The organism is Nitrospiraceae bacterium (assembly GCA_019637075.1).
Lineage (GTDB): Bacteria > Nitrospirota > Nitrospiria > Nitrospirales > Nitrospiraceae > JAHBWI01.
The window spans coordinates 1-57,377 of record JAHBWI010000005.1; the positions used below are offsets into that span (position 1 = coordinate 1).

The 57,377-nt window shown below is 60.2% G+C and carries 57 protein-coding genes, 1 tRNA gene and 2 pseudogenes (1 of these 60 running past the window's edge); 8 read left to right on the forward strand and 52 right to left on the reverse strand.

Annotation, left to right across the window (positions count from 1 at the left end; genetic code table 11):
- The 3 genes from KF814_13715 to KF814_13725 form a co-directional block, all read right to left on the reverse strand.
- Positions 1–911 (reverse strand): Gfo/Idh/MocA family oxidoreductase (locus KF814_13715; GenBank protein ID MBX3237203.1); only part of this gene is annotated, 911 nt, incomplete at its 3' end.
- 1 nt (position 912) lies between these two features.
- Positions 913–1,389, reverse strand: a complete 477-nt coding sequence (locus tag KF814_13720; GenBank protein ID MBX3237204.1) for an N-acetyltransferase — start codon at positions 1,387–1,389, stop codon at positions 913–915.
- Between the two features lie 217 nt (positions 1,390–1,606).
- Positions 1,607–2,329, reverse strand: a complete 723-nt coding sequence (locus KF814_13725) for a flagellar brake protein (protein ID MBX3237205.1) — start codon at positions 2,327–2,329, stop codon at positions 1,607–1,609.
- Between the two features lie 195 nt (positions 2,330–2,524).
- On the opposite strand from KF814_13725, the gene KF814_13730 reads away from it, so the two are divergent.
- Together KF814_13730 and KF814_13735 are read left to right on the forward strand one after the other, a co-directional pair.
- The gene (locus KF814_13730) at positions 2,525–3,763 is read left to right on the forward strand and encodes a DUF3391 domain-containing protein (GenBank protein ID MBX3237206.1); all 1,239 of its coding nucleotides are present in this window, start codon (positions 2,525–2,527) and stop codon (positions 3,761–3,763) included.
- A 78-nt stretch (positions 3,764–3,841) separates the two neighbouring features.
- Positions 3,842–6,598 (forward strand): response regulator, encoded by a 2,757-nt coding sequence (locus tag KF814_13735; protein ID MBX3237207.1) that lies wholly within the window; start codon positions 3,842–3,844, stop codon positions 6,596–6,598.
- Positions 6,599–6,662: 64 nt separating this feature from the next.
- Here the strand turns inward: KF814_13735 and KF814_13740 are convergent, their stop codons facing one another.
- From KF814_13740 to KF814_13940, 41 genes and pseudogenes are all read right to left on the reverse strand, one after another.
- Positions 6,663–7,139: a flagellar assembly protein FliW gene (locus KF814_13740; protein ID MBX3237208.1), complete on the reverse strand. Its 477-nt coding sequence runs from the start codon at positions 7,137–7,139 to the stop codon at positions 6,663–6,665.
- A 9-nt stretch (positions 7,140–7,148) separates the two neighbouring features.
- Positions 7,149–7,394, reverse strand: a complete 246-nt coding sequence (csrA, locus tag KF814_13745; protein ID MBX3237209.1) for a carbon storage regulator CsrA — start codon at positions 7,392–7,394, stop codon at positions 7,149–7,151.
- A gap of 73 nt (positions 7,395–7,467) precedes the next feature.
- Positions 7,468–8,358 (reverse strand): flagellar hook-associated protein FlgL, encoded by an 891-nt coding sequence (gene flgL, locus KF814_13750; GenBank protein MBX3237210.1) that lies wholly within the window; start codon positions 8,356–8,358, stop codon positions 7,468–7,470.
- 26 nt (positions 8,359–8,384) lie between these two features.
- On the reverse strand, positions 8,385–9,779 hold the full coding sequence (flgK, locus tag KF814_13755) for a flagellar hook-associated protein FlgK (GenBank protein MBX3237211.1): 1,395 nt from the start codon (positions 9,777–9,779) through the stop codon (positions 8,385–8,387).
- Between the two features lie 4 nt (positions 9,780–9,783).
- Positions 9,784–10,230, reverse strand: coding sequence for a flagellar protein FlgN (locus KF814_13760; GenBank protein ID MBX3237212.1), 447 nt, complete (start codon positions 10,228–10,230; stop codon positions 9,784–9,786).
- A gap of 75 nt (positions 10,231–10,305) precedes the next feature.
- On the reverse strand, positions 10,306–10,614 hold the full coding sequence (gene flgM, locus KF814_13765; GenBank protein ID MBX3237213.1) for a flagellar biosynthesis anti-sigma factor FlgM: 309 nt from the start codon (positions 10,612–10,614) through the stop codon (positions 10,306–10,308).
- Positions 10,615–10,720: 106 nt separating this feature from the next.
- Positions 10,721–11,008 (reverse strand): rod-binding protein, encoded by a 288-nt coding sequence (locus KF814_13770; protein MBX3237214.1) that lies wholly within the window; start codon positions 11,006–11,008, stop codon positions 10,721–10,723.
- A 73-nt stretch (positions 11,009–11,081) separates the two neighbouring features.
- Positions 11,082–12,386, reverse strand: a complete 1,305-nt coding sequence (locus KF814_13775; protein MBX3237215.1) for a flagellar basal body P-ring protein FlgI — start codon at positions 12,384–12,386, stop codon at positions 11,082–11,084.
- A gap of 52 nt (positions 12,387–12,438) precedes the next feature.
- Complete coding sequence (locus KF814_13780) at positions 12,439–13,155, reverse strand: flagellar basal body L-ring protein FlgH (GenBank protein MBX3237216.1); 717 nt, start codon at positions 13,153–13,155, stop codon at positions 12,439–12,441.
- Complete coding sequence (flgA, locus tag KF814_13785) at positions 13,142–13,942, reverse strand: flagellar basal body P-ring formation protein FlgA (protein ID MBX3237217.1); 801 nt, start codon at positions 13,940–13,942, stop codon at positions 13,142–13,144. Before flgA ends, KF814_13780 begins: the two co-directional genes overlap by 14 nt.
- Positions 13,943–13,971: 29 nt before the next feature.
- Positions 13,972–14,763, reverse strand: a complete 792-nt coding sequence (gene flgG / locus KF814_13790; GenBank protein MBX3237218.1) for a flagellar basal-body rod protein FlgG — start codon at positions 14,761–14,763, stop codon at positions 13,972–13,974.
- A gap of 9 nt (positions 14,764–14,772) precedes the next feature.
- Positions 14,773–15,543 (reverse strand): flagellar basal-body rod protein FlgF, encoded by a 771-nt coding sequence (gene flgF / locus KF814_13795; protein MBX3237219.1) that lies wholly within the window; start codon positions 15,541–15,543, stop codon positions 14,773–14,775.
- Between the two features lie 326 nt (positions 15,544–15,869).
- Positions 15,870–16,790, reverse strand: a complete 921-nt coding sequence (locus tag KF814_13800) for a GGDEF domain-containing protein (protein ID MBX3237220.1) — start codon at positions 16,788–16,790, stop codon at positions 15,870–15,872.
- 199 nt (positions 16,791–16,989) lie between these two features.
- Positions 16,990–17,748 carry a FliA/WhiG family RNA polymerase sigma factor gene (locus tag KF814_13805; protein MBX3237221.1) on the reverse strand — a complete coding sequence of 253 codons (759 nt, stop codon included), beginning with the start codon at positions 17,746–17,748 and terminating at the stop codon, positions 16,990–16,992.
- Positions 17,749–17,764: 16 nt separating this feature from the next.
- On the reverse strand, positions 17,765–18,628 hold the full coding sequence (locus KF814_13810; protein ID MBX3237222.1) for a MinD/ParA family protein: 864 nt from the start codon (positions 18,626–18,628) through the stop codon (positions 17,765–17,767).
- A gap of 37 nt (positions 18,629–18,665) precedes the next feature.
- A complete protein-coding gene (flhF, locus tag KF814_13815; protein ID MBX3237223.1) occupies positions 18,666–19,943 on the reverse strand; it encodes a flagellar biosynthesis protein FlhF in 1,278 nt (425 codons plus the stop codon).
- On the reverse strand, positions 19,940–22,048 hold the full coding sequence (gene flhA, locus KF814_13820) for a flagellar biosynthesis protein FlhA (GenBank protein MBX3237224.1): 2,109 nt from the start codon (positions 22,046–22,048) through the stop codon (positions 19,940–19,942). Before flhA ends, flhF begins: the two co-directional genes overlap by 4 nt.
- Positions 22,049–22,069: 21 nt before the next feature.
- Positions 22,070–23,152, reverse strand: a complete 1,083-nt coding sequence (flhB, locus tag KF814_13825; protein MBX3237225.1) for a flagellar biosynthesis protein FlhB — start codon at positions 23,150–23,152, stop codon at positions 22,070–22,072.
- Positions 23,145–23,933, reverse strand: coding sequence for a flagellar biosynthetic protein FliR (gene fliR / locus KF814_13830; protein ID MBX3237226.1), 789 nt, complete (start codon positions 23,931–23,933; stop codon positions 23,145–23,147). The genes flhB and fliR overlap by 8 nt, the downstream gene beginning before the upstream one ends.
- A 17-nt stretch (positions 23,934–23,950) precedes the next feature.
- A complete protein-coding gene (gene fliQ / locus KF814_13835; protein ID MBX3237227.1) occupies positions 23,951–24,220 on the reverse strand; it encodes a flagellar biosynthesis protein FliQ in 270 nt (89 codons plus the stop codon).
- A 12-nt stretch (positions 24,221–24,232) separates the two neighbouring features.
- A pseudogene (gene fliP / locus KF814_13840) lies at positions 24,233–24,901 on the reverse strand (flagellar type III secretion system pore protein FliP).
- Between the two features lie 118 nt (positions 24,902–25,019).
- A complete protein-coding gene (locus KF814_13845) occupies positions 25,020–25,382 on the reverse strand; it encodes a flagellar biosynthetic protein FliO (protein ID MBX3237228.1) in 363 nt (120 codons plus the stop codon).
- A 50-nt stretch (positions 25,383–25,432) separates the two neighbouring features.
- Positions 25,433–25,735, reverse strand: a pseudogene (gene fliN / locus KF814_13850) (flagellar motor switch protein FliN).
- 99 nt (positions 25,736–25,834) lie between these two features.
- Positions 25,835–26,806 (reverse strand): flagellar motor switch protein FliM, encoded by a 972-nt coding sequence (gene fliM, locus KF814_13855; GenBank protein ID MBX3237229.1) that lies wholly within the window; start codon positions 26,804–26,806, stop codon positions 25,835–25,837.
- Between the two features lie 22 nt (positions 26,807–26,828).
- Entirely contained in the window at positions 26,829–27,368 is a 540-nt protein-coding gene (locus tag KF814_13860) for a flagellar basal body-associated FliL family protein (GenBank protein ID MBX3237230.1), read from the reverse strand.
- Positions 27,369–27,704: 336 nt separating this feature from the next.
- Positions 27,705–28,931 carry a flagellar hook protein FlgE gene (locus KF814_13865; protein MBX3237231.1) on the reverse strand — a complete coding sequence of 409 codons (1,227 nt, stop codon included), beginning with the start codon at positions 28,929–28,931 and terminating at the stop codon, positions 27,705–27,707.
- A 56-nt stretch (positions 28,932–28,987) separates the two neighbouring features.
- On the reverse strand, positions 28,988–29,293 hold the full coding sequence (locus tag KF814_13870; GenBank protein ID MBX3237232.1) for a hypothetical protein: 306 nt from the start codon (positions 29,291–29,293) through the stop codon (positions 28,988–28,990).
- 11 nt (positions 29,294–29,304) lie between these two features.
- The gene (locus KF814_13875; GenBank protein MBX3237233.1) at positions 29,305–30,786 is read right to left on the reverse strand and encodes a flagellar hook-length control protein FliK; all 1,482 of its coding nucleotides are present in this window, start codon (positions 30,784–30,786) and stop codon (positions 29,305–29,307) included.
- A 197-nt stretch (positions 30,787–30,983) separates the two neighbouring features.
- Positions 30,984–31,637, reverse strand: a complete 654-nt coding sequence (locus tag KF814_13880) for a hypothetical protein (protein ID MBX3237234.1) — start codon at positions 31,635–31,637, stop codon at positions 30,984–30,986.
- Between the two features lie 64 nt (positions 31,638–31,701).
- Complete coding sequence (locus KF814_13885; GenBank protein MBX3237235.1) at positions 31,702–32,127, reverse strand: flagellar FliJ family protein; 426 nt, start codon at positions 32,125–32,127, stop codon at positions 31,702–31,704.
- Complete coding sequence (locus KF814_13890; GenBank protein ID MBX3237236.1) at positions 32,124–33,431, reverse strand: FliI/YscN family ATPase; 1,308 nt, start codon at positions 33,429–33,431, stop codon at positions 32,124–32,126. Before KF814_13890 ends, KF814_13885 begins: the two co-directional genes overlap by 4 nt.
- Complete coding sequence (locus tag KF814_13895; protein ID MBX3237237.1) at positions 33,418–34,470, reverse strand: response regulator; 1,053 nt, start codon at positions 34,468–34,470, stop codon at positions 33,418–33,420. Before KF814_13895 ends, KF814_13890 begins: the two co-directional genes overlap by 14 nt.
- On the reverse strand, positions 34,471–35,466 hold the full coding sequence (gene fliG / locus KF814_13900; GenBank protein ID MBX3237238.1) for a flagellar motor switch protein FliG: 996 nt from the start codon (positions 35,464–35,466) through the stop codon (positions 34,471–34,473). It abuts the gene before it with no gap.
- Between the two features lie 13 nt (positions 35,467–35,479).
- The gene (fliF, locus tag KF814_13905; protein MBX3237239.1) at positions 35,480–37,036 is read right to left on the reverse strand and encodes a flagellar M-ring protein FliF; all 1,557 of its coding nucleotides are present in this window, start codon (positions 37,034–37,036) and stop codon (positions 35,480–35,482) included.
- A gap of 49 nt (positions 37,037–37,085) precedes the next feature.
- Positions 37,086–37,400: a flagellar hook-basal body complex protein FliE gene (gene fliE / locus KF814_13910; protein MBX3237240.1), complete on the reverse strand. Its 315-nt coding sequence runs from the start codon at positions 37,398–37,400 to the stop codon at positions 37,086–37,088.
- Between the two features lie 2 nt (positions 37,401–37,402).
- Entirely contained in the window at positions 37,403–37,852 is a 450-nt protein-coding gene (gene flgC / locus KF814_13915; GenBank protein ID MBX3237241.1) for a flagellar basal body rod protein FlgC, read from the reverse strand.
- A 35-nt stretch (positions 37,853–37,887) separates the two neighbouring features.
- Positions 37,888–38,295 (reverse strand): flagellar basal body rod protein FlgB, encoded by a 408-nt coding sequence (gene flgB, locus KF814_13920; GenBank protein ID MBX3237242.1) that lies wholly within the window; start codon positions 38,293–38,295, stop codon positions 37,888–37,890.
- Positions 38,296–38,445: 150 nt separating this feature from the next.
- Entirely contained in the window at positions 38,446–39,864 is a 1,419-nt protein-coding gene (locus tag KF814_13925; protein ID MBX3237243.1) for a sigma-54-dependent Fis family transcriptional regulator, read from the reverse strand.
- The gene (locus KF814_13930) at positions 39,861–41,156 is read right to left on the reverse strand and encodes a PAS domain-containing protein (protein MBX3237244.1); all 1,296 of its coding nucleotides are present in this window, start codon (positions 41,154–41,156) and stop codon (positions 39,861–39,863) included. The genes KF814_13925 and KF814_13930 overlap by 4 nt, the downstream gene beginning before the upstream one ends.
- A complete protein-coding gene (locus KF814_13935; protein ID MBX3237245.1) occupies positions 41,153–43,315 on the reverse strand; it encodes a tetratricopeptide repeat protein in 2,163 nt (720 codons plus the stop codon). Before KF814_13935 ends, KF814_13930 begins: the two co-directional genes overlap by 4 nt.
- 170 nt (positions 43,316–43,485) lie before the next feature.
- Positions 43,486–44,901 carry a sigma-54-dependent Fis family transcriptional regulator gene (locus KF814_13940; protein ID MBX3237246.1) on the reverse strand — a complete coding sequence of 472 codons (1,416 nt, stop codon included), beginning with the start codon at positions 44,899–44,901 and terminating at the stop codon, positions 43,486–43,488.
- Between the two features lie 263 nt (positions 44,902–45,164).
- Between KF814_13940 and KF814_13945 the strand changes: the two genes are divergently transcribed.
- The 3 genes from KF814_13945 (at position 45,165) to KF814_13955 (ending at position 46,161) form a co-directional block, all read left to right on the forward strand.
- A tRNA-Thr gene (locus KF814_13945) sits at positions 45,165–45,239 on the forward strand.
- A gap of 177 nt (positions 45,240–45,416) precedes the next feature.
- Complete coding sequence (locus KF814_13950; protein MBX3237247.1) at positions 45,417–45,782, forward strand: PilZ domain-containing protein; 366 nt, start codon at positions 45,417–45,419, stop codon at positions 45,780–45,782.
- Positions 45,783–45,819: 37 nt separating this feature from the next.
- A complete protein-coding gene (locus KF814_13955) occupies positions 45,820–46,161 on the forward strand; it encodes a PilZ domain-containing protein (protein MBX3237248.1) in 342 nt (113 codons plus the stop codon).
- Here KF814_13955 and KF814_13960 read toward each other — a convergent pair.
- The 4 genes from KF814_13960 to KF814_13975 form a co-directional block, all read right to left on the reverse strand.
- Positions 46,158–47,570 carry a sigma-54-dependent Fis family transcriptional regulator gene (locus KF814_13960; protein MBX3237249.1) on the reverse strand — a complete coding sequence of 471 codons (1,413 nt, stop codon included), beginning with the start codon at positions 47,568–47,570 and terminating at the stop codon, positions 46,158–46,160. The genes KF814_13955 and KF814_13960 overlap by 4 nt on opposite strands.
- 8 nt (positions 47,571–47,578) lie before the next feature.
- Positions 47,579–48,226: a hypothetical protein gene (locus tag KF814_13965; protein MBX3237250.1), complete on the reverse strand. Its 648-nt coding sequence runs from the start codon at positions 48,224–48,226 to the stop codon at positions 47,579–47,581.
- A 119-nt stretch (positions 48,227–48,345) separates the two neighbouring features.
- Positions 48,346–49,821 (reverse strand): HAMP domain-containing histidine kinase, encoded by a 1,476-nt coding sequence (locus tag KF814_13970; GenBank protein MBX3237251.1) that lies wholly within the window; start codon positions 49,819–49,821, stop codon positions 48,346–48,348.
- Positions 49,822–49,950: 129 nt separating this feature from the next.
- Positions 49,951–50,766, reverse strand: coding sequence for a hypothetical protein (locus tag KF814_13975; GenBank protein MBX3237252.1), 816 nt, complete (start codon positions 50,764–50,766; stop codon positions 49,951–49,953).
- 221 nt (positions 50,767–50,987) lie between these two features.
- Here KF814_13975 and clpB point away from each other — a divergent pair, with 221 nt between their 5' ends.
- Positions 50,988–53,591 carry an ATP-dependent chaperone ClpB gene (gene clpB / locus KF814_13980; protein ID MBX3237253.1) on the forward strand — a complete coding sequence of 868 codons (2,604 nt, stop codon included), beginning with the start codon at positions 50,988–50,990 and terminating at the stop codon, positions 53,589–53,591.
- Positions 53,592–53,640: 49 nt separating this feature from the next.
- On the opposite strand, the gene KF814_13985 is transcribed toward clpB, so the two are convergent.
- The 3 genes from KF814_13985 to KF814_13995 are packed head-to-tail and all read right to left on the reverse strand — an operon-like array spanning position 53,641 to position 55,863.
- Positions 53,641–54,066, reverse strand: coding sequence for a hypothetical protein (locus tag KF814_13985; GenBank protein MBX3237254.1), 426 nt, complete (start codon positions 54,064–54,066; stop codon positions 53,641–53,643).
- Positions 54,067–54,109: 43 nt separating this feature from the next.
- Complete coding sequence (locus KF814_13990) at positions 54,110–54,340, reverse strand: hypothetical protein (GenBank protein MBX3237255.1); 231 nt, start codon at positions 54,338–54,340, stop codon at positions 54,110–54,112.
- The gene (locus KF814_13995; GenBank protein MBX3237256.1) at positions 54,337–55,863 is read right to left on the reverse strand and encodes a YifB family Mg chelatase-like AAA ATPase; all 1,527 of its coding nucleotides are present in this window, start codon (positions 55,861–55,863) and stop codon (positions 54,337–54,339) included. The genes KF814_13990 and KF814_13995 overlap by 4 nt, the downstream gene beginning before the upstream one ends.
- Positions 55,864–56,093: 230 nt before the next feature.
- Here KF814_13995 and KF814_14000 point away from each other — a divergent pair, with 230 nt between their 5' ends.
- Complete coding sequence (locus tag KF814_14000) at positions 56,094–56,678, forward strand: hypothetical protein (GenBank protein ID MBX3237257.1); 585 nt, start codon at positions 56,094–56,096, stop codon at positions 56,676–56,678.
- A gap of 54 nt (positions 56,679–56,732) precedes the next feature.
- Positions 56,733–56,969 (forward strand): Lrp/AsnC ligand binding domain-containing protein, encoded by a 237-nt coding sequence (locus KF814_14005; protein MBX3237258.1) that lies wholly within the window; start codon positions 56,733–56,735, stop codon positions 56,967–56,969.
- Positions 56,970–56,984: 15 nt separating this feature from the next.
- Here KF814_14005 and KF814_14010 read toward each other — a convergent pair whose 3' ends face one another.
- Positions 56,985–57,377, reverse strand: partial view of a Gfo/Idh/MocA family oxidoreductase gene (locus KF814_14010; GenBank protein MBX3237259.1) — the 3' end only. It continues 576 nt past the right edge of the window; the window shows 393 of its 969 coding nt (coding positions 577–969); its start codon lies off the right edge, out of view — the gene reads right to left on this strand; the stop codon is at positions 56,985–56,987.

The following is a 57,377-nucleotide window of genomic DNA, read 5'->3' on the forward strand; positions in this document are numbered from 1 at the left end:
CGGACGATGCAATCAAGGAAATGACGCGCTTCGGTCTTCAGCGCCTCAGTGTTATCGAGTTGCGGCGCCCACATGTCGCCGGCGCGGTAGCCCACCAGCATCTTGTACACGGCCTCGCTGCCGCCCTTTTGGAGCTCCGTCGTCACGCCCTTGTCGTAGACCTTGACCTTTTCGCTGGGCTCCACATCGTCATAGATGACCATCTTCCGGCTCCCACCGATCAACGTGCGGCGCACCTTGACCGGCGCAAGCCAGTTCACGTGGATGTGGGCGATCAACGATGAGTCGTAGAACAGCGTCAGGTATGCGATGTTTTCCGGCTCTTTCGGAAAATGCCGCATGCCGGTCGCGGAGACAGCCCGGGGGCGCCCCGGCAGAAGGTGTTCCATGATCGAAAGATCGTGTACGGCCAGATCCCAGAGAACATTCACGTCATGCTGAAAGAGGCCGAGATTCACGCGGACTGAGTCATAGTAATAGAGGTCTCCGACGTCACCCTTGTCGATCAAGTCTTTGATCGCCCGAACGCTGCCGGTATAGACGAAAGTGTGATCGACCATGAGTGTCAGACCCCGTCGGTCGGCTTCTTCGGTCAGCCTGACGGCCTGTTCCGTCGTCATGGTCAAGGGCTTCTCCACCAACACATGTTTTCCGGCCTGCAGCGCCTGGAGCGCCAGATCGAAGTGGGTGGACACCGGTGTGGCGATCACCACGGCATCCACCGCCGGCGACTTCAGCAGATCTTGAACCCGGGTCGTGACGGTCACGCCGGGATAGCGGGAGGCGGCCAGACTCAGCCGTTCCATCCGAAGGTCACTGACCGCCAACACCCTGGCATCGGGCATCTCATGAAAATTCCTGACCATGTTGGGGCCCCAGTAACCAAATCCGATCACGCCGATTCCGATCATGTCAGGCACTCCTCTGCTTCAAGGCCTCGAATCGCGCCGGCACCCCCAGTACGGTGGTACGAGGCGGGACGTCATGGGTGACGACCGCGCCGGCTCCGACCAACGCGCCCTCCCCGATCGTAACCCCACACATAATGACTGCTCCGCTGCCGATCGACGCACCCCGCTTGACCAGAATCGGAATGACCGTCCAGTCGGCTTCCGATTGCAGATGTCCGTCGATACTGGCCTTTGGGTAGCGGTCGTTGATAAACACGACTCCATGTCCCACAAACACATCGTCTTGAATCGTGACGCCCTCGCAGATAAAGGTGTGCGAGGAGATCTTGCACCGCTCTCCCACAGACGCATTCTTCTGAATTTCGACGAACGCGCCGATCTTGGTATCTTTTCCGATCCGGCACCCATACAGGTTCACCAGTTCCGGATGGTGGATCACGACGCTGCTGTCGACCATCACGTTCGGGCTGATAGGCATCCTACGACTCCCGCTTCGTTGCCGCTTGCATGACTGGCAAGATACATGCCGGGCGCCATACCGCTCAGGGCGTTGAATTGCCCGGCTCCGGCTGCCTTTCCGCCAATGGCCGGACACGGAGTCGGCAAGTTCTGCCTGGTACCTAGGAAGATTTGGATCGACGGGGCAAGCGAGACAACGAACACGAGGCGAGGGAGCGTGAAGCAGGATCAGGAGATCAACGTACGGAGGACGATGCATCGACCGCTCGGCTAGCCCATTGCTCAAGGGTCTTCTGCACCGACGCCCCCCACCCGCGATATTCAATGGATTCTTTCCCGTCGAATCGGAACTCCACACCAAGCTCGGTCACGTCGCCGACGGGTGCGATATTTCGTACGATGCCCGCCAAGTTACTGATGTGGCCGATGCCCAGAACCTCAAACTCCATGCGAAGACACATCCCAGGAAAGAAATCATGGGCGGCACGCTGGAGCGAGATACAACAGCCCGCCGCGCTGAGGTCTCGTAACAACCCGCCGATCCGGTCCGGCGTCTCGGAGCGGGGTGTCGGAAGTCCGTCACTCACCCGCGTCAAAACCAACGGCTCGTTCGTGGCAATTCGGCAATGTTTGCGAAGGGCTACTTCTTCCCGGTTGGTCGGATAGGTCAGGAGAAGAAAGGGAAACGGGACGTGGTGGGTTGAGAGGACCTCGCTCCGGAACCCCACCATGCGGCCCTGGTACATATATCTAATGACGCACTGAGATCCGGCTGCGCAAGGCACCGGCTGCCCCAATTGAAAGGGCCACTCGCACATCAACCATGCCCCTTCCCTCCATCCGAGCAACGATGACCCGTACTGACTGCGGTTATCGGCCCCTGAAAGGTGCATTTGGAGGGGTAGGCCTACCGCCAAAAACGATCCAGCAGACTGACAGGGAAGACTTGGTTCGCCCATAACGTCCTCTGTTGGCCAAGAATGTGCAGCAACAGGCTCTTATGAGTCGTATCGGCATCTATCTGGAAAACCTTAAGCTCCCCTGTAGGCAACAGACCGGATTTAAGCGGATTCCACCAACAACCGATATCGTTGAGCGACGCGTATCACCTGCTGTCGACGACTGCTACTCACCCTGACGCCTGTATAGGAGCCATGGCCAGCACAAAGCGAATCACCATCGACCAGCTCAAGCCCGGCATGTTCGTCGTGGCGATGGATCAGCCGTGGTACCGAACCCCGTTTCTTTTTCACAAACGCCTGATCGCCGGCCCCGACGACATCGACCAAATGCGTCGGCACGGCATCCATGAAATCACCATCGACATCGAAAAGGGACTCGACCTCGACGCCACGCCTGTGGCGGTAGTCACCCCTTCCTCACCGGCGCCCGTCGCCCCGGCCGAGCAACCACCGCAGACGCATCAAGCTTCACCGACAGCCATGGAAGCCGCCCAAGTTTCGTATCGTGAGGCCACGGCGGCCATGGAACGCATTTTCGCTGAGCTCGAGGCAGGGCATGCGCCGAATATTGAGGCCGTCAAATCCGTCGTGGCGAAGGTCATGGATCAGATCCTCCTCCACCAGGAATCCATGCTGGCTCAGTTTTGCGTGCAGAAGATGCGCCGCTTCGATCGCACGTTGGCCAGTCACGGCTTGGACGTGTGCGTGCTGTCCTTGATCGTCGCGCACGAATATGGGCTCAAAGAGACGGAGCAAGACCAACTCGGCATGGGCGCCATGCTGCATGACGTCGGATACGTGCGCCTGCCGCGCAATCTCTACCGGAAAGCCGGGTTGCTCAGCCCACAAGAGAACTCCTTGATGAAGCAACATCCGCAACTGTCCATCGCCGTCATGGCCGAAGCCGGCGATGTACCGGACCTCACGCGCCAAATCATTTCCCAACACCACGAACATGAGAACGGCAGCGGCTATCCGAACAAGCTCAACGGCGCAGCCGTTTCGCCGCTGGCTCAAATCGTGGGATTGGTCGATACGTACGACGGAATGGTGAGCTTTCGAAACGGCCGCCCGCCGCTCCTGCCCCACGATGCGATTCGACAGCTGTTCGTCCTCGGCGAGAAAGGCCGATTCGACAAAGCCCTGATCGAAGTGGCCATTAAGGCCTTAGGCGTCTATCCGATCGGCAGCCTGATCAAATTAAACACGGGCGAGTCCGCCGTCGTGGTGGGCCTCAACCATGAACACCGGCTCAAGCCGCGCATCCGGATCATCACGGACCAGAAGGGGCAGGCATGCATCGAGCCTATCGACGTGGACCTCTCGACGCAGAACGGCCAGCAACCGCAACGGACCATCCTGCGCGCGCTCGACCCCAAACAAGAGCACGTGAACGTCCCGGCCTACCTTGAAGCGGCAGCGGGACACTGAACCACCGTGAAACATTCAGCATCGCCTCGACGTCGCAAGAACCCGAATCAAGGGCACAGCCCGTTTGATTCGGACTCCATGTCCGGATTGTTGTGGAATGCACTCCCTCTGGGCATCTGCCTGCTGGGAGCAGACCAACGGATCCTCTTTGCCAACCGGGAAGCCGCCAGACTGTTGGCAACGCCGGCCAAAGCCTGCCTCGGTAAAACCCTCGCCGACCTTCTCGGCCTCGAGCTCGTGCCCACGTCGTCGCTTCGATCAGCGGGAATCTGGCGAATCCCCGACCCGCCCCACGCCGATGCCCAACACCCGGCCGCGGCCTCACCGGCCTCCGCCATAGAATGGATGCACCTGCGCTTGTCCGGAGTGCCTGAGGTGTCCGGACTCCTCACCCTGCGGGATGTCTCGCGAGAAGTGGCGCTCGAACAGGACCGCAATCGGCTGACTTCCGTCGCCGAGGAAAGTCCCTATCCCATCGTCGAACTCGACACCGACTGCACCATGCTCTACGTAAACCCTGCGATGGTCGAGGTGCTCTGTCGCTTCGGGTACGACGAACACGGCACACCGGACATCCTCCCGGACAACCTTTCTGAATTGGTGCCGGCATGCCTCCGCGAGGGCCGCCCCATTTCCTCCCAAGTCGTCGTACGCGGGAGCGCCTGCTATGCCTGGACCCTTTGCCCCGTGCCGACGCATCAGCTGGTCAGGGCCTATGCCATCGACCTCAGCGAAGTTCACGCCACCCACAAGGCCTTGAACGACACGGCCGATCACCTGCGAGAGAGCAACCGTCAACTCGACCAAGCGCTGCAACAGGCTCAGGCAGCGACCCGGGTAAAGTCCACCTTCCTGGCCACGGTCAGTCACGAACTGCGCACACCGATGAACGGTGTGATCGGCATGACCAGTCTGCTGCTGGATACACCTCTGTCGGAAGAACAGCGTTCGTTCGTTCAAACGATCCAACAGTGCGGGGAGACGCAGCTGACTCTGATCAACGATGTGTTGGAATGCAGCAAGATCGAGGCAGGCAAACTCGAGTTGGAGCATCTCGACTTTCAACTTCGAACCACGGTGGAAGACGTCCTCTCCCAATTTGCCGAACGGGCCCAGGCCAAGGGGCTCGAAATCACCGGTCTGGTGCATGCCGCGGTGCCGAATGCGCTCCGGGGCGATCCCGCCCGGCTTCGACAGGTGCTGACCAACTTCATGGGCAACGCCATCAAATTCACGGAGCGAGGCGAGGTCACGCTCCAGGCCTTCTTGGAATCTGAGACCCCCGACGGCGTGGTCATCCGATTTGAAGTGACCGACACCGGAATCGGCATCAACGAGGAGAATCAGACCAGGCTCTTCCAGCCCTTCACGCAGGCCGATAGTTCGACGACGCGCAAATACGGCGGCACCGGTCTCGGACTTGCGATCTCAAAGCAGCTGATCGAGCTGATGGGCGGTCAGGTCGGCCTGAAGAGCCGGGTCGGACATGGCACCACGTTTTGGTGCACGGCCAAATTCACCAAGCAACCGGTCTGCCAGCCGGCGATCATCCCCAACGCCGAACTGAGCGCTCGCCGAGTGCTGATCGTCGACGACAACGAATCCAACCGAACGATTCTCCATCATCTGGTGTCCGGTTGGGGTATGAAAGACGACCAGGCCCAGAACGCCGAACAGGCCGTGACGATGGTGCGCGCCGCGGCTGCAGCAGGTACGCCCTACGACGTCGCCGTGTTGGATATGTTGATGCCGGGGAAAGACGGCCTGCAACTGGCACGGGAGCTGAAAGCCCAGCCTGAATCCGCCGGGCTCCGGCTGGTCGTCCTGACGTCGCTCATTCAGCCGGGCCATGCCGAACAGGCCCGGCGTGCCGGCTTCGATGCCTACCTGACGAAACCGGTTCGGCACGACACGCTGCAGAATTGCCTTCGAGCCGTGTTCGGGCTGCAGGCCCCGGCTCCGCCCCCGTCAAAGACCACAGGCCCTCTCCCATCGACGGTGCCGCCCCTCATCACGCGGCATACTCTGGCGGAACAAGTGTCTCGGCCTCGCATCCTCGTCGCCGAAGACAATCTGGTCAATCAAAAATTGGCCGTCCGCATGTTGGAGCGGTTGGGATACCAGGCTGATATCGTCGGAAACGGTGAGGAAGCCTTGGGAGCATTGGAACGAGCGCAGTACAGCGCCATCGTGATGGATTGCCAGATGCCGGTCATGGACGGGTACGAGGCCGCGCGCCGCATTCGTGAGCAGGAGCTGCGATCGGACCAGCAGGCTCAACGCCCGCACATCCCAATCATCGCCTTAACGGCCAACGCCATGCAGGGTGATCGCGAGCGCTGCAAAGCCGCCGGGATGGATGACTACCTGTCGAAACCCGTCAAAACCGATGACCTTGGGCATATCCTCGCGCGTTGGGTGGTATTGAGCCCCGGCACCCCGGCTAAGCCAGGAGCTGCCGCCAGAGCGGTGAAGAGCAGTTACTCGGCGGTCTTCGATGCCACGACCATGTTGGCCAACCTCGGCGGTGACACCGACCTGTTCGAGCAACTCCTTCGTCTTTTCCTCGATCGCCAGTCGATGATGATGGCCGAGATCCGGACCGCAGTGGAACGCGCGGATGCTTCCCTATTGGAACGCGCCGCCCACACCATGAAGGGCACTGCAGCCAACCTCTGCGCGCCCGATGTCGTGCTGGTCGCCAGTCAATTGGAGGCGATCGGCCGACTAGGCTCGCTCACCGATGCCGCCGGACTGTACAGTCAACTCGACCGGCGCGTGCGACAGCTCGTCGACGTGATTCACCGCCACATGGCCATGCCGAAGACGGCCTAGTCCCGCGCAGGATTCTCGCGGACCAAGCAGCGGTCGCCTTCGTCAATTCAGGATTGCAATCAACTCAGCAGGCGGAGGTCTGGAGCGGAACGGTCGGCGCAGCCGGCCGTGCGGATGGGGACTCGAAGAGCGGATAGCGTGTGGGAATGTCGTCGGGGAGAACCAACTGTTTGCACCGGCGGGTTCGATGATTCATGACCAACGGGCCGCGGAGATTGGCAGTCACTCTGGTGGGATCTTCTGACGGGATGGTCAAAATGGTGACGACCGAGACAGCATCGTCTTCTCGTCCGTCCAATTCCCGTATCGCATCCTGCGTCAACTCCACCTGGTAATCCGGCTTGAACAACACCGGATCCAGGACGACGAACGCCAGTTCAGGATTCTCGACACACTGCAACCACTTGATCGGTGCATCGGTATCATGATCGAGCAGGACATATCGGGTCCATTCGGGAAAGCCGAGAATCCCGGCCGGAAAAGTCAGCAACGTCTCGTCCTTGACCTCGAGCGCCCCGAAGCGTGTCGTACTAAACTTCACAAGCGCCTCCTATCTTCCCCGCCGGCCGTTTCGCGTGCCGAGCTGGCGGAACGCATCGAGCGGAATGGCGCCGGTCTCAGCAGCCACCTTATTCTCTTCCTGGATACGAGCGTGGACTTCATCTCGATGCACTTCCACGTTGGAGGGCGCCTCGATGCCGAGACGGACCTGACCTCCCTTGATGCCAAGGACCACGATCCGAACGTTGGGGCCTATCGTGACGCCTTCTCCTCGACGTCTGGTCAACACAAGCATGGTAGCCTTCCTTGGCGAGTGGACAGATCCTTGAATGAGTATCGGTCGCCAAGGAACACGACTTGAGACGAATCTACTTGAGGTAATTCAGCAAGGACTGGTCAAAAATTCTCGAAAACGCCTCGCTGGAGGCCTGGACGGCGACCTCCTGCAACCGCAACTGGGTAATCGCGGTGGCGAGGTCCGCGTCCTGATTATTGGAAATCGACTGCGTAATCGTCAGCGTCGCCGTGTCCAGCGCGTCCTTCGTGACCTGCAGCCGGTTTCCCACCCCTCCGATCGTCCCCTGGGCATCGTTCAACTGCGAGGTCGCCAAATCCAGATTGCCCAACTGCGTCTGGACGCCGGTTCGGTCGTTGCTCTCGAGCGCGGTCAGCAGATCGCGGACCGTATTGAACACATTCGTCGTCGCTCCGCTGAACACCGTGTTCCCGGGAATCAGAATCTGGACCGTTTGATTTTCACTCACGGCAATAGATTGCGTTTCGCTGTTTCCCGCATAGGCCACGGTATCGCCGGTCGTAATCGAATAGGGCCGCACATCGGTCTTGGTCCCCGCAAAAATCGACTGCCCGCCGACCTCGGTGTTGGCAACTTGCATCAGCTGCCGATCGAGCTGGCGTACTTCCTGCGCAATCGACACTCTCCCCTGCGCCGAGGTGGTATCGCTCGCGCCTTGAATCGTCAACTCGCGTATGCGCGCCACCAAATCCTGCGCCTGGGAAACCGCTTTGTCGGCGGCATCGATTCGGGCTTGCCCGAACTCGATGTTCCGAATCCACTGTTGCGTTTGCGATAAGGCCGACTTGTCGAGCACGATCTCGCCGAATGCCATGGGATCATCCGAGGGGCGCTCGACCCGCTTTTGGCTTGAGATCTGCTCTTGACTATCCATGATCTGCGATCTGGTGCGCTGCAGGTTCCCCAGCAACGTGCCGTAGAGTTGTAGATCGGCCACTCTCATGACGACAAGTCTCCTGTCATTTCAGCCTACTGCTTGATCGATAAAATGGTTTGCAGCATTTCATCGCTGGTCGTGATCAGCTTAGAGGCCGCCTGAAATGCCCGCTGGTACTTGAGGAGATTCACGAGTTCCTCATCCAGCGACACCCCCGACACCTCCGCACGATGGGCTTCCAGCTGAGACTGTAGAATCTCCTGGGCGGACAGATTCTGCTGGGCATCTTGCAGGGTCGAGCCGAAACTTCCGGCTGCCGCGCTGTAGTAGTCTTGAAAGGTCGAGTTGCTCAATCCCGCGATGGCCGTGGTCTGGAGCGCCGCAACTGCCAGGGCGTTCACATTGTTTCCGGGAGTCCCGGCGGCGGTTGAAGAGGCCGCAATCTTGAGACGGTCCGTCACCGCCACGCTGATCGTCGCCGCACTCGTACCCGTGGTCGTAAAGAAGGCCTGCGTCGTGGACCCATCAAGCCCGTACCCGGCTTGGTGCTGGGTATTCACCTGGCTCACCAACTGCGCCGCGAGCGTATTCAACGTCGATTGCAGTGATGGAATCGTCGTATCACGGGCATCCAGCAACCCTTTCAACTTCCCGCTCGTGATGACCGATTGCAGCGGAGTGTTCGCGCCGCTGCCCGCGTCGTACATCACATCGACAAGCCCGGCGTTGCCGCTGTTGGCCACGCCCGAAAGATCGTACGTCTTCTGCCCCGCCACCAAGGCCTGCCCGTTGCCGATGAACACGCTGACTTGGCCGGTCGAATCTTCCAGCGAAGAGATGTCGATCGTCTCCGCCAGCTGATTGAGCACTCGGCCGCGCTGGTCCCTCAAGTCGTTGGCCTGCTGTCCCGCGCTCTCCGCCAGCTTAATCTGCGCGTTCAGGTCGGCGATCTGGTCCGCGTAACCGTTGATATCCGTAATGCTTTGCCGGATCTGCCCGTCCAAGGATTCCCGTTGATCCGCCAGCTGATTGGCCGACTGGTTGAATCGGCTCGTCAGCACGCCGGCCTTCGACAGCAGAACCGTTCGGGCCGTCAGATCCGCGGGATTTGTGGAGACGTCCTGCCAGGCCTTGAAAAAATCGTTGAGCGCGGTGCCGACGCCCAAATCATTCGAATCGGAGAACAACGGCTCGACCTGGGTCAGTGCACTTCGGCTTGCGGTGAACTGGCCCAGTCGCTCATGGGAAGTCTGAAGCTGTTGCTCGACAAAGGTATCCACTGAACGCCGGATCTCCTGAGCCTCGACGCCTGTCCCAACTTGGCCCGGATTGGAGTTCTGAGGCTGCGTCTCACTCAGGATTGCTTGTTGTCGTGAGTATCCTGGCGTATTGACGTTGGAAATGTTTTGACCGGTCACGGACAGCGCCTGCTGAAACGTGGCCAGCGCGCTGGTACCGATGCCGAACAGTCCGTTCAATCCCGACATGGCATTATCCTTGAGTTCGAAGCCGTGCGCCGCCGCCCGGAACCATCACGCCGGACGAGGAATACAATGCGGCTGATTCAGGCAGCCGTTGCCACAACCGAAGAGTGCCCTCTAAAAACTCCAGCGATTGGCCGATCAGCGTCGCATTGAACCGGTTCATCCGATCGGTTTCCGCAATTGCAGCCGCCAGCGCCGACTCTTCCTGGCGGACGGCAGCAGAGGGTTCTCCCTGAGGCATCATGGAGGCTCGTCGTTGCCCCTCAAGACCGCGGATCTCGTCAAGAAGCCGCTCTTTCCGCATGGTGACGCTGGAGAATTGTCCGAAGGAGAGGGAACGGATGGCTTGCTGCTCTTCCGTCAGCAACCCTTGGAATTCGGTCATCTTCGCCCGCATGCGGCGAAGCAACGATTCAGGCTGGTTGTGTGACTGGTCTTGTACGGTCGACACCATGTCTCCTCACCCAATGGACGATCCTGTGATGACCTGCATGGGGCGAGGAGAGGGGCGAACCCTTGAACGGCAGAGTTACGAGATGATCGAATCGGTCAAGACATTGCGAATGATTGAATCCGCAACCTTCTTGCCGTCGACCGTATAGGTCCCCGCGTTCACTGCCCCCTGTACCTGCTCCACCCGTGCCTGGCGCTCCGTGTCCGGCTGCTCCGCCATAGCGCGAAGGCGCTGGAGTTCCTTTGCTTGCTCTGAAATCTGCACCCGGTCCTGCGCGCCCCCGTCCTGGGACTCGGTCTTCTTCTTCGACGCGCGCTGGGTGTCCTGCACCCCCAACAGAATCTTCGCCAGATCTGCCGCCCGGCCGTTGTTGGAGATCTCCATATCTGCTATCCCTCCCCGATTCCGAAAAGGAGCCCCGAAGAGCCTTTCCTCAGGTCGACTCCTTTATCGGTGAAACCTTTCGGGAACTTTAGCAGATTCGTCGCTCTTACCGTACCCTTTCCGTATAGGCATCGATGACCTGGGTAATTCCGATTCCCCCGGCCTGGGTGGCCAAGCGGGCGATTTCCTGATCGTAGAACGAGTACCAGACCTCTTCGCCCTTCCGGTCCAGCATCCCCTTAGGAACGGTTTCCCTCATAGTTTTCATAAGATAGGAGATAAAATACGACTCAAACTCTTGCCCGGCCTTATGCAACTCTTCCGGGGACCGTCCCTTGATCTGGTCTACCTGAGAGAGCTCCGCCGGTAGCCGAGAGGCTGGGGAGACGTTCATCTTCGCGAGGTCAACCTGCCCAGAAACAAGACTATTGATATCCATAACTTAGAGTATTTCCCTAATGTATACGCTAGACTATTTCAAGGTTGGCCTGGAGGGCACCGGCGGCCCGTAAGGCCGATAGGATCGCGACTAAGTCTCGCGGGGTCACCCCGACTGCATTGAGGGCTCGCACCACTTCGCCCAGGGTCACGGTCTGATCGACTACGATCAGTCGAGATTCCTGCTCCTTCACCTCAGTCTGCACATCGGGAGTTACGGTCGTCTGCCCTTGGGTCGAACCGACGACGGGAGCCGGAGGCTGCGAGACATTGAGGGTGTTTTTCACCGAGATGGTGAGATTGCCGTGGGAGATCGCGCAGGTCGACAGGCGGACGTGTTCCCCGAGGACCACCGTGCCGGTTCGCTCATTGACCACCACCTTGGCAGCCACATCCACCGACACATCCAACCCTTCCATCGTGGCAATGTATTCCACGACACGACCGCGGAACGTGGCAGGCAAGGTCGCCTTCACCATCCCGGCGTTCACCGGAACCGCCGATCCCTTCCCAAAAGTCCCGTCGATCGCTTCAGCCGTTCGAATCGCCGTCGTGAAGTCCGGATGCCGCAAGAGGACGGACACGGACTCCCACGTGTCGATGTCCACGACCACTTCCCGTTCGACGATGGCGCCGGCCGGCACCACGCCTGCGGCCTGATGGTTCTTCGTCACGGTCGCGCCGCCTGCTCCACCGGTTCCCCCGAGGAAACCGCCGATGGAGACCGGCCCCTGAGCCACGGCGAATACCTGCTGATTCGGCGCCTTCAGGGGTGTCATCAACAATGTCCCGCCCTGCAAGCTTTTCGCGTTCGCCATCGACGACACGATCGCATCGAGCGTCATGCCTGGCTTCACGAACGGCGGCAGCTTGGCCGTCACCATCACGGAGGCGATATTGCGGGTCAGTAACTGGATCGGGTCGATCACGAGGTTGATGCCCATCTTGTTCAACATGGACATCATGGCTTGAATCGTAAACTGACCACCGATGACCTGGTCACCGGTGCGGTCCAATCCGACCACCAATCCATAACCGATCAGTTGGTTCTCGCGCACCCCTTCAATGGTGGCGACATCCTTGACGCGCACGGCCTCGGCCATCGAACTCCCCGCCAGCCAGAACACCAATCCAGCCAACATCCCGACCAGCGCGCGCCGAAGGGCAAACCTACCGGCCGCCTGCGTCTTGACCGGCTCCGGTTTGGCGGCCGCCGCCGGATTCCAGGATCGCGGCAGCAGGGCCGGATCAACGTCCGCTGTTCGCACAACGCCGCTCGACATCATCAGCCGTAGAGATTGCATGATCAGCAGGCGTTCCTTGGTTCGTCGCATCGTCAAGACCGCTCCTCAGTTCGAATCGTTGCAGGCGTTCCTATCACAGCGCTTAGAACGGATAGATCCAATCCAGAATTCGCACGAACCATCCGGGCCGTTGCACGTCGTCCACCACGCCCAGGCCGGAGTACTCGATCTTGGCATCGGCAATGGCCGTCGACTGCACCGTGTTCTTCGTGTTCACGTCCACCCTCCGGACGATGCCGGCGATGGTCATGATCTGACGTTCGGAGTTGACGGTCACTTCCCGTCGTCCTTCGACCCGGAGATCTCCGTTCGGGAGGACCTCGGTCACAATGGCCGAGATCGTACCGGTCAAGGTATCTTCGCGGTTGGTCGCACCTTTGCCGCCGAATTTATTCTTGGCACTGGCATCGACACCCAGCCCTCTCGTCGCTTCGGCGCCCAGTCGTATGCCCGGAATGCCGAGATATCCCAGTCCGCTCCCTGACAAGCTGTTCGTAATCGTGGAATCCTTTTCCGCGCTGGTATCGGCACTCTTGGACCCCTTGTGCTTTTCCACGATGACGATCGTGATGATGTCCCCCACCCGCATGGCCCGCAAATCTTCATAGAGATAGGCGCGCCCGTTTTCTTCCTGCCAGAGCGACCCCGTCGTTTTGGGCGGCGGCAGTTTGGCCGTCTCGACCCGCTGCTGTTTGCTGCTGGGTGAGGCCGAGCAGCCCCCGAGCGTCTCCAGCGAGGAGAGTGCCACCACACCGATCAAGACGACATGCGCGGAACGGGACAGTCTAGAAGTCAACACGAACAACCCCCGGGGCTACGATCTTGGCGCGCAATTCTTTGCCTGAATCCGCGTTGGACACGGTAATCGTCTGGCCGAGTTCGCCGTGGGACTTCGTCACGCCGACCGTCTGTATCGCCAGCCCCCCCTGGCGGGCTTCGATCGTGACTCGATCGCCCTTATGCACGGCAAAGGGCTTTCGCACAGCCGTCAATCGGATGGGGCTCTGGGGGGCCAGCGGCCGCATCGCCGCTTTTCCCACCACATCGGACGGATCGGTCGCGACCGGCTGTTTGAGGTCGAATACGATCATGCGATCCGTCGTCACGTCTTCGGCTTCGATCTGCTCATCCGCCTTGATAAGCCGAACGGGCACCACCACCTCGAGTATCGCAGCCACGTCCGCCGTCGCCTCGAGGGTCCGCACCAACCGTCCGTTCACCGCAAGATGTACCAGGAACATCCGTCGCCCCAAGGTCTCCTCTGCCCCACCCCCGCTCACCTTAATATCGAGCGTGCCCAACGGCATGACGACCGGCTCCTGCGGATCGCCCAAGACGACTTGAGAATCCACGGCCCGACCGATCAGCTCCTTTCGCATATACGTCTGGATCGCGCTCCGAATCTGCTCCGGATAGACGAGGCGTCCTCCTCGCGTGCGTACGGCGCTTCCACCAACCCGTGGCATTGCATCGTGGACCGGCATGATGGACGATCGTTGTGCACGCTTGTCCGCGTCGCCGGCGAGCAACGTCCCGGCCTGCGCCAGCAGCATGACGGCGACAAGTATGATGGTGACTGGTTTCACAGCGCCTCCCTTCAGGCCGTTCAAGCTGATTACCGACGAAGATTGTTGGCGACCTGCATCATTTCGTCTGATGCCTGAATCGTCTTCGAATTGATCTCGTAACTCCGCTGGGCGATGATCATGTTGACCATCTCCTCCGCCAGATTGACGTTAGAGCTTTCCAAGAACCCCTGCTGCAACGTGCCGAATCCGGTGGAGAAACCGCCCGTGCCCTGCAACGCCGGTCCCGATGCAAAACTGTCGAGGAACAGATTGTTTCCCATCGACACGAGGCCCGAGGGGTTGTCGAACCGCACCAATTGGATCTGGCCGACCTGGGAGGCCTGCGTCACACCAGGCAGCAAGACCGAAACCGTGCCATCCTGGCCGATGTCGATTTTCAGCGCGCCGGAAGGAATCGTGATGACCGGCGTCAGCTGATCACCGTCGCCCGTGACCAGGTTGCCGACGTTGTCGCGCTTGAACGATCCGTTCCGCGTGTACATGATCGTGCCGTCCGGGCGCGCGACCTGAAAGAAACCGGGACCGTCGATGGCGAGATCCAGCTCGTTACTGGTCTGCCGGACGTTCCCCTGGAGCCATTCCTTGGCGACGGTGATCGGCCGGACACCGGAACCGACCTGGACACCCGTGGGAAACACGCCGACGTTTGAAGCGTTCGTACCGGGAAGGCGTTGGATTTGGTAGAGGAGATCCGCAAACTCGGCGCGGCTCCGCTTGAAGGCGTTCGTATTGACGTTCGCGAGGTTGTGCGCGATTGTATCGACGTTGATCTGCTGAGCCGTCATGCCTGTGGCGGCCGTCCACATTGCGCGAATCATACGCTCCTCCTACTGAACTCGACCGACATCCTGAATCGCGGTTTCCGTCATCCGATCCAATGTTTGGATCAGCTTCTGCGCCGATTCATAGGTCCGCATGCCCTGAATCATCTTGACCATCTCACCCAAGGCATTTACGTTCGATTCTTCGACATGTCCGGATTGCAACTGCGGATTGGCGGCCGGTTTCGGCTTCCCGCCCATGAACAACCCTTCCGTGTACTTCTGCGGCATCCCGTTCTCCGGAAAATCCACCACCTTCACCGTGCCGACCGGATTGCCGTCCACCTGTATCCCACCCTGCGCATTGACCTGGATGGTTCCCGCCGGGATCCGGATTTCTCCTTTGGTTCCCATGACCGGATGGCCGAGGTTGGTGACGAGCCGGCGTTGGTTATCGAGCGAGAACATGCCGTTCCTCGTATACCGCACACCTTGCGGCGTCTTGACCTCGAAAAATCCGTTCCCCTGCAACGCCATGTCCAACTGGTTGCCTGTGATGCGGATGCGCCCCGGCTCAAAGGCGGTGCGCAACGCATGGGGTTCCGCAAAGACCCGTTCGGTCGGTCCTGCGGGACGCGAGGTAATCGAGGCCGCCAGGGACATCGACGGCATGGCCGTCTGAACGGTGGCGCTCGCGCGGGCGAGCAAGCCTCGAAACGCCTGTTGGTCCTGCTTGAAGCCGGTGGTGTTGACGTTCGCCAAGTTATTGGCAAACACCTGCATCTGCTTTTCTTGCGCCACCGCGCCGGACAGGATGGGATAGATCGCTCGATTCATCGTAGGGACTTCTTCCGGTTTAGATTACTCTCACCGAGAGAATAGCAATCGATATGCCATCGCCCGAAGATCGACCAACTGCAGGGCAAGAAGCCGAGCCGTGATGAAAAACGCCTTCAACTGGCGTTATTACCTGCGGTGCGGCCTGCGGCGCGGATCAGAGATGGGAAAATCATGCTGGGCGGATCGTGACCGGGAGAGAGAACCAGGCAGACTTTACCGGGCTGACGGAAAGGCCTGCCTAGCGGCGTCGGGACCGACGAACGGAGAATAGCAGCCCATCCGAGGACAAGCTGACAAGGGGCCTTGATGACGGTGAGATTCGATCAGACTGACGCGCGGGAGGAAGAACCAGCGACGGACGCGGAGGCCTGTGGTGCAGCCACGCTTCCCTGCAGGCCATAGACAGAGTGGCCTTCGGCCCTGGCTTTTCCGACCGCTTCGCTCGCGGCACGGAGCAAGCCGGCTGCGTCCATGCCGTCTTGGCTGGACAGGCTGATGCCGATGCGACTGGTGAGAAACACTTCGTGGCCTTCCACTGTAAATGGCAGCGACACGGTACCCTGCATTTTACTCGCAATGGAGATGACCTGATCCGTGGAGCCGATTTGGTCCAGCAACACCGCGAAGGTGCGGTCGGCGAGCCTCGCCACCGTATCAGTGCTGCGGAGGGCGCTTTTCACCCGGGCGGCCTGCACGCGATAGATCAAGTTGATATTCATCTGGCCCTGCAACTCGGTCGAGAGAGAAAAGTGATCCATCTCGACGAGCAGCAGCGCCACCTGATGGTTCTGCTTATGGGCTCGGGGCACCGCTTGATTCAACAGCGACAGGAACAACCGCTGGGTCGGCAGACCCGTGACTGCGTCGTAGGTCGTCTGGATCGCGGCATTCGTTTCACCGCCGGCATAGCGGGCTGTCCCCTGAGGCTTGCCTGAACGGGTTCCCCGGTACACCACCACGGCCACCGCCGCGACCAGGACCATGCCCACCCCCCACATCATGGGCGAAAACGCTTGCAACGCCGAGGCGGTCAGCAGGCCTGTCGCACTAATCCAATACAAGCCTCCGGCCACCAACATAACCGACGCCACCATACCCAGGCGTGTGGAATCGAGCGGAGTAGAGTACGGTCCTCCGACCCCCTGTCCAAAGGTGATGATATGCCCCCGACCACCGGAAGAGCGACCGCCCCCCTGATCGGCGGGATCGGATGGCTGGAAGCTGCGTGTGACCTTACTATCCATGCAAGCGGTATCTCTGATCATGATGCGGACCGGGATAGAACGCCCGTAAACCCTTCAGCCCTTGGCAGATGAAATATCGGAATGCGGAGAGGGAAACTGAAGACTGGGACGTGAGGGGTACGATCGAGAAGATCCGCTCGGTACTAACGGAGCACAACGGGCGCGATCACCTAGAAACCGCCCATCGGCATTGTTGCCGCTAGGCGTCGACCGGGTGAAGCCTGGCCTTGAGGTGGAGGATCGCTTTCGAGTGAATTTGGCAGACCCGGGATTCAGTCACCTTAAGAGCCTGCCCGATTTCCTTCATGGTCAACTCTTCGAAGTAATACAGGGACAAGACCGTCCGTTCCTTCTCCGGAAGCTCCTGGATGGCACTTTCCAGCACCTTACGCTCTCGATCGTTCACCAAGACGGACAAGGGGTCCGGCTGATTGGGATCCGTCAAAACGCTCAGCACGGTATGCCCGTCAGGATCCTGGACACCGAGGTCGTCCAAACTGATCACGACGGCACCGCGCGATCGGGTCAGGAAGTCATCCAATTCTTCCTGGGACATCCGCAGTTCCGACGCCACTTCCTGGTCCGTCGGGGGATGGCCCAAGCGATTCAACAGTTCCGTATAGGTTTTTTGGAGCAAGGTGATGCGTTCGTGCACGGAACGGGGAATCCAATCCATGGACCGGATTTCATCGAGCATGGCCCCGCGAATCCGAAACTCCGCATAGGTTTTGAATTTCGCCTCGCGTTTGGGATCATACTTGTCCATCGCATCCATGAGGCCGATAATGCCGACGGAGACCAGATCCTCCGCATCCAGGTAAGCCGGTAAGCGGAACGCCAGCCGATGCGCCATGGCTTTCACCACGTGGGCAAATTCCTGAATCACCCGCTCCCGATCGGACTCCAGAATGGGCTTTTTTACCGCACTGCCGGTCGAGCTGCCTTTGCGTCCGTCCATGGGGTCAGTCGTCCTTTCATCCGTGCGCCGACAGCAACTGCTGCCACAGGAACTGCACCGTGCCCTTCGGCAATGCAGGAGGAGTCAGCCGACCGACGGCCCCGGCCAGGTCGCGGAAGGACCGGCTGACTCTCGTATGGGGAAACTCATCGATCACGGCGCGTTGATGCGTCACGGCCAACGGCACATAGTCATCCAGCGGGATGCAGCCGAGATAATCCAATGAAACGTGCAGGAAGCGGCTCACCGCAGTCTCGAGTTTCGCGAACACTTGGGCCGCCTCTTTGGGCGATTTCGCCATGTTCACGAGGACGTGAAACCGACGCTCCCGATATTGCCGCAACATGACCTTCATCAAGGCATAGGCATCCGTCAACGAGGTCGGCTCCGGAGATACCACTACGATGATCGACTGAGCAGCCGCGGCAAAATAGGTGACCGTCGACGAAATCCCCGCTCCCGTATCGATCAAGAGGACATCCATTGCCGAGGCCAGCCGCTCCAGCTCTTCCTGAAGCAAGAGCTGTTCCGTTTCCGTCAGGCTCGTGAGTCGGGGGATTCCCGAGCTGGCAGGGAGCACCATGATGCCGGAAGGCCCCTTCAGCGCGATGTCCTCGAGCCGGCAGACCTTGTTCAGCACATGCTCGAGCGTGTATTTCGGCGTGAGTCCCAACAAGATGTCGATATTGCCCAACCCCAGATCCGCGTCGAGTACCAAAACCCGTTTCCCGCTCTGAGCCAAAGCAATGGCGGTATTCGCGACGACGTTGGTCTTGCCGACCCCACCCTTGCCGCTGGTCACTGTAATGACTTGCGTGCGAGAGGCGGCCGCTCCACTATCCTGTTCCCGTACTTGCTGGTCCAGCATGCCTTGTTGCATGGTGTGGTGTTGCCTCCCTGTCCTATCGCACTCCGAGTTATCGCCCCTTGCTCCCGAATACCAGGCCGGCATCCGGTTGTCCTTCGCCCTGCCCCAACCCAATCATGCCGGGTGCCCGCAGGGAACCGCCGAGCAGAAGATCGCCTAAACGATCGACGTGCGCCTGAACCAGATCGTCCGGTACCCGCTGCCCGATTCCCCAATAGGACAGCGGCAGACCCGTCCGATGGGTCGTTTCGAAAATTCCGCCGTATCCCCTGGTCTCATCCAGCTTCGTAAACAGCAATCGCAAAGCCGGAAGATCGATGCAGTTCGACGCCATGGCGACGAGATCGGGCACCCTGGTCCCGGCCGACATCACCAGATGGATTTCGAGCGGATATCCGAGACCGATCACTCCACGCCACCGTTGGTCCGCCAAGGACTGGTAAGGCACGAACCCGGGGGTATCGATGAGAATGAGTTCCGCCTCTCGATGTTCTTCAATCGCCGCCCGCACCTGCTCCGCCGTCCCCGCCACAGACAATTCAATCCCGAGCACCTCCGCATAGAGGCGCAACTGTTCGACGGCCGCCGGCCGGAAGGTATCCATCGTGATCAGGCCCACGCTGCGCTGTTCCACCAGCCCATAGTGAGTGGCCAATTTTGCGATCGTCGAGGTCTTGCCGACGCCGCTTGGTCCGACGAACAGGGCTACTTTCTGCTCTCCGCCGGCCGAAAGCAGCGGACCCACCGTCGAAATCCGAGACAGCAACACCGTGCGCAGCAGTTGGAGCGACGACGTCCTCCCGGTTTGCCCCGGTTCCACCAACGTGGACTGGAGTTCCCGGAGGCATTGGTCCGCCGTTCCAGCCTCGACGCCATGCGACAAAAGATCCTCATAGACCCGCTCGAACGTGTCGACGCCGCGGCCCAACGGCTTCAGCACGGCACTCCTGGCGGGAACCTCCTGGGTCTTGCGAACCTGACCGCTCGCCGGAGGCGTGGGACGAGGCTGGCGCGGCGCCACACTTTCCGTCATGGCTCCATGCAAGGTCTGCTCGAAATTCGTCTTCTGGGCGGCGGACCCGGCATCGCTTCGAAGTCCGCTGCCGACTTCAGTTGCCTCAGCCTCCGCCATGGACAGGTCGGCCGCCAAAGCCTCCTCATCGCTGGCCGCCACAACCTCCAGCATGGTGCCGCCCAGGAGACCGAAGCCGTTGCCCCATGACCGAACCCGCTTCGTCGACAGAATGACCGCGTCCGGTCCGAGCGTGTCCTTGATCTCGCGGATCGCATCGTGCATCGACCTGACGTGGAAGGTCCTGACGTTCATGCCAAGCTCCTGCTCTCAACCACTTCAAGGTCGAGCCGAACGGTCTCCAGCGCCTGGAGACGAATGACGCTGTCGACCTCGTTCAGACCGAGCACCGGCACCGAATGGAGGATGCGGTCCGTCAGTTTCCGAAGATGCCGCCTGAGCGAGGGTGAACAGAGGATGACCGGTTGATGCCCACGGCCGACCATGCGTTCGGCCGCCTGCTTGAGCGCCGCCACCAGTTTTTGCGATATCTGCGGGTCCGGTGCCCACTGCGTACCCTGCGGGGCCGAATTGGCTTGGTCCGCCAAAGTCCGATCCAGCCGGGGATCGAGCCCGATGATCGGTAGCGTGCCGTCGGGCGCAAGATATTGCCGGGTAATCGTCCGTCCCAGGCTCTGACGTGCCACCTCGGTCAAAATTTCCGGGTCCTTCGTGGTCGTCGCGTGGTCTGCAATCGTTTCCATAATCGAACGCAAATCGCGAATGGGCACACCTTCTCGCAAGAGCTGCGCCAGAATTCGAACCAGTGATCCCAGAGGAATCATTCCCGGAATCACTTCCTCGACCAGCTTCGGATGGATCTTCGCCAGTTGATCCAACAGCGACTGCGCCTCCTGACGACCGAGCAATTCATGCGCATGCCGCTTGATCAGTTCCGAGAGGTGCGTGGCGATAGCGGCGCCAGGATCCACCACCGTGTAACCCGCCATCTGCGCCTGTTCCCGCGCTTGCTCCGGTACCCAGAGCGCCGGCAACCCGAAGGCAGGCTCCTTGGTCGGCAGCCCGTGTACGGCTCCGCGTTGCGCCGTTCCCGGGTCGATCGCCAAGACGTGGGCCGGCATCACTTCCGATTTGGCGATCTCCACACCCTTCAGGAGAACCGCGTACTCGTTCGGCCTGAGTTGAAGGTTGTCCCGAATGTGGATCGGCGGCAAAATAAATCCCATCTGTTCGGCAAATTGTCGTCGCAAGCCCTTAATGCGCTCCAACAATCCGCCTCCGCTTGCAGCCTCCACCAAGCCGATCAATCCATAGCCCACCTGCACTTCCATCAGATCCAGCGGAACGACCTGCGGCGTGGCTTCCTCGGTCTTGGCGGTCGGAGCCGGCTGCGCCGCAGGGGCCTCCTCCGCTTTCTGTCGCTCGTTGAGCAGATACGCGACGTAGGCTGCGGTGCCGCCGAGCATCAAGAACGCGACATGTGGAAGACCCGGTACCAGTCCCAAGGCCAAGAGAATCCCGGCCGCCGTCCCGACGGCTTTGGGCGAAATCAAGACCTGCCTGGTGATTTCGAATCCGAGATCGACTTCGGAGGCCGCGCGAGTGATCACGATACCGGTTGCCGTAGACACGATCAGAGCCGGCACCTGCGCCACCAACCCCTCACCGACCGTCAACAGCGTGTAGGTTTGCGCCGCCGCAGCCAACGTCATTCCTTGCTGGAGCACACCGATGGTCAAGCCACCAAGGATGTTGACGGCGGTAATCACGATGGCCGCCACCGCATCACCGCGCACAAACTTGCTCGCACCGTCCATGGCGCCGTAGAAATCCGCTTCCTCCGCAATCTGCTTCCGCCGGTGCCGCGCCTCCGACTCGTTGATCAAACCGGCATTGAGATCGGCATCGATGCTCATCTGCTTGCCGGGCATGGCGTCCAAGGTGAACCGGGCGGACACTTCGGCCACGCGCCCGGCACCTTTGGTGATCACGACGAAGTTGATGATGACCAGAATCAGAAAGACGATCAGACCGACGGTATAATTCCCGCCGACCACGAAATTTCCGAAAGCTCGAATGACTTCGCCGGCCGCGGCGACACCCTCCGAGCCGTGCAGGAGAATCAGCCGCGTCGATGCGATGTTGAGCGACAACCGCAGCAGGGTTACCATCAGCAGAATGGACGGGAAGACCGAAAACTCGAGCGGCCTCCGCACCTGCATACCCACGAGCAGAATGATGATCGAGAGTGTGATGTTGAAGCTGAGCAGAAGGTCGAGAAAGAACCGCGGCAGGGGCAACAGCATGACCATCAGCATGGCCACGACACCGACTGACATTAGAATGTCCGGGTGCTTGATGATCGACGTACTCGGTATGGACTTGTTCTCTGCAGCCATAGGATTGCCGTTCTACTCCCGTTACGCTTGCGGCAGTTTTCCGCGCACGCGATACACGAACGCCAGGATCTCGGCGACCGCGCGGTAGAGATCTTCCGGCACCTGATGCCCGACCTCCACCAGCTTATAGAGGGTCCTGGCGACCAGCTTGTTTTCCACGATCATCACGCCATGGTGGCGGCCGATCTCCCGGATCTTTTCAGCCACGAACCCGGCGCCCTTCGCCACCACGACCGGCGCTCCCATCGTCTTGGGATCGTATCGAAGCGCCACCGCCAGGTGAGTCGGGTTGGTGACGATCACGTCGGCTTTGGGCACCGCCGCCATCATGCGTTTCCGAGCCAGTTCTTTTTGCATCGAACGCACTTTGGACCGGAGTTGCGGATCACCCTCCGCCGACCGGTGTTCTTCCTTGATCTCTTCTTTTGACATCCGCAGGCTGCGCTCCCATTCGTAGCGCTGGTAGGCGTAGTCCATCGCACCGATGGCCGCTGCAGCCCCACCCATCATCAGGGACGCTTTCATGAGTTCGCTGCCGACGGTGAGCAGGAGCGGCTGCACGCCGTACTGGCTCAAAGCCGGAAGCTGGTCGAGGTCACCCCGGATCGCCAAGTAGCCCATGCCGCCGATGGCGAAAATCTTGATCCATGATTTCATCAGTTCGGTGACGGCGCGGAACGAGAAGAGGCGGGAGAAACCCGAGAGCGGATTGATGCGGGAGAAATCCAGGGACATGGCGTCCTGACGCCACAACAGCCCTGTCTGCATGACGTTGGCGCTGATGCCGATCACCGCGATCCCGCCGATGAGCGGCGCCAGAATCATGAAGACATCCAGGCCGATCTGGCGCAGGATGAGATGCACATGGTCCAAAGTCAATGCGCGCTGAGAGGACTCCTGCATCGCCTTCAGCAACCACCCTTGCAAGGCGCCCTTGAGGTTCTCCACCAGCGCGGGCGCAAACCAGGACAGGGCCCCGAGGCTGCCCAGGAGGCCGACCGCCATCATCGCATCGCGGCTGAACGCGATCTGTCCCTTGCGGCGCGCATCCGCTTTCCGTTTGGGTGTTGCCTGTTCTGTACGATCCGCTGCGTTTTCAGCCATGACCCAAGAGGTTCATCAATCCGAGCATGTGCTCGATCATCGTCGTGAATTCGTGCTCGAACAGGGACACCGTGTAAGGCAACGCCAACCCCATCGCAAACAGGCCTGCCGAGATCGTGATCGGAAAACTCAAGGCAAAGACATTCATCTGCGGCACCGCCCGCCCCAGTATCGACAGGATCGTGTTGACGATCAGCAAGGTGACGAAGACCGGCGCCGCCATTTTGAGGGCGACGCCGAGCATGTTTTGCGCCAACTGGATGATGTCCTGGGCCAGGCTATCGGACAGGTGCGCCGCGAACGGCGGCACCAGTTCGTAGCTCAGTCCGATGGCATGCACGACAAGTACATGGGCGTTGATCGAAAGAAACACCAGGGACCCCAACGTCATTTGAAATTGTGAAATCAAGGGGGTGTTCTGTTGAGTGGTGGGATCGAGCAACTGAATGACACTGAACCCCATTTCACTCCCCACCAATTCACCGGCGACTTGAAACCCGGCAAACAGCAGGCGGACTGCCAACCCGATCGTCAGTCCCACCAGGAATTCACTCATGACCCCAGCGATCACGAACATGGGATCCTCCGGAAACTTCGGCAGCTGAATGATCGGGGTAAGCACCAGGCCCAGCATCGTCACCAAACCCGCCTTCACGGGAGCCGGGATCGTCTTCGTGTTCAAAATCGGAAACACGCTGATGATCCCCGCAATCCTCACCACGAGGATGCTGAACGATTGAAACTGCGGAAGGGCCAGATGGATCGCCTGCGTCACATTCATCGTCCGCAAATCCCGAGTCAGTGGATCAGTTCCGGAATGCGCGTGATCAATTGCGTCATGAAGCTGATCAGCTCGCCCATCATCCAGGGCAGGAACAGGATCGTCGCGGCGAACACCGCCAAGACCTTCGGCACGAACGAGAGCGTGGCTTCGTTGATCTGCGTCATTGCCTGGAACGTGCTGACGGCGAGCCCCACGATGAGACTCAGCCCGAGCACGGGCGCGGACACCACGATGGCCGTTTCAATGGCCTGTCGACCGATCTGGGTAACCATCTCCGGAGTCATAACGCCGCTCCTTTATTGAAAGCTCTTCACCATGGATCCGACGACCAGATACCATCCGTCAGCCAGCACGAACAGAATCAGCTTGAACGGTAACGAAATCACCACCGGCGGCAGCAGCATCATGCCCATCGACATCAAGACGCTGGCGACCACCATGTCGACGATCAAGAACGGGATGTAAATGAGAAAACCGATTTGGAACGCGATCCGGAGTTCGCTCAACACGAAGGCCGGAATCACGACGTGGGTCGGGACCTGATCGACGCTGGCGGGCTTGGGCGTGTGCGCCAATTCCATGAACAGCTCAAGATCCTTGTCCCGCATCTGCTTGAGCATGAAACCACGGATGGGTTGAATACCCCGATTCCAGGCCTCCTCGTAGCCGATCTGCTCGGCGATCAGCGGTTGGATGGCGTCCTTGTAAACCGCCTGCCCGACCGGTGCCATGACGAACATGGTCAGGAACAGGGCCAGGCTCACCAGTACCTGGTTCGGGGGAACCTGTTGCGTCCCCATGGCCTGCCGCAGAAATGACAACACGATGACCATCCTGGTGAAGGAGGTCACCATGATGAAGACCGCCGGCGCGAGCGACAGCACGGTCAGCAGCGCCAGGATCTGAAGCACCACCGCTGTTTGTTTGGTGCCGCCCTCCCCTAAGTCGATCGTGAGGGACGGCCCCTGCGCCGCCTCGGCCGCATGAACCGAATGGATGAGCAGGATGGCGAGTAGGCCCATGAGGATACCGGCCAGCCCGCGAACGCGGGTCGCCGCCCCTCGCTCCGCACCGGTTCTTGCTTTACCCGACATGTTTGTCCTCGTGGCCCGCCACCGCCATGCCGAACAGCCCGAGCGGCACAGGCCGCTCAGCGGCCTTCTCCAACAACGTCGAGACCTGTGCGGGATCGGTGATGCGGCCCAGGGAGACCATCTCGGTGGGGGTCGTCCCGACGATCAAGACTTCCCCGCCGACGGCGACCAGTACCACATGTTTGCGGGGAGCGATGGCTCCGCTGCCCACCACTCGGATCAGCGATGATCCGTCCTGAATCAGGAAGCGGCGGCCGAATCGCGAGCGCAGGAGCGCCAACAGCCCCAGGACAAGGGCCAGCACCACTCCGAGCGCCGAGGCCATCCGTATTGCACTTTCCCAAACATCCATGGAATTTCAGCCGGCTCCACAGGCCCGGGTCGGAACCCTGGGCGCATCGATTATCCCAATTGCTGAATGCGCTGATTGGTGCTGACGACGTCGGTCAGGCGGATGCCGAACTTTTCATTCACAACCACCACTTCGCCCCGCGCGACCAGCTTGTTGTTGACAAGAACTTCCATCGGCTCGCCTGCCAATTTATTCAGCTCGATGACCGACCCCTGCCCCAACTGAAGCAATTCGCGGATCAGCATGCGGGTCGACCCGATCTGCACGGTCACCTGGAGGGGAATGTCGAGCACGAAATCGATGTTTTTGTTTCCAGGAATGGCGGGGGTGGTATCCATCGTCGGGAACGACGTCGCCTGCGGAGTTCCTCCGGCGTCAGCGCCTCCGACTGCACCAGATCCTGCGGTTGCATCTCCATTGGCCATGGACGACTCTCCTCTTCCTGCGTCGGATTAGCTCAACACCTTGGTTACGCGACAGGCATGATTACCTTTGAAGACGCCCGGCTGCCCATGGAACTTCGCGTCGCCTTCCACGAGACAGAGCAACGGATCTCCCGGGTGCTGATCCAGCATCAACACGTCGCCGGGAGTAAAATTGAGCAGGTCCTGCACGTTGATCCTCGCGGTGCCCAACTGCACGGTCATCGTAACGGGACAATCCTGCAACGATTCCTTGAATCGGCTGCCCCAACTGCTGTCCTGTTCCACGTTGTCCGCGAAGAGACCGGAGTACAGTTTTTCTTTGATGGGCTCGAGCATCGAATAGGGATAGGCGATGAACATATCGCGTGAGGCTTCGCCGACGACCACCTGCAGCGTCACCACCACCACGATCTCCGTCGCGGTGACGACCATCGCAAACTGAGGATTGCTCTCGGTCCGCGTATAGCCGATCTTGACCTGCATCACGGCCTGCCAGGCCTTTTCCAGGTCGGCCAGCGCTTGCTTGACCACCTTCTTGATCAACCGCACTTGGATCGTGGTGAACTCGCGTCCCTCCGGTTTGACATGTGTCTGCGCCCGCCCGCCGAAAAAGAAATCGACGATCAAATAGACCAGCGAAGCATCCATGACATAGAGGCCGTTCCCTCTGAGCGGCTCCATCATGAACACGTTGAAGGACGAAGGAAGCGGCACCTTCTTGATGAAGTCGCCGAATTTCATGATCTGTGTGCCGACCACGCTGAACTCGACTTTTTCGTGCAACAGAGACGACCAGGACACGGATTGCTGCCTGGTGAACCGGTCGTTGATCATCTCCATCGTGGGCATACGCCCACGAATGATGCGTTCTTGATTCGTCAGGCTATAGGACTTGACCCCCGACGGATCCTCCTCCTCCTTGGGCGTGGTGTCGACTTCGCCCGACACCACCCCGCTCATCAGGGCATCGATTTCTTCCTGCGAGAGTATCTTGTCCATGGCGCCAGCCGACTGCTCCGGGTTACTGAATGACGAAGTCCGTGAAGTACGCCGACTTGACCGATCGACGGGGCAACACGCCGTTGACACGCTGTGTGACCTCGTCGCGCAGCTGCGCCTTCCCCTGAGGAGCCCGGATCGTCGTCGAGTCCTTGCTCGTCAGCAGCACCAAAATGCTGTCGCGGATCTGAGGCGTGCGATTCTTGATCTCTTCCACCGTCTCCGGACTGTCGACCTCGAGCTTGATGCTGATCTTCAAGTACCGGATCTCCGGTGAATCGGCGAGATTGACGATGAAGGGATCCAAGTCCGCGATAGCACCGGGGCTGGCTCCTCCCCCGTGACCGCCCTTCCCCCCATCTCCGTGGCCGCCCTTGTCGGAGGCACCCTCGGCCTTGCTCTCTTCGGCCGCATGTCCCCCACCGCCTCCGCCCCCCATCATCTTGATCATGACGAACGCGCCCCCGAGCATCAGAACGAGCATCCCTGCGAGAAGAATGATCACCATCTTCATGGGGACGCCTGCCGGTGCCGCGACTTTCTCTTGTGCTGCTTCTGCCATAATGGTCCTCCTGCAGACGCTAATTGCCAGAACTGACCAGGACTGCAATGCATGTGCCACCTCGAGACGCGCTGGACGCGGCGATTCGCATCCTGTCGTTGCGTCAGGTCCTCAGAAAACCAGGGATTTTATTCTGAGCGCTCGAATAGACATGCAGGACCTGATGATTTGCCGCTGGCTGACGTCAGCTCGGTGACGGGCCGAAACGGGAGACCGACAGAAACTTGACGAGAAAGAATCAGAGAGAGCGCGCGGCTCGAGAAAGCAGGACTAGGCAAAAAGTATCCAGTGAAGACCCGGGCGACTCAGGGGAGCCGCCCGGGCGAGTGGCGAGGCTTACCGTTTGAGGTTCACCAACTCTTGCAGCATCTCATCGCTGGTCGTGATGGCCCGCGAGTTGGCCTGGAACGCCCGCTGCGTGATGATCATGTCGACGAATTCCTTCCCCAGGTCGACGTTCGACTGCTCGACCGCGCCTGATACGACGCTACCCAAACCGTTCGTCGTCGGCGCGCCGGCCAAGGCGCTGCCGGATTCGACCGACTCGAGGTAGTGGTTGTCTCCCGAGTTCACCAACCCGTCCGGATTGATAAACCGGTTCAGGACGATCTGCGCCAAGGCGTGCGTCTGACCGTTCGTGAACTGCGCCACGACCTGTCCGGTCTTGTCGACGCTGATCCGTTCCAAGGTGCCGGACGCGTATCCGTTCTGCGTCTGACTGATCACGCCTGACGGGGACCCATACTGGGTCATGCCGGTGAAATCCACGGTCACTGTCTGCGGCGTCGTGGCTCCGCCGGGGATGGTCAGGGCCATCGCTTGCGAGCCGCCGGTCGAGAGGGCTCCGGCCGCCGTAAAGACCAAGTCGGTGCGCGCCGTTGCCGCGCCGCTGTCGACCCTCGAGTAGACGTTCCAGGTCAAGGCCGTCGACGATTTCCGGAAAAACATCTCCAACTGGTGCGCGTTGCCCAATGAATCGTAGAACGTCACGCCGTTCGAGAAGTTGTACGTCGTCGGGTCGGTCGCGCTGAACGCAGTCGACGGAGCAGTGGCGTTCGCATTGAGGTTGGCGACGATGTTTGCCGTGGTCGTAGACTTCGGCGCAAACGCCGTCGTGTTCAACGTGATGTTGCCGACTGTGCTGGTGATATTGCCGTTCGTATCAGCTTGGTACCCCTGCAACAGAAAGCCGGCGGCATCCACCACCTGTCCCTGGTTGTTGACCTTGAACTGTCCCGCCCGGGAATAGTAGGTGGCCCCGGCGGAATCGTGCATCAAGTAAAACCCGTTCCCGTCGATCGCCAGGTCGAACGTGTTGCCCGTCGTGGTCATGGAACCTTGCGAGAAGTTCCGTTGCACGTCGTTCATGAACACGCCCAAGCCGATCTGATCGCTGCCTGATCCGCCGGTGAGGCTGGCAGAGATCAAATCCGAGAACGTCGCACGGCTCGATTTGAATCCGGCCGTACCGACATTGGCGATATTGTTACCGATGACTCCCATGGCATTCCCATAGGAGCTCAGCCCCGTAACTGCGGTAAACATGGACGTCAGAATACCCATCGTGCGTTCCTCCTCCGGTCGGCCGCTCCTATCAGAGCGTCGACATCATGGCCTCGCTACGCAGTCTTCGTCGTGGACTGTGTCTGCTGTGAAGGCGTTTGTCCCTGCGCCGCCTGCTGCAATTGCACACTCTGCTCCGTCAAGCTCACCAACTTCGTCAGCTGTTCGATCTGGCTGAACTGCGCCGTCTGGGCGATGAAGTCGGTATTTTCCATCGGCTTCAGGGGATCTTGATTCTGCAATTGTGTGACCAAGAGCTTTAAGAAATCGGCCTGCCCCAAGGCCTTCTGGCCGTCGGCCGCAGTGGTGCTCGATGCGGAGGTCGTACTGCTCGTCTGTGTGATGGCATTGCTGATATCCATAGGTCCTCCCCTTACGCGAAGTAACTCATGCGGCCGTTTCCCACCTGACGCGGAGTCGGCGGGCCGTCGGCCTCCTCGACCTTTCCTGCGCTCCCCTCCACCGCGCGGCCGGCGGTCTGTCCGGGCCGCTGGTACCCAGTCCCGGCGTCACCCCGTCCTTGTTGTTGCTGATCGACCGTCACACGGAGAAAGCCCATTTCCAATCCCGTAGTCCGCAGAGACGATTCCAACTGGTGTCCCTGCTGCACTAACCCTTGGCCCAATACACCATGCTCGGTCCGAATGTGGGTATGGACCGTCTGCTCTGCCATCATGACCCTGACCCGCAACGGCCCCATATCCAGTGGATCGAGATCAACGGTGACACTCTTGAACGTTTGCGGCAGCGGCGACGCATCCTCGGGCTGACGCACCGTGCTCGTGGCCTGAGGAGCGGACAGGCTCCGGGGCTCCCCGTTTCCCGTCGCGGATGAAGCAGCCGTCCCGTTTGTCCCGGCTTCCACCATCGTGTGGCCGAAGCTCGCTTGAGGGCCCGACGGAGGTCCGGCTGCTCCCGTGGTCTTCGACTGCTCGGCCTGCGAAGTCATGTCGAATTGCCTGGATGTCTCGCCCGAAGACGAGTCTCCCGAGGTCCAGTGGGCCGTTTCGGCCCTGAATTCGGCGAAAGACAGCTCAACGTCCTGGTTGCTCGACGCAGGAGACGATGACATGGCATCCTTGAGCTCCTGAATCTTTCGATCAGCCTGCATCAATAAGTCGGTCACTTTCGACAGCAGGGAGGACTCTCCATCCTTCTCCTCCGACTGCTTTTCCATCGATGGGGAAACCGCCGCGACATTCTCCTTGGTCGCTTCCGCACCCTCGCCCTGTTGAGGCAGTGCCGTCGCTGAAGCGGCATCCTGGCCCGGCGCCTGCGCGTTTCCTTGAGCTTTCAGCGCTTGGGCTGTGAGGACCTGCTGTCCATTTGCAAGCGGCGTGACGGAAGCCTCAGTAGGCATCGCTTCGTTTGCGGACTCGCTGGGCCCTGCCTTGTCATCCGGCGCATCGACGGGGGCGCTCTGTTGCTCCTGCTTGGGCTGGGCGTTTGCAGCCGCCAGACTCACGGTCTGCGCATCCGGCGAAGAGTTCTCTTTCTCTGCGGGCGCGTCCTCATCGCGCTCATCCTGGCGTCGCGCCTCGATCGGCTCATCCCGTCGGCTTCGTTCCGGCTTGCTAGCCTCATGAGACGCGTCAGCGCGACGCCCTGACCGCGAGGCCCGATGCGCGTCCTGCGCTTCTTTGGAACCGGAATTGTGCTGGTGATGGGCGGCGATGGCGCCGTCAGCCCGTTCGCGGCCACGGTTCGCCCCGGCTTTCGCCTGTTCCAACACCCTGCCGAAGCCGCTTTGCTGTAGCGACTCGTCTGGAGTATCGACGCGGGCATTGAAGTCAGGAAGAGGCAAACGTGTCTGTTGGACCGATGTCGTGACTGCCTGCTGTGATGTTGGTGTCATGGTATCGCACTCTCTCGATGAACGATTTCAGCTCTTCACCGGAGAGACTTTACAAACGGCGTGCCAACGGCCCTCGAACGAAATCCTGCCGTCAGTCGCCTGTTTGAAAACGAACAAGATCGGAGCATAGAGCGAGAGGAAGATTCTGCAGGGAGTCGGCGGCAAAACTTGCCGTGCCGCACGTGAGATGGGAACGATCAGGGAGCGTTGAGCAACTGTTCGGTGAGATGTGCGGCGCGTTCCGGCCGCACAGCGGCCAGAATCGCCCCGGCCGACTTGCCTTTCAGGAGACGGAGAAGTTCGATAGCCTTGCGCTCCGGCATGCGCTCGATACGCGATGCGGCCTCTTCCGGCGGCATTGCCTCGTAGATTTTCGCGAGCTGAGCCTGGCTCACATTGCGGGTATCCGCCGCGACCTTCTCTTCCTTGGCCTTACGGTCGGCCTCGACCTTGGCAGCGGCTTCGCTGCGCCGCTTCTGACCCTCGGCCGTCTTCTCGTACCGCGTCACGATTTGTTCGAGCTCGGCTTTGAGTTCGAGAAGGTGGGTCTCCGCGCCACGCAATGCCGCCTCCCGTTTATCGAGTACACGCCTGCGCTGTTCGAGCATGTCCAGGATCTCACGGGGAGCCGACGTGGCGGGACCATGGATGGCCGGCGCCTCTGTGCCGTGCGCGCCGCCCTCCTTCGGAGTCGCATTCGACTCCCCTTGGCCGGAATCACCCGCCCCGCCTTCAATCGGCTTGCCACCGGTGGCGGCGGATTCTGAGCCTGATGCTTGAGGCAATGGGTTGAGCATGCCAGCCAGCGAGAACAGCGCCGCAGCAAGAACCCCTGCCCTGCCCCGCATCATCCCTGCGTGCCTTCTCTGACCGGTCGCTAGCTCTGACACTTCACTCGCCATGATCCTGAGTCCCCTACCTCGCGGCCTTCCGTCCCCAACTCCGATCGTCGATCAACCGCTGGTCAGCCTGGTCGATTCGACGGCGCAAGTCTCGCAACGCCCGCTCGTGCAAAATATCAAGCTTCTTTCTGTACCGAGAGGCTTCGAGCACCTCGTCCCGCTTCGTCATCCACCGCCCATGCATCACCGCCCGGGCCTGCTCCGCAGCGGCTTTGGCCGACAAGGAGGCGTCCATATCCCCCAAACGACCGCTCAACTCATCGACCGTGCTTCCGCTCCGGGCTTGAGAAAGATAGCGTTCGGCCGCCTCGTCAGCCCGCCGACCTTGCAACGCAACATGTTCTTCAGCCGTCCTGAGCGCCTCCGCGAGCTCGGCCAATTCCAGTTTCGCCACCTGCTCGACTTGAAGGGCGTAGGCCCGCAGCACGTCCACTTTCATTGGATCTTCTGAGCCAACTGGAGCAGCTCTTCCACCGACTTCGCATAGCCGACGGGCTGCTGGATCTCCTGCCGGAGAAACTGGGTGATATCGTCGTGTGCCGCCACGGCCTTGTCCAACTCCTTGCTCGTCCCGGGTTTGTAGGCACCCAACGTGATCAGATCCTCAGATCGTCGATACAACGCCGTCCGTTCCACCACCAGCCGCGCTGCGGCATAGTGTGTCGGCGACACGACGTCCCGCATTACACGGCTTGTGCTCTGCATGATATCGATCGCGGGGAAATGGTTGCGCGCCGCCAGTTCGCGCGAGAGCACGATATGCCCATCGAGGATCGACCGCACCGCATCCGCCACCGGGTCGTTGAGATCGTCTCCGTCGACCAGCACGGTATACAGCCCCGTAATCGCCCCGCCGCTTTGTGCGGTACCGACCCGTTCGAGCAGCTTGGGCAAGACGGCGAACACCGATGGGGTGTACCCCTTGGTCGTCGGCGGCTCTCCGATGGCCAGTCCGACTTCGCGTTGGCTGTAGGCCAACCGTGACAGGGAATCCATCATCAGCAGGACTTGCTTGCCGCAGTCCCGAAAATATTCCGCAATGGCCGTCGCCACCAAGGCACCACGGATACGCACCAAGGGAGGCTGGTCCGACGTGGCCACTACGACCACCGAACATTCTCTGGTTTCGGGCGTCATATCCCGCTCCAGGAATTCCTTCACCTCACGGCCCCGCTCGCCGATCAAGGCAATGACGCGAACGTCCGCCCTCGTGTAACGGCTGATCATGCCGAGCAACACGCTCTTCCCCACGCCGGATCCGGCAAAGACCCCGATCTTTTGCCCCTGCCCGCAGGTCAGAAGCGAATTGATCGAGCGAATCCCCAAGTCGATCGGCTGTGTAATGCGGGTCCGATGCAACGGGTTCAACGGCACGGCATGGAGCGGATAGCGCAGATCCGAGCGCAACGGCGGAAGACCGTCGAGCGGATTCCCCAATCCATCCAGGATGCGGCCCAACACCTGCGGGCCGACCGGCACGGAGGCCGCGTGCCCTTTCATGACAACGCGGCTACCAGGCCCGATCCCCTGCATTTCCCCCAAAGGCATCAGCAGCACGCGTTCTTCACGAAATCCCACGACTTCGGCCATGACGGTCCCATGACCGTCTTCCCGGGTGATCTCACAGATTTCCCCGACGGAAGTGAACGGCCCGGAGGCCTCGATCACGATCCCGACCGCTTGCGCCACGCGTCCGGTAACGGAAAGCGGTTCGACCTGTTCTAGACGGTCACGCAGCTTCACCGGCTTCTCGCTTTCGAAGGGCTTCGCCTAAACGCAACAGTTGCGTATCCAAGGTCGCGTCGATCAGGAGACTGGCGGTTTGGACCATGCAGCCGCCCGGTGTCACAGACGGATCGCTCTCCAGCTTCACGGTCAGCAGCCCGTGGGGCGCCTGCGCGAGGGATGCCCGTATCGCTTCCAGATGGGGCAGATCAGACGGATGCACGCGGACACGGACCAAGCCGCTCTCATGAAGGTGCGACAGGGCTGTCTTCACTTGCGTCACGATCACTTCACGCTTCTCGGCCACAGCCTCGTGAATCACTTTCTGGGCGATCAGGAATGCCAGGGAAGCCACTTCCTCTTCCACCGTATCGACCAACCCACGCCACGTCTCTTCAAGCTTGCCGACCACGGAGGACACCAGCCCCTGTTCTCGTTGCCGCTGGCCGGCCACACGTTCCGTCACTTTCCGCTCGCCCTCCATGACACCGCGTTCGAAATCCGTCAGGCCGTCCTCGCCCACCGGCGAATTGCCTCGTCCGAAATCGGCCAACGGAACGGATCGCAGCTTGATATTGCCGGATCGGATCAGTGTGTTCTTCAGAACCGTATTTTCCTGGCGCAGGCGGTAGAGCTCGAGCAGCCGCGTGACCGTCAATTGCACGAAATCGTTCTGGAACGGCTTGCTCAGAAAATCCGACGCTCCGGCCTTCATCGCTCGCACAGCCGTCTCGACGTTCCCGTATCCGGTCATCACGATTCCGAGAATCCGCGAATCATATTCCAGGGCTTGCTGCAAAATCGTAATGCCGTCCGTTCCCGGCAGTTGGACATCCGTGATGAGAATCGCCACCGGTTCGCGACGCAATTGGGCCATCGCTTCTTGAGCATTCCCGGCGGTACAGACCAGATGTCCCGTGCTGCGCAACATTTCCGCGAGCAGATCACGAATCGCCTCCTCGTCGTCGACGACGAGGATCGCCCTGGGAGTCAGCTCTTTTTCCGGCACGCCGGAAAGGGCCGGATGCGCTTGAAATCCGGCCGACACGGTCCCCATTTACATCATCTCCTCTCCGCCGGCGCCGGCGATGACGATTCGTCCTTCCTCTTCCAGCTTGCGGCACACCTTGAGGATGTTCTGCTGGGATTTTTCCACGTCGGCTACCTTGACTGGCCCGCGCGTTTCCATATCCTCCTTGAGCATCTCGGCCGCACGGCTGGACATGTTTTTGAGAAACTTGTCCCGAATCTCCGGCGAAGACCCCCGCAAAGCGATCGGCAGATCCTCCTTGCTGATTTCTTTCATCAGCTCCTGCATGGCCCGATCTTCCAGCTTCACGAGGTCGTCGAAGACGAACATCAGGGCGCGAATGCTGTCGGCCAAGGCCTGATCACGCTCCGTAATCTTGGCCATGATCGAGCCTTCGGTGTTCTTGTCGAGGCGAGTCAGGATATCCGCCATCAGCTCAGGCCCGCCGACCGTCATGCTGGAAGTGCCGGTCGTGGCGGACAGGACTTCCTGCAGACTGTCACTCAACTCGGTCAAGACTTCCGGCTGTACTTCCTGCATCGTCGCCAATCGGATCGCCACGTCGTTCCGCAGCTGATCCGGCAGCAAACCCAGGACCGGACCGGCCTGCTCGGCCTCCATCTGCGCCAGGCAGACCGCAATCGTCTGCGGATGCTCCGCTCGCATCAGCTGGGCAACGGTTTTTGCGTCCACCCACTTCAGGGAATCGATGCCGGGATAGGTCTTCGTATTGAGGGAGTCCAGCATGCGGGTAGCCTTTTCGGGGCCGAGAGCCTTGATCAGGATGGCCTTCATGAACTCCTTGCCCTCGAACGCCACCTCACCGGAGGCGCTGGCCTTCTCGAATTCCGTAATCACGCTGTCTTCCTCTTCCTTCGTGATATTCGCCGTGTCGCGCATGTAGGTGCCGAGCTTGCGAATATCCCGCGGATCGAGCGACTTCATCACCACCGCGGCGGCTTCCTCCCCGATCGCCCTCAGGAGAATCGCCGCTTTCTGCTCACCGGTCAGTTGTTTGGCCATAGAGGGAGTCTGCCTATGCGTTATTCTTCAGCCATTGTTTCACGACGACGGCCGTGTTGGCGGGGTTGCTCTTGGCCATCTCCAGGATCTGGGCCGGTTGCTTGCCGACGATGGCGGCTTCCACCTGGCCCACCGAGGCCGGCAATGTCGGAGTCTCCGCCGGGATCGGCGGTGCCGCCGTAGCGGCCAGCATTCCCAAGAGCGGACGGACGACCATGAAGAGAATGAGCAAGAAGAGCACGCCACCGACCGCATACCGCACGTAGGGCATCCACATCTTCGTCGATTCAACCGCCGCTTCCACGCCGGGTCCGGCCGGTTCTTCGGATGCAAAGCCGAACTGCACGTTGACCACCTCGACCTGGTCTTGCCGCTCCGCAGAGTACCCCATGGCCTTCTTCACGATCTCCTCGAACCGCTTCATTTCCTCCTCGGTCCGCGGCACATACTTCTTCGGCGTCTCGGCGGCACCCTCGGCGGCCTTCGCGGCTTCATAACTGCCATCGACGAGTACTGCGACGGACAACTTCTTGATCGTTCCGGTCGGTTCGACGATGCGCGACACGGTCCGGCTGATCTCGTAGTTCACGGTCTCGTTCTTCGTCTGATTACTGTTCGAGCTGGTCTGGCCGCCCTCGCCTTCGGCGCCTCCCGGCACGTTCGATTCGACGCCGGGCACTCCGCCGGATGCGGCATTCACGCCGCTGGATTTCTCCTGCCCCCGCTGCTCGCTTCGCACCACCTGCCCGTTCGGGTCGAACCGCTCCTCGGTCGTTTCGATCTTGCGGAAATCCAAGACACTCGACACCCTCACGACGGCCTTGTTCAGGCCGACGATCTTTTCGAGCATCGTCTGGATACGGGATTCGATGTCCTTCTCGAGTGTGCGCTGGTATTCCAGCTGAGTCCCGGAGAGACCGGCCGTTTCATCGGTGGATACGTTCGAGAGCAAATTCCCATGCCCGTCGACGACGGTCACGTCACGCGCTTGAAGCCCTTCCACGCTGCTCGAGACGAGGTGAACCACACCCTGGATTTGCGCGCGGCTCAGAGATTGACTGGCCCGCAAGGCGATCACCACGGAGGCGCGGGGTCGATCCTGTTCCGTTGCAAAGAGCTTTCGTTCCGGCATCGCCAGGTGCACGCGCGCGCGCTCCACCTCCGGCATTTGCGCGATGGTTCTGGCCAATTCTCCCTGAAGCGCCCGTCGATAGTTGAGCTTTTGCACAAAGTCCGACATGCCCAGCGTCGACCGGTCGAAGATCTCATAGCCGACACCGCCGCCGTGCGGCAGTCCTTGGCTTGCCAATTCCAGCCTGAGGTCATGCACCTGCGCGTTCGGCACAAGGATGGTCGTGCCGCCGTTGGTGGTCTCATACGGCACCTTGCCGTCCTTGAGCTTGTCGATGATCGATGCCGCGTCATCCGTCGCCAGGTTGGCAAAGAGCACCTGCATGTCCGGCTGTTGGGTCCACAATGTGACGGCAATCAGACCGGCCACGGACCCGGCAAGGGCAAGGAGAATGATGAAGCGCTGGCTGATCGTGAATTGGCTGAAGTTCGGCAACATAGCGAGAACAATCCTTTAGTCCGGACGCCTGCGTACGGAGGGCCTGTCGTCAGATCTGCATGCGCTGAATTTCTTCGTAAGCGGAGATCAGCTTATTGCGCACCTGCATCATCAATTGAAACGACACGTCGGCCTGTTGCAAAGCGACCATCGTTTGGTGAATGTTCTGCGACTGCCCGGTCACCAAATCTTCAACCGCCTTGCTGGCGCCGCTTTGGGCCTGATTGATGGAACTGATCGCATCCTTGAGCGAGCCCATGAATTGCGAGGTGGCGCCCGGTTCCGCAGATTGTCCCGGAGCAAGAATGTCGGCGACGTCGGGCGGACGAGGCACGCTCATGCCCGTGAGTTTGAGGTCTGTCATGACTATTTCCCGATCTCCAGCGCGCGATTCCACATCGTACGCGCGGCGGTGATGGCTTGCACGTTGGCTTCATAGGCGCGGGAAGCGCCGATCATATTGACCATTTCCTCCATCACGTTCACATTGGGCATCTTGACGTAGCCGTTCTTGTCGGCGTCGGGATGGCGCGGGTCGTAGACCGTTTGTCCGGGCTTGGTGTCCTCAACCACGCGCGTCACCTTGACGCCGTCCAGCGCATGCGCACCGGGTCCCGACGCCGCCTGGCGCAGTGCGCGCTGAAAGGCCCCTCCCACAGGAGCGGATTGAAACACGACGTCGCGGCGCCGGTAGGGCCCGCCGGCGCTCGTCCTGGTCGATTGGGCGTTCGCCAGGTTGCTCGCAATGACGTTCAAACGGTGCCGTTGCGCATCCAGAGCCGACACCGACACAGCAAGACTATCGGTCATATCCATCGGTCACCTCGCGGTTGAAGCCCGGATTCCGGGCGTTAACGTCCTTCGCGGATCGCGGCCAACAACGACCGGAACCGCATGCTGATGATGGTTGCCGCCGTGTTGTACTGCATGGCGTTGTCTGACATCTTGGCCATTTCCAACTCGATGTTGACGGTATTCGCGTCAAGCGGCAGATCTCCCGCCCCGACTTCCTCAATCCGTCCCGTCACCCGTTGGAAGCCGTCACCCTTGGGTCCGATGTGGGTGGGATGAGTCGATACCAGCGTGATGGGAAGCTTGCCTCGCTGAGCCGAGGCTAACGCTTCTCCGAAGTTCAGCTCCGTGGCACGGTATCGGGGCGTCTCCTCGTTCGCGATATTCGCCGCGATAACCTTCTGCCGGGCCCCCCGGAGATCCAACGATCGCTCCAACAGATGCATCGTCTTGTCGATGATGTTCATCCGCTCCCCCCTTCCTGCAACAATACGGTGCAATCGGCATACCCGCCCCGTTCACCGAGCCTGCTGAAAACCCCCTCATCCGACAACCGGGCAAATGGATCCCCTGGGTAGTTTTCGCTGAAACCGGGCAATTTTTGCCGCCTATAGGCTTTAGGGCTTTTCTGCCGCCACTTGGTACCCCAGATCCCGATACTCGCGGAGTTTGTTCCGTAACGTACGGATGCTGATGCCCAGTTCTTTGGCCGCATGGGTCCGATTCTCTTTCACCCGTGCCAAGGTCTTGAAGATCAGGTCCCGTTCCATCTCCCAGAGCGAACCATGCGCAGACGAGGCCGGTACGGGCTCGACAACCTCCGGGTCCCTCGGCGGCACAGAGCCGTCTCCCCCCAGCAGATGCTCGACATCGACGACGCCACCGGAGGCCACGAGGATTGCGCGCTCCATGACGTTTTCCAGTTCGCGCACGTTACCCTTCCAGGTACGGCCCTGCAGCTCCCGGATGGCTCGCTCCGATAGTGTCGGCGCAGTCAGTCCATTACGCGCCGCCGAAGCTTTGAGAAAGTGGCGAGCCAGCAGTGGAATATCCCCCGTTCGCTCGCGCAGCGGCGGCACCGTCACGGGAAACACGTTCAACCGGTAAAACAAGTCCTCGCGGAACCGCCCCTGAGTGACCTCGTGATAAAGGGAGCGGTTGGTGGTGGCGATCACTCGAATGTTGACCGGGACCGGCTCGCGCCCGCCGATGCGATCGACTTCGCGCTCCTGGAGCACGCGCAGTAGCTTGGCCTGCAAACCGAGATTCATTTCGCTGATCTCGTCGAGAAACAGCGTTCCCGTATGGGCCATTTCGAATTTGCCGAGCTTGCGCTGAATCGCCCCGGTAAACGCGCCGCGTTCATGGCCGAAGAGTTCGCTCTCCAGGAGGCTGTCCGGAAGTGCCGCGCAGTTCAACGCCACGAAGGGGCGATGGGCACGCGGGCTCCGCGCATGGATGTAACGGGCCATCAGCTCCTTGCCGGTACCGCTCTCTCCGCTGATCAACACGGTGGCCTGGCTTGCAGCCACGCCTTCCAGCGTAGTCAGGAGCCGAATCATGCCGGGATCTTGCGTCAGGATGGCCCGCGCTTCCATCGTGACCGAGCCGGCCTGTTCATCGGGCACCGAACAAGCCTGCAGGTTCAGAATTACACGCTCGAGCAGGTCGGTGGAAAAAGGTTTGAGGATGTAGTCGTTCGCGCCGTATTTCATGGCCTCTACGGCCGTTTCCACGGTCCCGTAGGCGGTCATCAACACGATGGCGGTCTGGGGCGATTTCTGTTTGATCTCTTTGACCAGTTCCAACCCATTCATGCGCGGCATCTTCAGGTCGGTCACCACGAGCCAGGGTTTCAGACGCTCCACCTGCTCGAGAGCATCGGCCCCATCGATAGCCCCCTTCACCTGGAATCCCATGCGCCTGACCGTTTCAGACAGAGCCGTCCGCATAGAGGGTTCATCGTCGACGATCAACACTAAGCGGCTCTCCTCGCCGGACGATCCAGGGCCTTGAATGCCTTGATTGACGCTCATTCCTCATTCTCCTCTTCCGCCGATACCGGATCTGCAACCAACAAGTGTTGATAAGGGCTCTTGTCACCATGAGAGGTAGGCCGGCTGTCTCCTTGGACTGGTCCTTTGGGGAGGACGATAATGAAGGTCGTGCCTTGACCTGCGACACTTTCCACATCGATTCGTCCGTGATGCGCCTCGATCAGGGCATGCACGATGGCAAGGCCCAAACCAGTGCCGTGATCCTTCGTCGTAAAGAACGGGTCGAACACCCGCGAGAGGTGCTCCGGCGCAATCCCGCAGCCGGTATCGCTGACCGTCACCTGCACTTCGGATAGATCCGCGGATTCCGCCCGTTGGAGCGTCACCCCAATCGTCAAGGTGCCCCCAGTCGGCATGGCCTGCACCGCATTCAACACAAGATTTAACAAGACCTGCTTCATCTTGGCCGCATCGCACCAAAGCTGCGGCACGAGCGGATCCAGATGAAATCGTACTTCGATCGGCGCGGTCGAGATCGCGTGGGCCGCCAGCGTCAACACGTCGACGATCAACGGCTCGGTATCGTGCCAAGCGGCTTTCGAACAATCCGGCCTCGTATAGACAAGGAGATTGGATAACAGACGATCCATGGATTGGACTGCGACGGAGATGTGCTCGGCATATGCCCGAAGGTGAGGAAATTCCCGAAGGTCCTTGCGAAGCATCGAGGCGAACAGTTCCACGCTTCCCAGGGGGTTTCGAATCTCATGGGCGATACAGCCCACCATCTGGCCCATGGCTTCCAAGCGGTTTCGTCGCTGGAGTCGTTCCTCCAGCTGACGGATGCGAGTGACGTCGTGAATGAGGACCAGGCGACCGATAGAGGCACCGGATGCGTCGGTCAAGTCGGTCTGGGAAAGCGCAATCGCCACACCGTTGGGGAGGATCATCGGGTAGGCGCGATGGTCCTTCGTGATCTCGTGCAGGACTTCCGTGGCGGTCCTTCCACGAAGCCGCTCCTGCGGGATGCTCAACAACCGTTCGGCCGACTGGTTACACCGCACGATGATATCGCCGCGGTCCGCGACAATGACGCCGGTATCGAGAGACTCCAGCACGGCGGTCACATGGGCGCGCATTTCCTCGGTCTCGCGCAGATGCTCGCGCAGACTGGCGTTCGTCTGCGCCAACTCCAAATCCATCTGGTGTAGCCGTGTCGTGAGTGCGGCGTAGGATTGCTGCAGGACCGTCGCGGCCTGATCGAAGTCATGGAAGGCCCGGGTAAGGAGCTCGCTCTGGCCTTGCTGAGGAATCGGCAGAAACGCGGTCATGGACGACCTCCTTCGGCTTTGGCAGGCGACGACGTATCAGCCGCCAGCACGGCGGCGATTCGCTGCACCAGAATGTCGTCATTCTCCTTGAGTTCCTGCAGCCCCGCCCGAGCGAGTTCCGGCTGCTTGGCTTCTTTCGCCAAACGGACGATTTGAAACCGAATCCAGACCGTTTGATCAGCTGTCGGAGAGACCCCCAGCGCCTTTTGGTAAATCGTCATCGCCTTGGCATGCTGGTTGAGACGATGGAGGGCATCGGCATACAGAACCATTTCACCCGCGTTCAGCACGGCACCGGTCTTCGTCACCTCGTCATACGCCACAATGGCCTCGTCCAATCGCTTGGCCAGCGCTAGAGCGTTGGCGATTTTGAGCACCACCAACGGCCGCCGTTCGTCCTTGGGGTGATGCTGCAACCATTGCCGTCCGAGCTTGACGAGGGCCAGGTGGTTCCCCTCCTGACCCAACGCGGCCAGCAATCCCAGCAGAGACTCGGCGCCGAACCGTCCGATCGGATATTGCAACCGGTACCGCTCAAACACTGCGCGTGCCGCTTGCGGGTCTCTCTGGTCCAAATAACTTTCCCCCAGGCCCAGCAAGGCCGCCTCCTGAAGCTTTTCGGCGGCGGGGTCACGAATGACCGACTGATAAATCCGTGCGGCTTCGACGGGAAAGCCGGCCCGTCGATGGGCGTCGGCGATCCGGACGATCAGTTCGCTTCCCGCATAGAGTCGATCCGCGAACGGTCCGTGCTGGTGGTACATGGTCAAGAGTTCAAAGTCGTCGCCCTCTCTGATCGCCCGTTCCAACCGCGGCTGCAAATGTGCCACCAGACGCGCGCCGCTCTTTTCCGGCCAAGGATCACCCTCGATTTTTCCCGCTCGCTCCACCACCTTCTGGTAAATCGCGATCGCCTCGGCCTGCTTGCCCGCGCGCTCCTGCGCCTCACCGAGGTGAAACATCGCTTCGCTGCCGACGGTCGTGTCCTCGTATTCCTTTCCCATCGTCTCAAAGACTTCGTGCTGGCTCATTGTCTCGCCGGGATGCAGCGGAACATCCGAGATGAGCGCAGTCACGGTTTGCCGAAGGTTCACGGCGCCGTCGTCCGGCTCGGTGCGCGCGTCAACATCCGCGTAACGAATCCGCGCCATGCCGGAGACCGGCGTGCCTTGATACTGGCGTGTCGCCGCGGCATAGAAGAATCTGGCGGAGTTCCATTGGCCCGCATCGCGGAAGGTATCGCCCAAGTGAATCAGGACGAATGGGGCTTCTTGTTTGTGAGGAAAGACGTTGTAGAACAACAACAACTGTTGCCGGGCGACCGGCAGACGTTTGAATTCCGTGGCGGTATCCGCGTATCTGAGGAGGGCGTAGGGATCTTTACGGAAGATGCTGGGCCAACGCTTCGACGTCGCTTCAAAGAGTTCATCCGCATCCTTCATGCGCCCTTCTCGATATACCGCATGAGCCTGTGCCAGCATGGCGGCTGCCACCAGAACAGGGTCGGTCGTATGACGTCGGACCATCTCGAACGTCTGACCGGCCTCTCGCCACTTCGTCAAGCCGAGAAAGGCGTACCCCATCCCGAGAAGGGCCCGATTGGCATCGTAGGAATCGACGTCCGAATGTCCCAACGTCCGTTGATAGGCGACCTGTGCCTCCTGATACCAGCCTTGCTCCCGGTAGAGGTCGCCGATTCTCCATCCCGCGCGTCTGGCGTTGGTGGACTTGGGATCGTCCCGTAGCAGAGCCCGATAGCGTTCGATAACCTCAGAACGGCTCCCTTCGGTGCCCTGAAGCTTGAGTTGGGATTCTGCGAGAAACGCCTGAGCGGCGGCGATCAACGGATGGTCGGGGTTCTCCTTGGCAAACGCCAGGAAGGTCAGGCGCGCATCCAGCACATCGCCTTTTGAGAAGGCCGCGGCGCCGTGATCGAACTGCTCCCAGTCTTTACTGAGGGTTAGGCGTTCGAAACGAGGACCACCGTCCGGGAGTTGTGCGTGTAGGAGTTCCGAAGGTTCCGGGAGGGATTCAGGAATAGTCCGAACCTCGACGTCCCGACCAGCCCCTAGGGTTGAGTCCGCAATAGTCAGCAGGCAACCAAGCCCGACAAGGAGCGCACCCACCGCCAGCAATGTAGAGACCTGCGACTTTTGCACGGAAGTCAAAAGTCAGCAAGTCCCGTGCCCTCGCCCGGCAAGAAACTCAGTGGAAACAACGCGTGATTTGAAAGGGAAATTGGCCCACCTGACGCAGGCCGTCAGAAATCCCGACAGACAGGGCCTGCCGGGCGGTCAAGAAAATGACAGCCGTCAGCAGACTGGAAGGCTCAGTGCTGGACCGGGTACCCATGGCTCTTCGGGTCAAAGCCTTTGCGCTTGAGCTTTTCAACCAATGTGGTCCTGTTCAACTGCAGCAGTTGTGCCGCCCGGCTGGTGATGCCGTTGGCTTTTCGAAGGGCCTCTCCGATCAATCGATTCTCGTAGTGCTCCAGTTCCTTCGTCAAATTGATGCCGTCCTCGGAGAATCGAATAAACTGCTCTTGCGGTTCTGCTGCCTTGGACGCTGCGACCTTGAGCGTTCGCTCCGGCAGATCGCTCATCGTGATCCAGCCCTTCTTCTTCAAGACAACCAGCCGCTCGATCATATTCTCCAGTTCGCGGATGTTGCCGGGCCACTCATACTCCCCCATCCTCGCCAATGCATCAGGTTCCACCCCTGCAATGTCCGTGTGGCGCAGGTGATTGAACTGGCCGATGAAATGGTTGACCAACAGAGGGATGTCGCTCCGCCGATCCCGAAGCGGCGGAATATGGATGGGAATGACGTGCAGACGGTAAAACAGGTCCTGCCGGAATCGCTTCTCCTGAACGGCCTGTTCCAAATCCTGATTCGTAGCCGCGATGATCCGAACATCCACGTTGATCGTGCGCGTCCCTCCGACTCGCTCAAAGCACCGTTCCTGCAGCACCCGGAGGAGCTTTACCTGAAGCGGCAAACTCATTTCACCGACTTCGTCCAAGAATATCGTGCCTCCGTGAGCGAGTTCGAAACGTCCCAGGCGCGTGTGGGCCGCTCCCGTGAAGGCGCCTTTTTCGTGCCCGAATAGCTCCGATTCCAGCAAATTTTCTGGAATCGCGCCGCAATTGACTGGAACCAGTGGCCTGTCCCGCCGCATGCTATTGAAATGGAGCATACGCGCGATGAGTTCTTTCCCCGTCCCGCTTTCCCCTTGAATCAATACCGTGCTATCGCTATCTGCGACCTTTTCAACAAAATCCAGTACCCTCCGCATCGGAGCGCTCGTGCCGACCAAGTGCTCGAGTCGATACTGATCGCGAACCGCTTTGCGAAGGAGATGATTTTCCTGCTTGAGCCTGTGCACATCCAGGGCCTTCTTCACGATCACGGCAACGGTTTCCGGTTCGAACGGTTTGGTGACGAAATCAAACGCCCCGGCCTTCATCGCGCGCACGGCGTAGTCGACCGTCCCAAACCCCGTCATGACGATTGAAATGACTTTGGAATCAACCTTTGAAATTCGATCGATCACTTCGAGCCCATCGATGCCGGGCATCTGCAGGTCAGTCAACACGACGTGAACCGGTTGGTCCTTCACAGCTTCCACACCGGCCAGACCATCGGATACAACCGTCACTTGATACCCTTCGGCGGCGAGCGTTTCATTCAACACCTCGCGAACAGCGGGGTCATCATCGATCACGAGGATATGCGACTGGCTCATGGCTTGGCCTCCCGTCATAGTCCGCACAGGGCTCCCCGCCGGCTTTTACCAGCGAGCGGCTCGAAAGCTCCGTTGTCAGCGACGTACAAGTTGGCTTCAGCTTATGGGGAATTTCAATTGAATTCAAGGACGAGATGGCCCTACTCCTCGCTTTGGGGCCGAGTTCGCCTTAACGACCTTGACAGGCCGGCTTGGGAGATGTACGGTTTCCCGTTCGTTTTGGTAGTTACCCCGCTGATCAGACTGGTCGGTAGTCTCAGAGGGCTGGCGTAGCTCAATGGCAGAGCAGCGGTTTTGTAAACCGCCGGTTGGAGGTTCAATTCCTCTCGCCAGCTCCACACCTTCCGCTTCCCCTCATCGTACTAAACGGCTTCCCCTCGGGCAGTGCACCGCCCGGTATAGGCAATCCAAGTCCAGACGATCCCCCCGTTGGAGGTACCCAGTTTAGGGACTAGTCTCGCTCCTACCCCTCAGATACTCTGGGCACCTTCACGGGTAGCAAATGGAGTGCCGTCATGGAAGCTCGCTACAGCCAACGGGTCTCGGTTGAATGCGGGGTCGTATTTGCCGGTGACCATACGATTGGTGAAGGACGCACGCTCGATCTCTCCCTGCCTGGCTGCCTGCTCCAAAGTGCCACTCCCCTCATCGCCGGAGACTATGTCCAACTGCGGTTGTTTCTCCCCGATTTCGAAACTCCACTACATGTTCCTCTTGCGGCGGTGCGATGGGTGGATGGATCCCGAGTCGGAGTCGAGTTTATCCGGACATCACAAGAGGAACAACGACGGCTCAAGCAGTTCGTGCAGCAACGAATGCGGCGAAACGCAACAGCGACGTGGACGGAAGGTCTTGCGGTCATTGATGGCATGCAGTCCTGACCACGTTTCTCAACACGACCACCCTGAGGCCCATCGCATGGCACAACACTTTAAGATTCGGACGTACCATCGGGAACCGATTTGTGTGCCTGGCTACTATTTGTCAGGAGACTTCCTCGGAAAGGCGACGGTCTGGAACATCTCGACAGGAGGGTGGCACCTGCAAGGCGACCATCAGGTTAGAGTGGGGATGGAATTGTCGCTGCGTATTGAGTTGGCTCCCCATACCCGAGCGATTGAAGTCGAACAAGCAAGGGTTCAGTGGGTACGGGGGCTGGATTTCGGCGTTCGTATTGAAAAGATCGGTGCGCTCGCGGCGAAGCGATTGGGACAACTCGTTGGTACCAGCCGCCAAGAGTCTTACGCGGTCAGGCGCTAGGCTTCCTTCAGATCCTCCTCATCAGCCATCTCCGCGATCTCAGACTCAGTGCGCCCTTTCATCATAGAGGGATGAAGTCCGTATTTCTTGAGCATCTTGTAAAAATCAGCCCGGTACCGGCCGGCAAATTGGGCCGCGCGCGAAATATTCCCACCGGTCAACTGCAGGACATTCCTGAGATAGGACCGTTCGAACTCCTCCTTGGCCTCTGTCAGTGGCTTCAGGGCGACATCGGGTGCAGTCCCGACATTGGGCAGAAGTTCGGGGGTAACCATATCCTGCCGCGACATGACCACAGCTTTTTCAATGGCATTTTCCAATTCACGGACATTCCCCGGCCAGGGATACACCGTTAACCGATGCATGGCCGCGGGAGTGAACCCACGGACATCCTTCTTGGACAGTTTCGCGCTCTGCTTCAGGAAGTGCTGAGCGAGTAAGGGGATGTCTTCTTTACGTTCCCGCAAGGGGGGAATGGCGAGGGGAACCACGGAAATGCGGTAGTAGAGGTCATGGCGAAACGTACCCGCCTTAACGGCCTCACCAAGGTCCTTGTTCGTCGCCGCGATGATCCGCACGTCGACCTTTGTCGCATGCTCCGCCCCGACCTCGCGAACCTCCCGCTCTTGGACCGCACGCAGCAATTTGACCTGCATGGCCAAGGGCATTTCACCGATCTCATCGAGAAAAAGCGTGCCCCCGCTGGCACTCTGAAAAAAGCCACGCTTGGCCGCCATGGCACTGGTAAAGGCCCCGCGAACATGGCCGAACAGTTCACTCTCAAACAGCGTTTCTGGAATGGCAGCACAATTGATCGCGACAAACGGCCCTTTAGATCGCCGGCTGTTCGTATGGATCACCCGCGCAAGAACCTCTTTCCCCGTCCCGGTCTCGCCGACCAAGAGGATCGTCGCGTCCGAGTCGGCCACCTGCGCCACCTGCTGAAACAGCCGCTGCATCGCCGGACTGCGCGCAATCACATTCTCCAGTCCATACAGTTCCTTGACCAGAGACTTGAGACGCTGGATCTCACGGGACATCCGTTGCTGAGACAGCGCTTTATCGAGCGTGGCCTTCAGTTCCTTGTCATCGAAGGGTTTGGTCAGATAGCCGAACGCGCCCCGCTGCATCGCTTCGACCGCATTAGGAATGCTGCCGTGCGCCGTGAGAATGATGACCGGAAGCCCCGGCTGTGTTCGCAGCAAATCTTCGGTCAAGTCGAGCCCGTCTTCCCCGCGAAGCCGCAGGTCCGTGACCGCGATATCAAACGTCTCTTGCCGCGCCGCCGCAAGGGCATCCTGCCCGGTGGTACAGGGGGTCACGGCAAACCCCATCGCGGACAGCCGCATCTTCAGAAGATGCAACAACCCTTCGTCATCATCCACCATGAGAACGCGTTCTTGCTCCATATAGGTTCCTAGGGTTTTAATTGTTCCATCGGTTGAACAGGCAACACCGCGGCCGGCGGTTTGATCGGCCGAATCTTTTCCCGCATTTCTTGATCGATTCGCTTCAGGGCTTCGAGCTGGCTCGTGAGTTCTTCGATCTTCCGGTCCCGATCACCGATCTGGCGCTGCAAACTTTGCACCGTGAGCGGCTCCGCCGCGGGTCGCACGCTTTCACGCCTGGAACTCAGCGACTCAACCCGCTTTTCCTGCTCCTGCAATTCCCGTTGCAGCGTTTCCACCGATTGGGCTTCCAGCTCTTGCATGGCCCTCAGCTGCTGAATAACAAGTTCGCGATCGAGCAAATCCCTCACCGCGCGCTCGGTCGCTTGAGACAACATGCTATGAGCTTTGGCCGAAGCAGGGCCCGTGAGGACGGAGCGTACCCAGGACTGGTTCTCGGAGATCTCACCGGATTGCAGCAATTGAAGCCACAGACGACTCGACGCCGCCAACTGACTTTTGGGGGCTACAGCGATCACTTTTTCGAAATAACGGGTAGCCGTTTCCCGGTTTTCGTACAAGGCCGCCAACGCGCGCGTGAAGAATACATGATCGCACGTGTTTTTACTAGCACATTTGGAGGCTAACGTTTCTTCCCGCTTCGTCAACGTCTGCAATGCCTTCGTTTCTGCAGGATCAGCAAGGAAGTACGGTGTCTGAGCGGCAGGCGGAGCAATGGTGCTGCATCCCTGACAACTCAGCAGGACCGCGAGTGCATATCCCGAGTAGCGGAACATCATCCCACCAATGCGCCCGGTTTCGTCAGTCGCAAGATAAGCCGCACCGTTGTGCCCTTGCCCGTTTCACTTTCGACCCAAATTCTTCCACCATGCGCTTCCACCACGCGCTTGGCAAGCGCCAGTCCCAACCCGCTGCCGGCGGTCGCGTGCCGGGCCTTGGTCCGGCCCTGGTAGAACCGATCGAACACATGGGGAACCTCCTCGGCAGGAATTCCCGGACCCGCATCCGTCACCGACACGAAGAGCAAGCCCTCTTCCGATCCAGCGGTCATATTGAGTTTGACAACCCCGCCCTCCGGGCTGAATTTGAGCGCATTGGAAAGCAAATTGTCGAGCACTTGCTCAATGCGTGCCGTATCGGCCTTGACCCAGTGACGCTCGCGGGGAGCCTCGACGACCAATTGTACATGTTTTGCATCGGCGAGGAGACGAATCTTATTCACCGACACCTCCGCAATCTTGCGAAGGTCCGTCGGCACAAAGCGATACTCCAGCATCCCCGCTTCCATTTTGGACAGATCGAGAATGGTCGAGATCAGCGACATCAACCGCCGACTGCTGTCCGACATGATGCGCAACGTCGTCCGTTGGTCCTGCGTGAGCGGACCAGGAATCTCATCTAACAACAGGTGGGTCCCCTCCTGAATCGATGCCATCGGAGTCCGCAATTCATGCGACACGTGAGCCAAGAACTCGCTCTTGATGTCGTCCAGTTGCTGGAGTTTCTTCCCCATCCAATGCACCGTCTCGCTGAGTTCCCGCAGTTCCCGAGGAGCACGCATGTCCAGGGCCGCCTGGAAGTTCCCCTGCCCGATCTCCTGGATGGTCGCCTGAAGCCGTCTCAGGGGCCGGAGAATGTTATAGCTGGCGACCGCCGCCAACCCGAGACCGAACAGCAACGCCACCAGCACCAGTTGTTCGGTCACCGCCTCGGCCTGGACGGAACTGGCTCGGGACTGGTTCACCCCAATCGTGATCTGCGCCTCGTGCAGCCCAATGTAACTTTGCAGCGCGGAGGCCATCCGATCGGCCAGGGCGCTCCGACGCCCCTCATACCCTGCCGCCGACTCCTGTGGGGACGCGGCCGGACCGGCCAATTGCGAATGGAACAGGGCCAAATGCTCCTGTTGCACCCGTTCGACCTCCTTCAACAGCTGAATGCCCTGCTCGGCCGACTCCCTCGTCTGTAGCATCTGCAGCGCATGCTGGAATTCTTTCGTTTCCTCGTCGAAACTTTCGAGAAACGTCGCAGCCGGCACGGCGAGATATTTCTTTTGACTCTGCACTTGCGTGTAAAACGAAGCCAGAAGATGCTTGGCGGACTCGATTTCCGGATGATGCCGTGACACGACCTCCGAGCTGAGATCCGCGAGATTTCTGATTTGCAGCAGGGCGTAGACATTCACGGCGGCCATGACACCGATGATCACGAGATAGGTCAGAACCAACCGCCAGAAGATGGAAAGCCGCACGCCGCCCCCTTACCGGAGATGTGCAGTGGAAGACGCCTACACCTGTAGGTCCAGCCATACACCAGAACTGCAAGGGGCTCAACTTTTTCCGATGTTTCGACCGGGAGTGAAGGGAAATCCCGACGAGCCTCACCGGGGACGCTCGTCGAACTGCGCTTGGTAGAGCCGCTGACGGCGGGAAGTCGAGGTCAGTGCCAGGAACAGATGCCCGCGGAACAGCAACATGGCAACCGTCAGCGGCGGGGTCAGGAGAAACGCCATCACACCGGTCACTTCGGCCGCGATCCCGAGATCGGTCAACCAGGCGGTCAAGATGGTGAACGGCAAGATCAGCAGATGCATGAAATCCAAACCGGCGCCCCGCCCCAACCGACTGGAGAGCTTGAAAAACAACGAGAGCCCCAAAGGGGCCAACACGAGGGCCAGCGGCAAGAACCATTCGATCCAGTTGTCCAAGACGAAGTCGTAACTCCGTTTAAGGACATCCAGCGGCGAATCATGCCTCGTGAGGTAAATTACCTCGGGGGCGGCATTGAGGAGAATGAACAGGAGGAGGAAACAGGCGGCCACCAGAAACTGGCTGTCCGGATTTGCCTGGAGGCTGGTGTCGAGTAAAAGCGTGGGAAGCCACAACACAAAGCCCACGCTGATCACATCCCAAAAGTAATGGCCCATGCTGTCCATAACGTCGCGCGGGGTCATCGACCGCATGCCGCGGACGGATTGCTCCACGAGGCTGAGCGTGGCCCCGATCAACAAGGCGTTCACCGCGCCCAGGATGAATCCGCCGGCCATGCCGAGAGGCCGAGCGAGCATCCCCGCAAGCACCATCAAGACCCCGAACACCACCACCGCGACGATCGTCACCCACCCGCGGACGAGTGAGCGCACCGTCGCGCGAAAGGCATCGCGATACAGGCGCAGCGTCAAGGTCACCAGAGTCAATTCGCGCTCCCTGCCAGGAATAGCTCGGTCGGAGACACGACGGTGGACGGGCGTCTTCCAACCGGACGAAGCCGGGACAATAGTCTGGAAATCCCGAAGAGGTCAAGTCAGGCGTGGAGCAGAAAATGGCCGGAGCCGTCCCAACCCATCACGCTATTGACTTGTTCGGCCAGGTGATTATCCTTTGTGCAACAAGGCATTGAACCATCCAGGAGTCACCGATGGACATGAATCGCATGACCGTCAAGCTTCAAGAGGCCCTGCAAAGCGCCTCGTCCAACGCTATGCGCCGAGGCCACCAGGGCATCGACGCCGAGCATGTCCTATTGTCGCTCTTGGAACAGGAACGCGGCGTGACAACCGCCCTCCTGGAACAGGCCGGTGTATCTCCCGGCGCGGTCAAGCAAGCCGCGGAACAGGCCCTGTCGAAAATTCCCCAAGTCCAAGGCCCCGGCGCCGCCCCGGGGCAAATTCATCTCACCCCGCGCTTGGCCCAGATCCTCACCAAGGCCGAGGACAGCATGAAGGAGCTGCGGGATGAGTTCATCAGCGTGGAGCACGTCCTCCTTGCCATGGTCGAAGAGGGGGGGATATTCCGGCGCCTCAACCTCACCAAAGACAAGTTGTTGGGGGCACTACAACAGGTGCGAGGCAACCAACGGGTCACAAGCCAGGATCCCGAAAGCACCTACCAGTCCCTTGAGAAATACGGTCGCGACCTCACCCGCTTGGCCGGGCAAGGCAAGCTCGATCCTGTCATCGGGCGGGACGACGAAATCCGGCGCACGATTCAGATCCTCTCCCGGCGCACCAAAAATAACCCGGTCCTCATCGGTGAGCCCGGAGTCGGGAAAACCGCCATCGTGGAAGGCCTCGCCCAGCGTATCGTGAAGGGCGACGTCCCGGATGGACTGAAACAGAAGCGGCTCATCGTCCTCGATATGGGCGCGCTCGTTGCTGGGGCCAAGTTCCGGGGCGAGTTCGAAGAGCGGCTCAAGGCGGTGCTCAAGGAGATCCAGGCCTCGCAGGGACAGGTCTTGCTGTTCATCGACGAAATCCACACCGTAGTCGGAGCCGGCGCCGCGGAAGGCTCGATGGATGCGGCGAACCTGCTCAAGCCGATGTTGGCACGCGGCGAACTCCACCTGATCGGCGCCACCACCTTGGACGAATATCGCAAACACATCGAAAAGGATGCCGCGCTGGAGCGCCGCTTCCAAACCGTTCTGGTGGATCAGCCCAGCGTCGAAAACACCATCTCGATTTTGCGCGGTCTCAAAGAGCGCTATGAAGTCCATCACGGGGTGCGGATCAAGGACGCGGCGCTCGTCGCGGCGGCCAAACTCTCGAACCGCTACATCGGCGATCGCTTCCTGCCGGACAAGGCCATCGACCTGGTGGACGAAGCGGCCGCTCGTCTCCGCACCGAAATCGACAGCCTGCCCGGCGAACTCGATGAAGTCTCCAGGAAGGTCCTCCAACTCGAGATCGAACGCGAGGCCCTCAAAAAAGAAACGGACCAGGGCAGCAAGACCCGGCTTCAGGCCATTGAAAAAGAACTGACCGAGCGCAATCGGGATCTCCAAGCCTTAAAAACACGTTGGGAGTCCGAAAAGGCGTCCGTCGCCAAATTGCGAAAGACCCGGCAACAGATCGAAGAAGTGAAACTGACGATTGAACGGGCTGAGCGGGCCTACGACCTGAACAAGGTCGCGGAGCTCCGGTACGGCGAGTTACCCCGGCTGGAGCGCGAATTGGAACTCGAACAGCAACACCTCGGGAAGAAACAAGGTGAGAGCCGTCTCCTGAAGGAAGAAGTGGACAAAGAAGACATCGCCGAGGTCGTCAGTCGGTGGACCGGCATCCCCGTCACGCGCCTGGTGGAAGGCGAGCTTGAAAAGCTGTTGAAGCTGGACGAGCTGCTTCACAAACGCGTCGTCGGTCAGGAGGAAGCCGTATCCGCCGTCGCCGACGCCGTGGTGCGGGCCCGTTCCGGCATCAAAGATCCCAACCGCCCGATCGGTTCGTTCCTGTTCCTCGGTCCGACCGGGGTGGGCAAGACCGAACTCGCACGGGCGCTTTCTGCCACACTGTTCGACGACGAAGCCAACCTGATTCGGATCGATATGTCCGAATACATGGAAAAGCACACCGTCGCCCGCTTGATCGGCGCGCCTCCAGGCTACGTTGGCTACGAGGAAGGCGGCCAGTTGACGGAAGCCGTCCGACGACATCCCTTCTCGGTCATCCTGTTCGATGAAATCGAGAAGGCACACCACGATGTTTTCAATATCCTGCTGCAGGTCTTGGATGACGGTCGGTTGACGGACTCTCAAGGTCGCACGGTGGATTTTAAGAACACCGTGTTGATCATGACCTCCAACATCGGCAGCCATCATATCTTGGATGCACAACAGGCGGGCGCGTCCTACGAGACGATGCGCGCGCAGGTCACGGGCGAGTTGCGGAAGCACTTCCGCCCCGAGTTCTTAAACCGTGTCGATGAGATCGTGGTGTTCCACGCGTTGACGGGTGATCACTTGAGCCGCATCGTGGAGATTCAGCTGGAACGGCTGCACGCCCGGCTGGCCGAGCGTCGCATCACCCTGAACATCACGCCGGCAGCATTGAGGAACCTCGGCGAGCGCGGCTATGACCCGATCTACGGGGCACGCCCCCTGAAGCGCCTCATTCAGCAGGACATCGAAACACCGATGGCGAGACAATTGATCAAGGGAGAGCTGCGGGACGGCGATACGGCCACGGTGGATCTCAAGGACGGCCACATCGTGATTGTGCCGACCGTGGCGCCCTCCAACGGGTAAATCGGACGGAGAGAGGTCGATCGCGCCCCGGGCGTGACCGAACGAGGGGCTAGCCCAGGGACGCGGGGCCGCCCTGTGCGTCGGTATCTTTTCCGGTGAAGCGCTTCTTGTCGATCCGGCACTCGGTGGGCGACACGTCCATCTTATGCCCCTTCATCGTATAGAAACTCCCCTGTCGCAGCGCAACGCAATCGCTCGCGCGCAATTCCATCTGGAACACGACCGCCCCCGATTCACCGTGCTTGAGCGTGACCGATGTCGGTGTCTTTGCCAATTCGTACGTCCGCCGTTCATTGAACATCAGCGTGCTGTCGACGACCTTCGCCGTCATGCGGCCGACCTCGTCGAAGAGGGCAAAGTTCACCAGCAAGGCCCGCGAAGGCTGCTTGATGCTCACCTCGAACTGGGGCACACCTTCGATATCGATGACTCCGTTGACGTTTCGGTAGAGATTCGAGCCGATTTCAATATCCATTCCGCACCACTCCTTTTATCCAACGTAGGTTCAAGACAACGCCCTACGCTTTCTTGATCCGATCCAAAATCAGGGCGATGCACCCGCCCAATAACCCGCCCCCGAGAATGGTGGTCATCAACTCGACCAGTTTCAATTCCCACACGGACCCCTGCGCCTGCATCACTTCACGAATGCCGCCCTGCAACATGATGACGGCCAAGGCCATCGTCGCGCCGACGATGAACCACCAGGCGAACACCTTGACGGTATGGATGACAGGGGTCGATTTCATAGCTCGAGGCGGCGGTCGAAACTCCGATACTGAATGGCTTCGGCGATATGCGCCAAGGCAACGCGCTCTGCGCCGGCCAGGTCGGCGATCGTCCGCGCGACGCGGAGGATCCTACCATGGGCACGGGCCGAAAGCCCAAGCTTCGTCATCGCTCGTTCCAACAGGTCTCGGGACGCCGAATCAAGCCCACAATACTGCTTCAGGTGCCGCGGTTTCAATTGCGCATTCGCGGCAATCCCGTCTTCGCGATACCGGGACCGCTGTCGCTCCCTCGCCTCTACCACCCGGGCACGGATCACCGCAGAGGCCTCGGCCGGCGACGATTCCTCCCGCAGCGCCTGAATAGGCAGGGCCGGAACATCGATATGGAGATCCAGCCGATCGAGCAACGGACCGGACAGCCGACTCCTGTATCGCCTGACTTGAGCAGCATGGCACACACATTCGTTGGCACGGGTCCCAAAGTACCCGCAAGGACAGGGGTTCATGGCCGCCACGATCATGAAGCGGGCGGGAAAGCGAAGCGAGCCGCTGGCCCTGGTGACCGTGACTGTCCCGTCCTCCAACGGCTGCCGCAAATTATCCAGGACGGCCCGCCCGAACTCCCCTGCTTCGTCGAGAAAGAGCACTCCGTGATGCGCCAGCGACACTTCGCCGGGTCTCGGCACGGATCCCCCGCCGATCAAACCGGCTTCCGAGATGCTGTGGTGAGGCGAACGAAAGGGCCGGCGGTTGAGCAACGGTCGCTCACGGGGCAAGGTCCCCGCCACACTATGCACGCGGCTGGCCTCCAAGGCCTCGTCCAGTCCCAAGGGCGGCAGGATGCCGGGCAATCTTCGGGCAAGCATGGTCTTTCCCGACCCAGGCGGGCCAACCATCAGCAAGTTGTGGCCGCCGGCCGCCGCCACCTCGAGCGCTCGCTTGGCATGCTCTTGCCCCTTCACATCGGCAAAGTCTTCGTCCTCCCGCCTCTGCCCTTCGGCCTCCAGTCGCAGACCGTCGGCAGGCTCGATGGCTTGGACGCCGCGGAGAAATTCCACCGCCTGCGGCAACGTACGAATGGGAAACACCTCGCACCCCTCCACCATCGCGGCCTCGGCGGCATTCTCGGCCGGCACGAGCAAACGGTGGCTCCCCCGGCAGGTCAACCCAATCGACAGGACGCCGGAAATCGGTTTGAGCCTGCCGTCGAGGGATAATTCCCCGACAAACACGTGGTCGGCCACCGCCTCACGAGGAATGATCTCCTCCGCGGTGAGAATGCCGAGGGCGATCGCGAGATCCAATCCCGCCCCTTCCTTCTTGATGGTCGCAGGCGCGAGATTGACCGTGATTTTTTTGACCGGAAACTGAAAGCCACAATTTTTCAGCGCCGCGCGAACGCGGTCACGACTTTCTCGCACGCTGGCATCCGGTAAGCCCACGATCGAGAACTGCGGCAAGCCGGCCGAGATATCGACTTCCACGTCCACCAAATGAGCGTCGACTCCGACGATGGCCGCACTCAGCACATTAGCCAGCACATACACCGTTCCCCGGTTCCGGGTGGAACCAATGCTTTTCTCGATTGATTCGCCGTCAATGCCGTGCGAAGCAAGGTCACGAACAGACGTGCCGTCACACAAACGAGTCAGTGAACGGATCGTTGACAGAGACGAACGGCCGGTAGCCTGCCCCCAACACCTTCTGTATAATGCGCCCTGTTTGCCGGTGGGGGATCAGCGGCACCGCCCCCAACGTGGAAGGATGATCGATGCCCGTTCGCCTGCTCCATACCGCAAGGCTTCTGGTCGGGATCTTTGCCGTTGCAGTCCTAGCCGGCACGTTCCTCCCACCGGCTGCCTCGGCTCAGATGCCACCGCAGGGGCGAGCTTCCTCCCATCAGGTCGGGGCGGCGATGGCCCTGTTGGCGGTCTTCGGCGACGCCGGCATCCTGCCGCCCGAAGGTACGCCCGAGGCCAACCACATCATCAAGGCAGTGATCCAATTCCAATCCGCCTTTCTCAAGAGCCGCAATCCGGCGGTGCGGCACTTTTTCACGGAGGCGCATCAGGCCAAGTTCGGCGACCGAGGACCGGAGGTGGAGCACGCGTTTGAGCGCAGCGGTTGGACCGCGGACAGCTTCGAGGCCGTCGTCCAGGCGGGACTCGCCCGTCAAGAACAGGTATGGACGACCAACGGCCTGCAGGAAGGCTTAAGCGAATTCAATATCGGCAAGCAGGATTTCGAGATTCTCGCGGACCTCTATCAACGCTCGACCAAGGTCTTTACCGCACAAGGCACGTCGCTCTCGGAAGTCTACGCCGCTCGTCGGCGCGAGATGCCCGGCGCGCGATGAGCAGGGTGGAAGATTCCATCGCAACAACGACCGTTACGAACAGGAGGACACGACATGGCCACCAAAGCGTACATTCTGATCAAGGTGAAGGCTGGGAAGACCAAGCCCGTGCTGCAGGCGCTCAAGAGCATTGCCGGAGTCGAGCAGGCCAATCCCTGCTTCGGACAGCCGGACATCTTCGTCTTCATCAACGTGGCCGATGAACGGTCGCTCTCGGACGTCGTGATCTCCCGCATCCATGCGATCGAAGGGGTGGAGGAAACCGACACCCACATCGTCGCGGAGACCTAAGGCCGGATCAAATCGCTAGGTGAGTGGGATGGGACGCCCCGCCTGCCGGGCGGAACGGTAGCAGGCCTCGGCAATCGCGACGGCGCGGAGTCCGTCGCGGAGCGTGATCGGCGGCGGCGTCCCGGTGCGAACGGCCTGCACGAAGGCGCGAAGCGTGGCAATGAGGGTCGGGGCTGCCCCGGTCGGCTCATCCGTGGGCACGAGGCCTGCGGCATGCCGAGTCACCCGGTGACCACACCAGTCGGCCGTCACTTGGCCCTCGGTCCCGATCAATTCCAAGCGCCCCACCCGTCCCGACGAGACCCGTGAGACCTCGAAGAGGCAGGGGATCCCACGCCCCGTCAGCAGCCGTCCGAACACCCGGCGTTCCGGTCCTTCCGGCGGGACCACATCCATCTCGCAGCTCAA

Bases quoted from the DNA above. Each gene is read 5' to 3' on its own strand.
- KF814_13720 (MBX3237204.1), bottom strand. From the start codon at position 1,389: ATGCCTATCAGCCCGAACGTGATGGTCGACAGCAGCGTCGTGATCCAC.
- KF814_13725 (MBX3237205.1), bottom strand. From the start codon at position 2,329: ATGGGCGAACCAAGTCTTCCCTGTCAGTCTGCTGGATCGTTTTTGGCG.
- KF814_13730 (MBX3237206.1), top strand. From the start codon at position 2,525: ATGGCCAGCACAAAGCGAATCACCATCGACCAGCTCAAGCCCGGCATG.
- KF814_13735 (MBX3237207.1), top strand. From the start codon at position 3,842: ATGTCCGGATTGTTGTGGAATGCACTCCCTCTGGGCATCTGCCTGCTG.
- csrA (MBX3237209.1), bottom strand. From the start codon at position 7,394: ATGCTTGTGTTGACCAGACGTCGAGGAGAAGGCGTCACGATAGGCCCC.
- flgL (MBX3237210.1), bottom strand. From the start codon at position 8,358: ATGAGAGTGGCCGATCTACAACTCTACGGCACGTTGCTGGGGAACCTG.
- flgK (MBX3237211.1), bottom strand. From the start codon at position 9,779: ATGTCGGGATTGAACGGACTGTTCGGCATCGGTACCAGCGCGCTGGCC.
- KF814_13760 (MBX3237212.1), bottom strand. From the start codon at position 10,230: ATGGTGTCGACCGTACAAGACCAGTCACACAACCAGCCTGAATCGTTG.
- flgM (MBX3237213.1), bottom strand. From the start codon at position 10,614: ATGGAGATCTCCAACAACGGCCGGGCGGCAGATCTGGCGAAGATTCTG.
- KF814_13770 (MBX3237214.1), bottom strand. From the start codon at position 11,008: ATGAACGTCTCCCCAGCCTCTCGGCTACCGGCGGAGCTCTCTCAGGTA.
- KF814_13775 (MBX3237215.1), bottom strand. From the start codon at position 12,386: ATGCGACGAACCAAGGAACGCCTGCTGATCATGCAATCTCTACGGCTG.
- flgG (MBX3237218.1), bottom strand. From the start codon at position 14,763: ATGATTCGCGCAATGTGGACGGCCGCCACAGGCATGACGGCTCAGCAG.
- flgF (MBX3237219.1), bottom strand. From the start codon at position 15,543: ATGAATCGAGCGATCTATCCCATCCTGTCCGGCGCGGTGGCGCAAGAA.
- KF814_13800 (MBX3237220.1), bottom strand. From the start codon at position 16,790: ATGGATAGTAAGGTCACACGCAGCTTCCAGCCATCCGATCCCGCCGAT.
- KF814_13805 (MBX3237221.1), bottom strand. From the start codon at position 17,748: ATGGACGGACGCAAAGGCAGCTCGACCGGCAGTGCGGTAAAAAAGCCC.
- KF814_13810 (MBX3237222.1), bottom strand. From the start codon at position 18,628: ATGCAACAAGGCATGCTGGACCAGCAAGTACGGGAACAGGATAGTGGA.
- flhF (MBX3237223.1), bottom strand. From the start codon at position 19,943: ATGAACGTCAGGACCTTCCACGTCAGGTCGATGCACGATGCGATCCGC.
- flhA (MBX3237224.1), bottom strand. From the start codon at position 22,048: ATGGCTGCAGAGAACAAGTCCATACCGAGTACGTCGATCATCAAGCAC.
- flhB (MBX3237225.1), bottom strand. From the start codon at position 23,152: ATGGCTGAAAACGCAGCGGATCGTACAGAACAGGCAACACCCAAACGG.
- fliR (MBX3237226.1), bottom strand. From the start codon at position 23,933: ATGAATGTGACGCAGGCGATCCATCTGGCCCTTCCGCAGTTTCAATCG.
- fliQ (MBX3237227.1), bottom strand. From the start codon at position 24,220: ATGACTCCGGAGATGGTTACCCAGATCGGTCGACAGGCCATTGAAACG.
- KF814_13845 (MBX3237228.1), bottom strand. From the start codon at position 25,382: ATGGATGTTTGGGAAAGTGCAATACGGATGGCCTCGGCGCTCGGAGTG.
- fliM (MBX3237229.1), bottom strand. From the start codon at position 26,806: ATGGACAAGATACTCTCGCAGGAAGAAATCGATGCCCTGATGAGCGGG.
- KF814_13860 (MBX3237230.1), bottom strand. From the start codon at position 27,368: ATGGCAGAAGCAGCACAAGAGAAAGTCGCGGCACCGGCAGGCGTCCCC.
- KF814_13865 (MBX3237231.1), bottom strand. From the start codon at position 28,931: ATGGGTATTCTGACGTCCATGTTTACCGCAGTTACGGGGCTGAGCTCC.
- KF814_13870 (MBX3237232.1), bottom strand. From the start codon at position 29,293: ATGGATATCAGCAATGCCATCACACAGACGAGCAGTACGACCTCCGCA.
- KF814_13875 (MBX3237233.1), bottom strand. From the start codon at position 30,786: ATGACACCAACATCACAGCAGGCAGTCACGACATCGGTCCAACAGACA.
- KF814_13880 (MBX3237234.1), bottom strand. From the start codon at position 31,637: ATGATGCGGGGCAGGGCAGGGGTTCTTGCTGCGGCGCTGTTCTCGCTG.
- KF814_13885 (MBX3237235.1), bottom strand. From the start codon at position 32,127: ATGAAAGTGGACGTGCTGCGGGCCTACGCCCTTCAAGTCGAGCAGGTG.
- KF814_13895 (MBX3237237.1), bottom strand. From the start codon at position 34,470: ATGGGGACCGTGTCGGCCGGATTTCAAGCGCATCCGGCCCTTTCCGGC.
- fliG (MBX3237238.1), bottom strand. From the start codon at position 35,466: ATGGCCAAACAACTGACCGGTGAGCAGAAAGCGGCGATTCTCCTGAGG.
- fliF (MBX3237239.1), bottom strand. From the start codon at position 37,036: ATGTTGCCGAACTTCAGCCAATTCACGATCAGCCAGCGCTTCATCATT.
- fliE (MBX3237240.1), bottom strand. From the start codon at position 37,400: ATGACAGACCTCAAACTCACGGGCATGAGCGTGCCTCGTCCGCCCGAC.
- flgC (MBX3237241.1), bottom strand. From the start codon at position 37,852: ATGGATATGACCGATAGTCTTGCTGTGTCGGTGTCGGCTCTGGATGCG.
- flgB (MBX3237242.1), bottom strand. From the start codon at position 38,295: ATGAACATCATCGACAAGACGATGCATCTGTTGGAGCGATCGTTGGAT.
- KF814_13925 (MBX3237243.1), bottom strand. From the start codon at position 39,864: ATGAGCGTCAATCAAGGCATTCAAGGCCCTGGATCGTCCGGCGAGGAG.
- KF814_13930 (MBX3237244.1), bottom strand. From the start codon at position 41,156: ATGACCGCGTTTCTGCCGATTCCTCAGCAAGGCCAGAGCGAGCTCCTT.
- KF814_13940 (MBX3237246.1), bottom strand. From the start codon at position 44,901: ATGAGCCAGTCGCATATCCTCGTGATCGATGATGACCCCGCTGTTCGC.
- KF814_13950 (MBX3237247.1), top strand. From the start codon at position 45,417: ATGGAAGCTCGCTACAGCCAACGGGTCTCGGTTGAATGCGGGGTCGTA.
- KF814_13955 (MBX3237248.1), top strand. From the start codon at position 45,820: ATGGCACAACACTTTAAGATTCGGACGTACCATCGGGAACCGATTTGT.
- KF814_13960 (MBX3237249.1), bottom strand. From the start codon at position 47,570: ATGGAGCAAGAACGCGTTCTCATGGTGGATGATGACGAAGGGTTGTTG.
- clpB (MBX3237253.1), top strand. From the start codon at position 50,988: ATGGACATGAATCGCATGACCGTCAAGCTTCAAGAGGCCCTGCAAAGC.
- KF814_13985 (MBX3237254.1), bottom strand. From the start codon at position 54,066: ATGGATATTGAAATCGGCTCGAATCTCTACCGAAACGTCAACGGAGTC.
- KF814_13990 (MBX3237255.1), bottom strand. From the start codon at position 54,340: ATGAAATCGACCCCTGTCATCCATACCGTCAAGGTGTTCGCCTGGTGG.
- KF814_14000 (MBX3237257.1), top strand. From the start codon at position 56,094: ATGCCCGTTCGCCTGCTCCATACCGCAAGGCTTCTGGTCGGGATCTTT.
- KF814_14005 (MBX3237258.1), top strand. From the start codon at position 56,733: ATGGCCACCAAAGCGTACATTCTGATCAAGGTGAAGGCTGGGAAGACC.